This window comes from Collinsella aerofaciens ATCC 25986 (genome assembly GCF_010509075.1).
Lineage (GTDB): Bacteria > Actinomycetota > Coriobacteriia > Coriobacteriales > Coriobacteriaceae > Collinsella > Collinsella aerofaciens.
Genome location: NZ_CP048433.1, coordinates 2,358,255 through 2,415,617, shown reverse-complemented (window position 1 = coordinate 2,415,617; position 57,363 = coordinate 2,358,255). Strand labels below are relative to the sequence as shown.

Annotated in this window: 52 protein-coding genes and 1 riboswitch (2 of these 53 running past the window's edge); of the genes, 24 read left to right on the top strand and 28 right to left on the bottom strand. The window is 59.5% G+C overall.

The features are described from left to right. Positions 1-380, bottom strand: partial view of a helix-turn-helix domain-containing protein gene (locus tag GXM19_RS10765; RefSeq protein WP_006234476.1) — the 5' portion only. 337 nt of this gene lie to the left of the window's left edge; only the first 380 of its 717 coding nucleotides appear in the window; the start codon lies at positions 378-380; the stop codon falls past the left edge of the window. 267 nt (positions 381-647) lie between these two features. Between GXM19_RS10765 and GXM19_RS10760 the strand changes: the two genes are divergently transcribed. From GXM19_RS10760 to GXM19_RS10750, 3 genes are all read left to right on the top strand, one after another. Then, positions 648-1,520: a class I SAM-dependent methyltransferase gene (locus GXM19_RS10760; protein ID WP_040358654.1), complete on the top strand. Its 873-nt coding sequence runs from the start codon at positions 648-650 to the stop codon at positions 1,518-1,520. 117 nt (positions 1,521-1,637) lie between these two features. Next, a complete protein-coding gene (trmB, locus tag GXM19_RS10755) occupies positions 1,638-2,477 on the top strand; it encodes a tRNA (guanine(46)-N(7))-methyltransferase TrmB (protein ID WP_006234478.1) in 840 nt (279 codons plus the stop codon). Positions 2,478-2,786: 309 nt separating this feature from the next. After that, complete coding sequence (locus GXM19_RS10750; protein ID WP_006234479.1) at positions 2,787-5,468, top strand: DEAD/DEAH box helicase; 2,682 nt, start codon at positions 2,787-2,789, stop codon at positions 5,466-5,468. Between the two features lie 79 nt (positions 5,469-5,547). Here the strand turns inward: GXM19_RS10750 and GXM19_RS10745 are convergent, their stop codons facing one another. Then, a complete protein-coding gene (locus tag GXM19_RS10745) occupies positions 5,548-7,305 on the bottom strand; it encodes a DUF2130 domain-containing protein (protein ID WP_006234480.1) in 1,758 nt (585 codons plus the stop codon). Between the two features lie 168 nt (positions 7,306-7,473). Here GXM19_RS10745 and GXM19_RS11190 point away from each other — a divergent pair, with 168 nt between their 5' ends. Further along, on the top strand, positions 7,474-7,983 hold the full coding sequence (locus GXM19_RS11190) for a helix-turn-helix domain-containing protein (protein WP_006234481.1): 510 nt from the start codon (positions 7,474-7,476) through the stop codon (positions 7,981-7,983). Next, the gene (locus GXM19_RS10735; RefSeq protein WP_082222915.1) at positions 7,926-8,831 is read left to right on the top strand and encodes an IS3 family transposase; all 906 of its coding nucleotides are present in this window, start codon (positions 7,926-7,928) and stop codon (positions 8,829-8,831) included. Before GXM19_RS11190 ends, GXM19_RS10735 begins: the two co-directional genes overlap by 58 nt. A gap of 79 nt (positions 8,832-8,910) precedes the next feature. Here GXM19_RS10735 and GXM19_RS10730 read toward each other — a convergent pair whose 3' ends face one another. The 5 genes from GXM19_RS10730 to GXM19_RS10710 all read right to left on the bottom strand — a co-directional run bounded on the left by GXM19_RS10730 (position 8,911) and on the right by GXM19_RS10710 (position 13,081). After that, positions 8,911-9,456, bottom strand: a complete 546-nt coding sequence (locus GXM19_RS10730) for a metallophosphoesterase (protein WP_040358658.1) — start codon at positions 9,454-9,456, stop codon at positions 8,911-8,913. A gap of 66 nt (positions 9,457-9,522) precedes the next feature. Then, entirely contained in the window at positions 9,523-9,702 is a 180-nt protein-coding gene (locus tag GXM19_RS10725; protein WP_006234485.1) for a hypothetical protein, read from the bottom strand. A gap of 18 nt (positions 9,703-9,720) precedes the next feature. Beyond that, complete coding sequence (locus GXM19_RS10720; protein ID WP_006234486.1) at positions 9,721-10,047, bottom strand: HIRAN domain-containing protein; 327 nt, start codon at positions 10,045-10,047, stop codon at positions 9,721-9,723. Between the two features lie 425 nt (positions 10,048-10,472). Continuing rightward, positions 10,473-11,852: an aldehyde dehydrogenase gene (locus GXM19_RS10715; protein ID WP_006234487.1), complete on the bottom strand. Its 1,380-nt coding sequence runs from the start codon at positions 11,850-11,852 to the stop codon at positions 10,473-10,475. 8 nt (positions 11,853-11,860) lie between these two features. After that, complete coding sequence (locus GXM19_RS10710) at positions 11,861-13,081, bottom strand: iron-containing alcohol dehydrogenase (protein ID WP_006234488.1); 1,221 nt, start codon at positions 13,079-13,081, stop codon at positions 11,861-11,863. Positions 13,082-13,337: 256 nt separating this feature from the next. On the opposite strand from GXM19_RS10710, the gene GXM19_RS10705 reads away from it, so the two are divergent. Further along, positions 13,338-13,898: a ferritin family protein gene (locus GXM19_RS10705; RefSeq protein ID WP_022094328.1), complete on the top strand. Its 561-nt coding sequence runs from the start codon at positions 13,338-13,340 to the stop codon at positions 13,896-13,898. A gap of 242 nt (positions 13,899-14,140) precedes the next feature. Here the strand turns inward: GXM19_RS10705 and GXM19_RS10700 are convergent, their stop codons facing one another. Next, positions 14,141-15,022: a hypothetical protein gene (locus GXM19_RS10700; protein WP_040358660.1), complete on the bottom strand. Its 882-nt coding sequence runs from the start codon at positions 15,020-15,022 to the stop codon at positions 14,141-14,143. A gap of 537 nt (positions 15,023-15,559) precedes the next feature. After that, a complete protein-coding gene (gene pdxR, locus GXM19_RS10695; RefSeq protein WP_006234492.1) occupies positions 15,560-16,999 on the bottom strand; it encodes a MocR-like pyridoxine biosynthesis transcription factor PdxR in 1,440 nt (479 codons plus the stop codon). Positions 17,000-17,144: 145 nt separating this feature from the next. On the opposite strand from pdxR, the gene pdxS reads away from it, so the two are divergent. Together pdxS and pdxT are read left to right on the top strand one after the other, a co-directional pair. Continuing rightward, on the top strand, positions 17,145-18,035 hold the full coding sequence (pdxS, locus tag GXM19_RS10690) for a pyridoxal 5'-phosphate synthase lyase subunit PdxS (RefSeq protein ID WP_022094325.1): 891 nt from the start codon (positions 17,145-17,147) through the stop codon (positions 18,033-18,035). A gap of 20 nt (positions 18,036-18,055) precedes the next feature. Further along, the gene (pdxT, locus tag GXM19_RS10685) at positions 18,056-18,643 is read left to right on the top strand and encodes a pyridoxal 5'-phosphate synthase glutaminase subunit PdxT (RefSeq protein ID WP_006234494.1); all 588 of its coding nucleotides are present in this window, start codon (positions 18,056-18,058) and stop codon (positions 18,641-18,643) included. 668 nt (positions 18,644-19,311) lie between these two features. On the opposite strand, the gene istB is transcribed toward pdxT, so the two are convergent. Together istB and istA are read right to left on the bottom strand one after the other, a co-directional pair. After that, entirely contained in the window at positions 19,312-20,085 is a 774-nt protein-coding gene (gene istB / locus GXM19_RS10680; protein ID WP_006234495.1) for an IS21-like element helper ATPase IstB, read from the bottom strand. Then, complete coding sequence (istA, locus tag GXM19_RS10675) at positions 20,085-21,317, bottom strand: IS21 family transposase (protein WP_006234496.1); 1,233 nt, start codon at positions 21,315-21,317, stop codon at positions 20,085-20,087. The genes istB and istA overlap by 1 nt, the downstream gene beginning before the upstream one ends. A 162-nt stretch (positions 21,318-21,479) precedes the next feature. Between istA and GXM19_RS10670 the strand changes: the two genes are divergently transcribed. Further along, positions 21,480-22,292, top strand: a complete 813-nt coding sequence (locus GXM19_RS10670) for an IS110 family transposase (RefSeq protein ID WP_006234497.1) — start codon at positions 21,480-21,482, stop codon at positions 22,290-22,292. Positions 22,293-22,718: 426 nt separating this feature from the next. Here GXM19_RS10670 and GXM19_RS10665 read toward each other — a convergent pair whose 3' ends face one another. Both GXM19_RS10665 and GXM19_RS10660 read right to left on the bottom strand, forming a co-directional pair. Beyond that, positions 22,719-23,630, bottom strand: a complete 912-nt coding sequence (locus GXM19_RS10665) for a hypothetical protein (RefSeq protein ID WP_006234499.1) — start codon at positions 23,628-23,630, stop codon at positions 22,719-22,721. 152 nt (positions 23,631-23,782) lie between these two features. Further along, positions 23,783-25,198, bottom strand: coding sequence for an MFS transporter (locus GXM19_RS10660; protein ID WP_006234500.1), 1,416 nt, complete (start codon positions 25,196-25,198; stop codon positions 23,783-23,785). A 205-nt stretch (positions 25,199-25,403) separates the two neighbouring features. Here GXM19_RS10660 and GXM19_RS10655 point away from each other — a divergent pair, with 205 nt between their 5' ends. Next, on the top strand, positions 25,404-25,814 hold the full coding sequence (locus tag GXM19_RS10655) for a peptide deformylase (protein ID WP_006234502.1): 411 nt from the start codon (positions 25,404-25,406) through the stop codon (positions 25,812-25,814). A 74-nt stretch (positions 25,815-25,888) separates the two neighbouring features. Here the strand turns inward: GXM19_RS10655 and GXM19_RS10650 are convergent, their stop codons facing one another. Together GXM19_RS10650 and GXM19_RS10645 are read right to left on the bottom strand one after the other, a co-directional pair. Next, the gene (locus GXM19_RS10650) at positions 25,889-27,370 is read right to left on the bottom strand and encodes an aminotransferase class I/II-fold pyridoxal phosphate-dependent enzyme (RefSeq protein WP_006234503.1); all 1,482 of its coding nucleotides are present in this window, start codon (positions 27,368-27,370) and stop codon (positions 25,889-25,891) included. Between the two features lie 201 nt (positions 27,371-27,571). Continuing rightward, on the bottom strand, positions 27,572-28,429 hold the full coding sequence (locus GXM19_RS10645; RefSeq protein ID WP_040358667.1) for a LysR family transcriptional regulator: 858 nt from the start codon (positions 28,427-28,429) through the stop codon (positions 27,572-27,574). Positions 28,430-28,547: 118 nt separating this feature from the next. Between GXM19_RS10645 and GXM19_RS10640 the strand changes: the two genes are divergently transcribed. Together GXM19_RS10640 and GXM19_RS10635 are read left to right on the top strand one after the other, a co-directional pair. Then, positions 28,548-29,459, top strand: a complete 912-nt coding sequence (locus tag GXM19_RS10640; protein ID WP_006234505.1) for a DMT family transporter — start codon at positions 28,548-28,550, stop codon at positions 29,457-29,459. A gap of 138 nt (positions 29,460-29,597) precedes the next feature. Then, complete coding sequence (locus GXM19_RS10635; RefSeq protein ID WP_006234506.1) at positions 29,598-31,844, top strand: KUP/HAK/KT family potassium transporter; 2,247 nt, start codon at positions 29,598-29,600, stop codon at positions 31,842-31,844. A gap of 81 nt (positions 31,845-31,925) precedes the next feature. Here the strand turns inward: GXM19_RS10635 and bsh are convergent, their stop codons facing one another. Both bsh and GXM19_RS10625 read right to left on the bottom strand, forming a co-directional pair. Further along, positions 31,926-32,891, bottom strand: coding sequence for a choloylglycine hydrolase (gene bsh, locus GXM19_RS10630; protein WP_040358669.1), 966 nt, complete (start codon positions 32,889-32,891; stop codon positions 31,926-31,928). A 131-nt stretch (positions 32,892-33,022) separates the two neighbouring features. Next, entirely contained in the window at positions 33,023-33,442 is a 420-nt protein-coding gene (locus tag GXM19_RS10625) for a peptide deformylase (RefSeq protein WP_035137017.1), read from the bottom strand. A gap of 193 nt (positions 33,443-33,635) precedes the next feature. On the opposite strand from GXM19_RS10625, the gene GXM19_RS10620 reads away from it, so the two are divergent. Together GXM19_RS10620 and GXM19_RS10615 are read left to right on the top strand one after the other, a co-directional pair. Next, positions 33,636-34,946, top strand: a complete 1,311-nt coding sequence (locus tag GXM19_RS10620; protein WP_006234510.1) for an NCS2 family permease — start codon at positions 33,636-33,638, stop codon at positions 34,944-34,946. A gap of 137 nt (positions 34,947-35,083) precedes the next feature. Beyond that, positions 35,084-35,749 (top strand): alpha/beta hydrolase, encoded by a 666-nt coding sequence (locus GXM19_RS10615; RefSeq protein WP_147293031.1) that lies wholly within the window; start codon positions 35,084-35,086, stop codon positions 35,747-35,749. Between the two features lie 234 nt (positions 35,750-35,983). Here GXM19_RS10615 and GXM19_RS10610 read toward each other — a convergent pair whose 3' ends face one another. The 3 genes from GXM19_RS10610 to GXM19_RS10600 all read right to left on the bottom strand — a co-directional run bounded on the left by GXM19_RS10610 (position 35,984) and on the right by GXM19_RS10600 (position 39,085). Further along, positions 35,984-37,117, bottom strand: coding sequence for a 5-methyltetrahydropteroyltriglutamate--homocysteine S-methyltransferase (locus GXM19_RS10610; RefSeq protein WP_040358672.1), 1,134 nt, complete (start codon positions 37,115-37,117; stop codon positions 35,984-35,986). A 152-nt stretch (positions 37,118-37,269) separates the two neighbouring features. Continuing rightward, the gene (locus GXM19_RS10605; RefSeq protein ID WP_006234513.1) at positions 37,270-38,166 is read right to left on the bottom strand and encodes a LysR family transcriptional regulator; all 897 of its coding nucleotides are present in this window, start codon (positions 38,164-38,166) and stop codon (positions 37,270-37,272) included. 10 nt (positions 38,167-38,176) lie between these two features. Beyond that, positions 38,177-39,085: an HAD-IIB family hydrolase gene (locus tag GXM19_RS10600; RefSeq protein ID WP_040358674.1), complete on the bottom strand. Its 909-nt coding sequence runs from the start codon at positions 39,083-39,085 to the stop codon at positions 38,177-38,179. Positions 39,086-39,245: 160 nt separating this feature from the next. Continuing rightward, positions 39,246-39,356: riboswitch (TPP riboswitch) on the top strand. 51 nt (positions 39,357-39,407) lie between these two features. On the opposite strand from GXM19_RS10600, the gene thiM reads away from it, so the two are divergent. Genes thiM through GXM19_RS10585 form a run of 3 tightly spaced genes read left to right on the top strand, consistent with a single transcriptional unit; the run spans position 39,408 to position 41,284 of the window. After that, the gene (thiM, locus tag GXM19_RS10595; protein ID WP_040358676.1) at positions 39,408-40,247 is read left to right on the top strand and encodes a hydroxyethylthiazole kinase; all 840 of its coding nucleotides are present in this window, start codon (positions 39,408-39,410) and stop codon (positions 40,245-40,247) included. A 3-nt stretch (positions 40,248-40,250) separates the two neighbouring features. Beyond that, positions 40,251-40,592 carry a thiamine-binding protein gene (locus tag GXM19_RS10590; protein ID WP_006234516.1) on the top strand — a complete coding sequence of 114 codons (342 nt, stop codon included), beginning with the start codon at positions 40,251-40,253 and terminating at the stop codon, positions 40,590-40,592. Next, the gene (locus tag GXM19_RS10585) at positions 40,589-41,284 is read left to right on the top strand and encodes a thiamine phosphate synthase (protein WP_006234517.1); all 696 of its coding nucleotides are present in this window, start codon (positions 40,589-40,591) and stop codon (positions 41,282-41,284) included. The genes GXM19_RS10590 and GXM19_RS10585 overlap by 4 nt, the downstream gene beginning before the upstream one ends. A gap of 297 nt (positions 41,285-41,581) precedes the next feature. Here the strand turns inward: GXM19_RS10585 and GXM19_RS10580 are convergent, their stop codons facing one another. Further along, the gene (locus GXM19_RS10580) at positions 41,582-42,451 is read right to left on the bottom strand and encodes a patatin-like phospholipase family protein (protein ID WP_006234518.1); all 870 of its coding nucleotides are present in this window, start codon (positions 42,449-42,451) and stop codon (positions 41,582-41,584) included. Between the two features lie 128 nt (positions 42,452-42,579). Here GXM19_RS10580 and GXM19_RS10575 point away from each other — a divergent pair, with 128 nt between their 5' ends. The 6 genes from GXM19_RS10575 to GXM19_RS10550 all read left to right on the top strand — a co-directional run bounded on the left by GXM19_RS10575 (position 42,580) and on the right by GXM19_RS10550 (position 47,502). Then, positions 42,580-42,876, top strand: a complete 297-nt coding sequence (locus tag GXM19_RS10575; protein ID WP_006234519.1) for an EAL domain-containing protein — start codon at positions 42,580-42,582, stop codon at positions 42,874-42,876. Between the two features lie 127 nt (positions 42,877-43,003). Further along, entirely contained in the window at positions 43,004-44,533 is a 1,530-nt protein-coding gene (locus GXM19_RS10570; protein WP_006234520.1) for a diguanylate cyclase domain-containing protein, read from the top strand. A gap of 74 nt (positions 44,534-44,607) precedes the next feature. Beyond that, positions 44,608-45,231, top strand: coding sequence for a flavodoxin family protein (locus GXM19_RS10565; RefSeq protein WP_006234521.1), 624 nt, complete (start codon positions 44,608-44,610; stop codon positions 45,229-45,231). A 17-nt stretch (positions 45,232-45,248) separates the two neighbouring features. Then, positions 45,249-45,590 (top strand): arsenate reductase family protein, encoded by a 342-nt coding sequence (locus GXM19_RS10560; RefSeq protein ID WP_006234522.1) that lies wholly within the window; start codon positions 45,249-45,251, stop codon positions 45,588-45,590. A gap of 86 nt (positions 45,591-45,676) precedes the next feature. Then, complete coding sequence (locus GXM19_RS10555; protein WP_006234524.1) at positions 45,677-46,807, top strand: GTP-binding protein; 1,131 nt, start codon at positions 45,677-45,679, stop codon at positions 46,805-46,807. 95 nt (positions 46,808-46,902) lie between these two features. Then, the gene (locus GXM19_RS10550) at positions 46,903-47,502 is read left to right on the top strand and encodes a tRNA (cytidine(34)-2'-O)-methyltransferase (protein ID WP_006234525.1); all 600 of its coding nucleotides are present in this window, start codon (positions 46,903-46,905) and stop codon (positions 47,500-47,502) included. Between the two features lie 130 nt (positions 47,503-47,632). Here the strand turns inward: GXM19_RS10550 and GXM19_RS10545 are convergent, their stop codons facing one another. The 4 genes from GXM19_RS10545 to GXM19_RS10530 form a co-directional block, all read right to left on the bottom strand. Further along, positions 47,633-48,694, bottom strand: a complete 1,062-nt coding sequence (locus tag GXM19_RS10545) for a hypothetical protein (RefSeq protein WP_006234526.1) — start codon at positions 48,692-48,694, stop codon at positions 47,633-47,635. A gap of 9 nt (positions 48,695-48,703) precedes the next feature. Further along, the gene (locus GXM19_RS10540; protein ID WP_006234527.1) at positions 48,704-49,375 is read right to left on the bottom strand and encodes a DUF4230 domain-containing protein; all 672 of its coding nucleotides are present in this window, start codon (positions 49,373-49,375) and stop codon (positions 48,704-48,706) included. Between the two features lie 214 nt (positions 49,376-49,589). Beyond that, a complete protein-coding gene (locus tag GXM19_RS10535; protein ID WP_006234529.1) occupies positions 49,590-50,405 on the bottom strand; it encodes an FxLYD domain-containing protein in 816 nt (271 codons plus the stop codon). A gap of 161 nt (positions 50,406-50,566) precedes the next feature. Beyond that, positions 50,567-51,202 (bottom strand): recombinase family protein, encoded by a 636-nt coding sequence (locus GXM19_RS10530; RefSeq protein ID WP_082222901.1) that lies wholly within the window; start codon positions 51,200-51,202, stop codon positions 50,567-50,569. Between the two features lie 408 nt (positions 51,203-51,610). On the opposite strand from GXM19_RS10530, the gene GXM19_RS10525 reads away from it, so the two are divergent. Beyond that, positions 51,611-52,540 (top strand): ATP-binding protein, encoded by a 930-nt coding sequence (locus GXM19_RS10525; protein WP_006234531.1) that lies wholly within the window; start codon positions 51,611-51,613, stop codon positions 52,538-52,540. A gap of 41 nt (positions 52,541-52,581) precedes the next feature. Here the strand turns inward: GXM19_RS10525 and GXM19_RS10520 are convergent, their stop codons facing one another. The 3 genes from GXM19_RS10520 to GXM19_RS10510 form a co-directional block, all read right to left on the bottom strand. Continuing rightward, positions 52,582-55,095 (bottom strand): excinuclease ABC subunit UvrA, encoded by a 2,514-nt coding sequence (locus tag GXM19_RS10520; RefSeq protein WP_006234533.1) that lies wholly within the window; start codon positions 55,093-55,095, stop codon positions 52,582-52,584. Then, positions 55,088-56,206, bottom strand: coding sequence for an AAA family ATPase (locus GXM19_RS10515; RefSeq protein WP_040358685.1), 1,119 nt, complete (start codon positions 56,204-56,206; stop codon positions 55,088-55,090). The genes GXM19_RS10520 and GXM19_RS10515 overlap by 8 nt, the downstream gene beginning before the upstream one ends. A 93-nt stretch (positions 56,207-56,299) precedes the next feature. Then, positions 56,300-57,363 carry the 3' portion of an elongation factor G gene (locus GXM19_RS10510; RefSeq protein ID WP_006234536.1) on the bottom strand. The gene runs 940 nt beyond the window's last position, so only the last 1,064 of its 2,004 coding nucleotides appear in the window; its start codon lies beyond the right edge, outside the window — the gene reads right to left on this strand; it ends in the stop codon at positions 56,300-56,302.

The following is a 57,363-nucleotide window of genomic DNA, read 5'->3' as shown; positions in this document are numbered from 1 at the left end:
GCGGCCTGTGCACTCCAGCTTGCCGCTTGCGCCGCCTTGGCGGCGGCGTCACTCGCCTGTGTTGCCGCCTCGGTAGCTCGTGCCGCCGCCTCATGGGTGCGTGCGCGCTCTGCCGCCTCGGCCTCGCGCTGACGAGCGCGGTCCTCGTTCTCAAACTCGATATCGTCCTCAATCTCATCGCTCGGATTGAGCAGCTCGTCCAGACTCACACCATAGAGCTTGGCGAGCGAGATCAGGTTCTCGGTATCGGGCGAGCTCTCCGCGCGCTCCCATTTACTGACCGCCTGGCGCGACAGTCCCAGCTTTCGCGCCAGCCCTTCTTGGCTAAAACCCTTGCTGCGACGAAGGTCGGCGAGCCGCTGCGCAGTTTCTACATTCATGGTTCCTCCTATGTGATGCCAGCCGTGCCGCCGGACCGTTTTTGTTCTTAAGGCGCCTTGCACAGTTAAAAATCTATCCGCCACCGCCAAAAGCATGCCACCTATTCTAGTGAGATTTTTGACAACCGGCGGTTGCGGGCACATATGAGCTGCGGAAATGTGTCCAAACAAAGCAATGACCCACGGCTCGGTTGTCCCCGTTGCGGCGTTAACGGTAGTATGGTCGTACTGTTTATTCCGCACCGCCAACGGAGGGAGTTCCGCGCCGTGAACCGCGATTTCGCCTCATCGCTCATCCAGCTCAACAACACGTTCTATCGCGAGCACTCCGCCTCCTTCTCCGATACGCGCCAGGCCCCGTGGCCCGGCTGGGTGCGCACCATGGACATTGCGCTCGAACAGCTCGACGTCGCCACGATCGAGCATCCCGTCCGCGTCTTCGATCTTGCCTGCGGCAATATGCGATTCGAGAATTTTGCCGCCGGCGGCGCACTTGCCGCCAAGGGCGTCGACGGCGCAAACCCCTCGGCAGATGCCAGCTGCCCGTTTGAGTTCTATGGTGTTGACTCGTGTCAGGATTTGGCTATCGATGCGCACGGTCACGCCCTGCGCATTCCCAACCTGCACTTCCAGGAACTCGACGTGCTCGACGCCCTCATGAAGCTCAACCCCGCCGAGACGCCCGACGTGCTTTTCGACGCCCCGCTCGCCGATATCTCGGTCTGCTTTGGCTTTATGCACCACGTGCCGTCGTGCGAGTACCGCGTACGCGTGCTCGACGCCCTGGTGCGGCAAACGAGCCCGGGCGGCATCATCGCCATCAGCTTTTGGGAGTTCATGAACGATGAGCGCATGGCGCGCAAGGCCGTTCGAGCCGAAGCCCGCGCCGAGCTCACCCCGCCGTTTGAGGGTTACGATTCCGCGCAGTTTGAAGCCGGCGACCACCTCATTGGCTGGCAAAACGACCGCCACGCCTACCGCTATTGCCATCACTTTGACGATCAGCAGATCACCGACCTGGTGCGCGGCGTCCGTACGTTCTACAAGAGCGGCGAGGTCCCCGTGCGCGAGCTTGAGCGCTTCCATGCCGACGGTCGTAGCGGCGAGCTCAACCGCTATGTGATTCTCAAGCGCCTGTAGGCACCGACGACTCGCCGCCGAGCCGCACCACATCTTTCGGGCAATCTATGCCCGCCCTTTTCAACCCATTGACGGAACGCGCGGCCATGCGTTTCGCATTTATGACCAAGGAGCCTCATGGGAGCCGTCCACGTTCGCACGCCTAAGAACTTTGTGCTCGAGGAGCGCCTGGAGCGCTACGCCGATGCGATCGAGACGAACCCCGAGGCTTATGCCGGAGATTGGCGCGAGGCTTGCGCGCCAGCTGGCAGCAAGCCCTTCGAACACCTTCACCTGGATCTTGGCTGTGGCAAGGGAACCTATCTGGTCGAGCGCGCCCACCGCGAGCCCGACACCCTCTTTATCGGCATGGACCAGGAGCCCATCTGCATCGCCTATGCCGCGCAGAAAATCTGCGAACAGGGGCTATCCAACGCACTCGTCCTGCCCCGAGGCGCCGCATCGCTGCCACAGCTGTTTGCCGCAGGCGAGCTCGATGCCATCACCATTAACTTTCCCACGCCGCAGCCCAAGGCCAAGTACGCTAAAAAACGACTCGTCCATGTCGACCATCTGATGCTCTACCGCCCGCTCTTTTCAGCCGGCGCTACCGTCACGCTGCGCACCGATAGCAAGCCGTTGCGCGATTACGCCCTGGGACAGTTTGCCGCGGCCGGCTACGATACGCTTTGGGTAAGCGACGACGTCCGCCGCGACCATCCCGAGCATCCCGAGACCGAGTACGAGCGCCGCACGCGCGAGATGGGTGCCGCCGTCTATGGCATTTGCGCCACACCTGGAGCGCAGCCCAGCGATGAACAGCTCGCGGCGGGCCGCGCGCAGGAGCAAAGCCTAGCCTGCTACCTGCCCGATAACCTCGATGAGCTCGCCTATGTGCCTCTGGGCATGGAAGAGGCCGTCGAGAACTTTAGAAACCGTGCCCGCAAGGGCAAGAAGCGTCTACCGCAAGAGTCCTAGGGGCTTCTGATGGTCGCGGCGTTGGCAAACAAGCGCAAATAGGCGCCAGCGAACGGCCCTCAAACCTAAGTGAGTAGACTATTTTGCAATAGCCAAGCACAGCCCGCATAGCGAAACATAAAACCGCAGGTAGAACCCTTGCGCAAAAGCGATGTGCTCGCAATATCGCAAAAAGTCTACTCACTTAGCTAGCGACTACACTAAACGGCTGGGCAGAACGCCCATTTCCTGCATTTTCTCGCGCGCTGGCACCCCACGCCGCCGCTACGCCATAATAGTTGGCGGACAATCGCGAGAGAAAGCAAACACATGGCACAGACCACGACAGATACCGCCGCCAGCACCGTCTCCGGCGCCGGCGCTGCCAGCTCATTTTCGGGCGGCACGGGAACCGAGGCAGAGTTCGGTTCGCTCGGTGCGCTCTCCCCCACCTGGTGGGAGCCCGAGGACGGCAGTGAGCCCGAACCGTGGCTCACGCCCGACCAGGCCTTCGAACGCTTCTTTGAATGGACGAGCGACCGCGGCATTGAGCTATGGGATCACCAAGAAGAGGCCCTCATGGACCTGGCAGCCGGCAATCACGTCATTTTGGGCACACCGACCGGATCGGGTAAATCGCTCGTCGCGCTGGGCATGCTCTTTATGGGCATGGCGCAGGGCAAGCGCTGCTATTACACGGCCCCCATCAAGGCCCTGGTCAGCGAAAAGTTCTTCGACCTGGTGCAGGTCCTCGGCCGCGATAACGTCGGTATGATCACCGGCGATACGCATATCAACACCAAGGCGCCCGTCATCTGCTGCACGGCCGAAATCCTTGCCAACGATGCGCTGCGCGAGGGCGAGGACGCCGATGTGGGCTGCGTGGCCATGGACGAGTTCCATTACTTTGCCGACCCCGACCGCGGCTGGGCCTGGCAGGTGCCGCTGCTCACCCTGCCCCACACGCAGTTTATGCTCATGAGCGCCACGCTCGGCGATGTCACCGCGATCGCCGCCTCGCTCGAGGAACACACCGGCGCTACCTGCGACTTGGTCGTCGATGCCCCGCGCCCCGTGCCGCTGAGCTACGACTATGTGACGACCTCGCTCGAAGGCACAGTCGAGCTCGCCATGCGCCGCGGCGAGGCCCCGCTCTATATCGTGCACTTTAGCCAGGATGCCGCCCTTGCGACGGCACAGTCGCTCGCCAATTTTGGCATCGCCAGCAAAGAGCAGCGCGAGGCCATCAAAGAAGCGGCAAAGGGAACGAGCTTCTCGACGGCCTTTGGCAAGATCCTCAAGCGCTTGCTTGGCTGCGGCGTCGGCGTGCACCATGCTGGCATGCTGCCGCGCTATCGTCTGCTGGTCGAGCGCCTGGCGCAGCAGGGCCTACTGCCCGTCATCTGCGGCACCGATACGCTCGGCGTCGGCATCAACGTACCCATCCATACCGTGGTCCTCACCGCGCTCACCAAGTTCGATGGCTACAAGATGCGTCGTCTGCGCGCCCGCGAGTTCCATCAGATTGCCGGTCGCGCCGGTCGCTCGGGCTTCGATACCGAGGGCATGGTGATTGCCGAGGCACCCGAGCACGAGATTGAGAATGCCAAGCTTATGGCCAAGGCGGGCGACGACCCCAAAAAACTCCGTAAGATTAAAAAGAAAAAGGCCCCCGAGGGCTTTGTCACCTGGAACAAGCAGACCTTTGAGCGCCTGATCGAGACTCAACCCGAGACGCTCAAGCCGCGCCTGCGCATCACGCACTCCATGGTGATTAGCGTGGTCGAGCAGGGCGGCGACGCCCGTGCCCGCGTACACGACCTCATCGAGACGAGCCTGCAGACCCCCGAGGAAAAGGCCAAGCTCGAGGTTCGCGCCGATGAAATCTTCGCCACACTCATCGATTCCGGCGTCGTCGTTCGCACCGAGGTGCCGCCCGCACCCGACGCCCCGACTGACGCCGCACCAGACATCGACTATGCACTGACGGTCGATCTGCCCGAGGACTTCGCGCTCGATCAGCCGCTCTCGCCGTTCTTGCTTGCCGCGTTGGAGCTGCTCGACCCCGAGAGCGAGACCTATACCATGGATCTGATCTCGATGGTCGAGGCAACGCTCGAGGATCCCAAGCAGGTATTGCGCGCACAGGAGCGCGCCGCGCGCGACCGCGCGATGGCCGAAATGAAGGCTGACGGCGTCGATTATGAGGAACGCCTGGAGCGCATCCAGGATGTCACCTACGAAAAGCCGCTCGAGGACTTGCTCGATGCCGCCTTCGACAAGTACTGCCAGGAAGTACCCTGGGCCAACGACTACCAGCTCTCTCCCAAGAGCGTCCTGCGCGATATGCTGGAAAGCGCGAGCGATTTTAAGGGCTATATCCAAAAGCTCGGCATCGCCCGCTCCGAGGGCATTTTGCTGCGTTACCTGGCAGAGGCCTACCGTTCACTCGACCGCACCGTGCCCATCGAGAAGCGCGACGAGCGCCTGCGCGACATTATCTCGTGGCTGGGCTTTGTGGTGCGCTCGGTGGACTCGAGCCTGGTGGATGAGTGGGAGAACGCCGGCAACCCGACAGCCCTCGATGCTGCGCCGCCGCAGGGCATCGACGAGGTCGTGGCGGACCGTCGCGGCTGCACGCTATTGGTGCGCAACGCGCTCTTCCGCCGCGTGACCCTTGCCGCCCGCGAGCACGTTCGCGACCTGGGCGAGCTCGACGACGACTGGGGCATGAGCGAGATCCGCTGGCAAAAAGCACTCGACGCTTACCACGAGCAGCACGAGGAAATCCTCACCGACGGAGATGCCCGCAGCGCCGCGATGTTTTCCATTGACGAGTCCGACGAGAAGACCGCGCACGTATGGCACGTGCACCAGATCTTTGCCGACGAGGATGGCGACCACGATTTTGGCATCATGGGCGATGTCGATCTGGACGCCACGCAAGACGGCGGCGAGGTCATCTTCAAAAACTACCGCGTCGGCTTTATCGAGGACCTGCTCGAGGACTAGCCGAACATACTGGAACGAAACGAAGCGGGGCCGCTGGCAATATAGCCAGCGGCCCCGCTTTTGCGCTATACGCTATGCCTTACTCGGCACCCTCGACCTCATACGAATCCGCCTCGGCTGGCTCATCGTTTGTCTCTGTCGCAGCCCCGCGCGCCTCGTCAAACGCGGCCTTCATGGTCTTGTTGCCCCACGTGAGCTTGCGAATGGTAAGATCGTCCGCCTTCTTGTTGGCTAGGCGCAGATTGTTCTCGGAGGACAGCAACGCCTCCTTGGTTTTCTGCAGGTGGCTAATCGTCTTGTCGATCTCATCGATCGCCGTTTGGAACTTGCGGCTCGCGATCTCGTAGTTGCGGCCGAAATCATTCTTGAACTTCTCCATCTTGGCTTCGAAGTTCGTAACGTCGATATTCTGCTGTTTGTACTCCGCCAGCTCCTGCTTATAGCGAAGCGAACCCATGGCGGCGTTGCGAAGAAGCGTGATCATGGGAATAAAGAACTGTGGGCGAATCACGTACATCTTCTCGTAGCGATAGCTCACGTCCACGATGCCGGCGTTGTAAAGCTCGCTCTCGGGTTCGAGCAACGTGCAGAGCACCGCGTACTCGCAGCCCTTTTGGCGGCGATCGTGGTCGAGTTTCTTAAAGAAGTCCTCGTTCTTGTGCTTGGTCGCGGTCTCATCGTTCTCGTTTTTCATCTCGAACATAATCGAAATGACCTCGTTACCGCTTGCGTCGCACTCGCGGAAGATAAAGTCGCCCTTGGTGCCCTCGGACGCATCGTTATCCTTCTCGAAGTACGCGTTAGGAAACGCCGTCATGCGCAGACGGTTAAACTCGGTCTCGCAGTGCTGCTCGAGCGACTCGCCCACCATCTTGGTGGACAGGCGGACCTTCATGTCCTTAAGGCGCTCGATCTCTTCATCCTTATAGCGAATCAGGTCATCGCTCGCACGCTTGGCCTGCGCAAGCTCGAGCTCGTGTGCCGCTTTGACCTGTTCCTCGCGAAAATCGCGCACCGCCAGCTCGCTCGTCAGTTTGGCACGCGCCTCATCGCGCTCTCGCTCCGCCGCGGCGACCGCCTTCGACAGCTCCATTTTTGCAGAAAGTTCTTGCTCACGAAGCTGTGCACGAAGGCCCTCGGCCTCGCGCTCGGACTGAGTCTTAGCATTCGAGAACTTCTCACGCACTTCTGTCTGGTAATCGGAAAGCTTACGATTCGCTTCGTTTTGCGCAGCCTCGAGCTTACGCTGCGCCTCGGCCGCAGCAGTTGCGAGTGCCATTTCTTGAGCCTTATCTGCGGCGGCAAGCTTTGCCTGCAACTCCGCAATCTGAGCATCGCGCGCGGCGAGGTCATTTTGAGTCGCATTGCGTACCGCGGCTTCGGCAAGCTTTGCTTCGTCATCTTTGCGTCCCAGCTGTGCACGCAAATTGTCGATCTCGCGCTGGAGCTCCACATTCTCCTTTTGGACATCGGCACGAGCCTCAACCGCCGCACGCCGGCTTGCACTCTCGCGCTCTGCGGCAGCGCCCTCGAGCTTAGCGCGCAGCTCGGCAAGCTCAGCATCGCGCTTGGCAACCTCTTGCGCCAGTTTCTGATCCGCAGTGTTCTTCTGCTCGACAAGCTGGGCATTGCGCTGAGACTTTGCCTGTTGCAAGGCAGCCGTCGAACGCGAGCGCTCAAGCTCCAGCGCCTGCTCACCCTCACGCTGGACTGCCTTCACACGCTCATCCAGGTCGCGCGAGAACTCGGCATCGCGCACCTGCTTGACGATATCCGCATAGCCGGATGCATCGACCTTAAAAACTTCGCCGCAATGCGGGCACTTGATCTCGTTCATAGCAGCTCCTCGATGGACGCAAATATCAACCGGCTACACTCTACCGCGCCGCGCGGACAAAATAGGCGCCGCTGCCAGAATGGCAACGGCGCCAGAACCGCCACAAATGAACTGCATCCCATTTCTTGGACTTTGAAATTAAGGTTCGAGAAAAGGGAGGCATCGGAAATGCCCCGCAGGAAGAAGGCAAGATACGGTCGCGAGATGAGGGCACGCGCCGCCGACCTGTTCGAGGCCGGCCTCGGCTTCGAACTCGCGGCCAAGAAGCTCGACGTTCCCGCCCCGGCGGTGAGAAAATGGCTCTACGCGTACCGGGCAACCGGGAGGAAGGGGCTGATCGGGATGGGCGAGAGCCGCAGGACCTACGACATGGAGACCAAGCTCGCCGTCGCGAGGGCCGTCGTGGACGAGGGGATGCCGCGGTCGGAGGCGATGGCCCGCTTCGGCATCGCCGCCGCCACATCGCTCGACCGCTGGTGCAGGCTGTACCGCGAGGGCGGGCCGGAGGCGCTCGAGCCGGGACGCCGCGGCAGGCCGGAGGGCCCCGGGGGGCGGACGCGCGAGCGGGAGCTCGAGGAGCGCGTGCGCAAACTCGAGGCCCAGGTGGCGTATCTAAAAAAATCGATAGCCCTGAAAGCGGAGAAGAGCTCTCAAACTGGGAGAAAGCCCAGGTCGTAGCCTCCCTTTCAGGGCACCACCGCCTATGCGACCTGCTCGCGGCCGCGCGGCTCGCGCCGTCGAGCTACCACTATGCCGTAGCGCACCCGCCGAGAGCGACCCGGCCAGAGCTCCGGGAGGCCGTGCGCGAGATCTTCTCGAGGACGGCGAACGGGTGCGGCCACCGCCAGATAGCGATGTGCCTGAGGGCCGAGCTGGGCGCGAGGATAGCGGACAAGACGGTCCTCAAGATGATGCGGGAGCTCGGCATCCGCTGCGGCATCCGCCGGGAGACCGACTACCATCGCTACAACTCCTACCGCGGCCCGGTCGGCGAGAGATTCGACAACCTGATAGCGCGTGACTTTCGCGCGGGCGCCCCGTGGGAGAAGCTCGGGACCGACGTCACGGAATTCAGGCAGCCCTGGGGCAAGGCGTACTTCGCCCCGGTCTACGACTTCTGCACGAAGGAGATCGTCTCCTGGTCGGTGTCGACGAGCCCGGACATGGCCCAGCAGGAGGAGGTGCTCAGGCGCCTGTTCGCGAGAATGCCGGCCGGGGCCTCGCCGATCGTCCACAGCGACATGGGCTGGCAGTACCAGCACCCTAGGTGGACCGGCGAGCTCAGGAGGCACGGCGCCAGGCAGAGCATGTCGAGAAAGGGCAACTGCCTAGACAACGGGGCGACGGAGCAGGTGTTCGGGCATCTCAAGGACGAGTTCTTCAGGGGCGTCGAGTGGGCCGACTTCGAGTCCTTCAAGAGGGACCTCGACGCCTACGTCGTGCATTGGAACACGAGGCGTCGCCAGGTGGCGCTCGGCGGCCTCACCCCGGTGGAGTTTCGGAAACGGCTATTGAAAGCGTCCTAGTGTTCGCTTCTAATAAAAGAAGGCCAAGATTCGGGACGCAGTTCAAAAGGTGCCTGTCCCCTTCGTGGCGGTTTGCGAGCTACAGTCCAAAGAAATTCAGGATCTGGTCTCGGCTTACGGGCTTGTAGTCGTTGGCGTCGAGGCCCACATCGTAGCGATAAATGGGACGCTCGCGATCGCGGTTGCGTGCGTTGGTGCGGTCACCCCTGCTGTGGATATGCCCATGCAGCATAATGGCGCCACGTGCCTTGCCGTTCCAGCTGAGCATGGGGTAGTGGCTCATTACCAGGCGATGGCCTTTGGCGTAACCGGGAGCAATCTCCAGGTAATCGCGCACGTCTTCCCAAATCTGCGGTACGTCGGGATCTTCCCAGTCGCCGTCATGGTTACCACGAATGAGCGTCACGTTCTGGCATTCGATACGCTCGCGCAGGCGCACCGCCTCCGCCAGGGGCAAACGATAGGTAAAGTCTCCCAAGATATAGAGACGGTCGTCCGCCGCTACGCACTCATTGACGGCATCGATGACCTTGCGGTTCATCTCCTCGACCGAATCAAACGGCCGATCCATATCGTGCAAGATATTCGTATCGCCCAGGTGCAGGTCGGCGGTAAACCACATCATCGTCTGTGTCCTCATTTCGCAACGCGTCTAACACGTGCCTAGTATACAGACGCTCTGGCGCGTCGGTTAGCCAAAGAGCCCGCCGAACAGACCTCGACGGCGTTTGTCTTGCTTTTTCGAAGCGTCACCCTGAGCTTTCTTGCCCTGCCGTTTCCTACGATCCTGCTCCAACTCATCGTCATCGAGTAGCAGATCCCACTCAAACGAATCGTCTGTCAGATTGAATAGGTCGTCGTCATCAAACATGGCCGCCTCCCTTGCCGACTAGCGAGCATCCACCACATAGAGCCCAACGCGCACCTGATGCCACGGGCTGCGCTCGGGGGCAACCTGTTGCACGCGGGCCTCAAATACGTCCTCGTGGCCGTAATACATCATCAAGGACAGCGGGCCGACCTCGTTTCCCGGAACATAGCCAAGCTTGGTGTTGCCGTAATAAATCGCAACCACCTCAGGGTCATGGGGATTATCGCGCTCGGCACACAGCGTCAGCTTATCGCCCGCTTTAAGATCGCCCAGGACCAAGGCGCCATCGGCATACTGAAATCCTGCAATGTGAAATGACAGAAGAACACGTGAAGGCTCGTACATAGCAGCTCCTCTAACGGCCGGATAAACCGGTGTGTAACCTTATTGAGAAGTCTACGGTCCCATGCGGACACAAATACATCCTGTCTGCGTCCTTCAATCGTTTGCCTCAACGCTTGCGCGACAGAACGCTTGCAGATAAGATAGGAACACGGATGGCACCCGTTGCCGCGGGTCTTGCCAACTCCGATACACGTTTTCATCGTGAGAAGTGGCCGTCTTCGCTTACGCGGGGGCGGCTATTTCATTCGGCCGATAAACAGACCGAGTTCGATAGCCGCAATCAACAACGCCAATAACGAAATAACATCGCTTACGTTCATACCAAATCCCTTCTAAAGGGAGTTGGCCCATCCGTGCTCCATAACAGTAGTCTAACGCAAAATGCAGGTAATAGGAACACTTGTTCGTATTACCTGCGCCCTTTTCTAATGCACAAACATGCGCACGAACTTGTGCTTCCAGCTTGCGTAAGGAGCATAGCGGAATGGCACGTCCAGCCACGTTGCCTTGTTCACGATGCTCTTCTTGTGGCTAAACGTATCGAAGCTCTCGCGTCCATGGTACTGCCCCATACCGCTCGCACCCATGCCACCAAAGCCCATATGGCTCGTAGCCAAGTGCATAATCGTGTCGTTGACGCAGCCGCCGCCAAAGGGCACGTAACGCACGAAGCGCTGCTGAACTGCGCGATCCTGGCTAAAGATATACAGAGCCAGCGGCGTCGGACGATCCGTAATAAACGCTTCGGCCTCGTCTAGGCTCTCAAACGTCAGCACCGGCAAGATGGGACCGAAGATCTCCTCCTGCATCACGGCGTCATCGGGGGTCACGCCGTCCAAAATCGTCGGCTCGATCTTCAGCGAAGTCTCCCGCGCGGTGCCTCCAAGCACGACCTTATCGGGATCGATCAGCCCGCGCACGCGCGCAAAATGCTTGGCGTTGACGATATGCCCGTAATCCTCGTTATCGAGCGGATGCTCGCCAAACATACGGCGGGCCTCCTCCTTGATAAGGTCCAGCAGCTCATCGTGCACGCGCGCATCGACCAGTAGGTAGTCGGGCGCCACGCAGGTCTGCCCCACGTTGAGCCACTTACCAAAGGCGATACGCCGTGCCGCAACCTTCAAGTTTGCCGTCGCATCCACGATACAGGGACTCTTTCCGCCCAGCTCAAGCGTCACGGGCGTAAGGTTTTTACTTGCGCGCTCCATGACGAGCTTGCCGACCGGAACGCTACCGGTAAAGAAGATCTTGTCCCAGCACTCATCGAGCAACGCTTCGTTCTCGGCGCGCCCGCCCTCGACAACCGTCACCAGGCGCGGATCAAATGCCTCTTCACAGATTTGCTTGAGCACCGCGCTCGATGCCGGAGCATAGGCACTCGGCTTGATGACCACGGTATTGCCCGCGGCAAGGGCGCCGGCGAGCGGCTCGAGTGTTAGCAAAAACGGGTAGTTCCACGGAGCCATGATGAGCGTGACGCCATAGGGCACGGCTTGCGTTTTGCACGCGCTCACGGCGTTAGCGAGATCGCACGGACGCAGGCGCGGACGACTCCACCGAGCCACGTGAGCGATCTGATGTCGAATCTCGGAAAGCGACGTGCCGATCTCGCACATATAGGCCTCGTCATGCGACTTTCCCAAATCGGTCTTGAGCGCATGGGCAATATCGGCCTCATGGGCACGCACCGCATCGCGTAAACCCACGAGCGCACGACGTCGAGCATCGACATCAAACGTGGCGTGCGTCTTAAAGTAGGCGCGCTGATCGCCGACAATGCGCGCAATTTCCTCGGTGTTCATAGACCCTCCTAGTTCTCGCCCTCAAACATACCACCCGCAACGACTTCGTACATATGCTCGAGCTCCAAGCGATCCATTAGAAGCGGAACGGGATACAGGGGATTGGCCTCGGCATCGGCATGGGCCGCCATTTGCGGAATATCGGAGCGGCGAATACCCGAGACATATTTGGGGATTCCCAGGGCCTCGTTCATGCGGTCGACCCAATCGATAAAGGCCTCGGCCGCAAGACTGTCCTGCGCGGTAGCCGGCGCAATGCCCGCCATGCGAGCAAGATCGGCAAGCTTGGGGGCGGCGGCGTCACCATAAGCGCGAAGCATGTGCGGCAGGATGATCGCGTTGGCCAAACCGTGCGGAATTCCGTATCGGCCGCCCAGACTGTGCGCGATGGCATGCACATATCCGACATAGGAGCGGGTAAACGCAACGCCCGCCTTATACGCAGCCGAAAGCATATTGCGACGTGCACGCATGTTGTCGCCATGTTCATAGGCCTCGAGCAAATTGTCGTGGATGAGCTGCACCGCCTGTCGCGCCATCTTGCGCGTATAGGGCGTAGTACTTCGCCCGATAAACGCCTCGACGGCATGCGTCAGGGCATCCATGCCCGTCCGCCCCGTAATGGAGGCGGGCAGACCGCGCGTAAACTCAGGGTCGTGCACCGCAAAGCGCGGGATAAGCACAAAGTCGTTAATGGGGTACTTGTAGTGCGTCTCGTCATCGGTAATTACCGCCGCAAGCGTGACCTCGCTTCCCGTGCCTGCCGTGGTGGGAACGGCAATGAGCAGCGGCAGACGACGATGAATCCGCAGCAGCCCGCGCATCTTATTGATGGGCTTGTTTGGCTGCGCAATGCGCGCCCCCACACCCTTGGCGCAGTCCATGGCCGAGCCACCGCCAAAGCCGATAATGGCCTGGCAGGCGCGCTCTCGATACAGGGACGCCGCTTCTTCCACGTTTGAGACCGTGGGGTTCGCACGCGTTTCGGCATAGACCGTAACGCCAATCCCCCTGCATGCGAGCGCCGTCTCGAGCGGTGCCGTGAGCCCCAGACGGGCAATGCCGGGATCCGTCACGATAAGGACCTTCTGGATCGAGCGCTTTTGAAGCACCGCGGGCACATCCTCGGCATGCTCTAAAATGCGCGGCTCGGTATAGGGCAGGATCGGCAATGCAATGCGAAAAACCGTCTGATATGTTCGGCACCAGGCACGACGGGCTAGATGCATAAAGGAAACTCCTTCATTTGTTGATAGGTCAACATTTGCTCGCCCGATTGTACTCAGCGGCGGTCAAAGACGGCCTGCCAATCGTTAATCAATCAACATCTTCATATCTCAAAATTGTTTTATTAAAAATCATTCCTAATAGGCTTCACATTTGGTTGCATTTATGGATAATAGAACTCGTCAAGACGCACGTCCGGAGAGGGCCCTTACGGGACCGGACGAGCGCGCAATCGCCATCGATCGAAAGGATCGAATCATGAAGTTTGTTTGCCCCGTTTGCGGTTATGTGGAAGAGTTCGACGGCGACCAGCTGCCCGAGGATTTTAAGTGCCCCCAGTGCGGCGTTCCCGGTTCTCGTTTCCTGAAGCAGGAGGAGGGCCAGCTCGAGTGGGCCGCTGAGCACGTCGTGGGCGTCGCCAAGATGGAGGGTGTCTCTGAGGACATCGTTGCCGACCTGCGCGCCAACTTTGAGGGCGAGTGCTCCGAGGTCGGTATGTACCTGGCCATGGCTCGCGTCGCTCATCGCGAGGGCTATCCCGAGATCGGCCTGTACTGGGAAAAGGCTGCCCACGAGGAGGCCGAGCATGCCGCCAAGTTCGCCGAGCTCCTGGGCGAGGTCGTGACCGACTCCACCAAGAAGAACCTCGAGATGCGCGTTGAGGCCGAGAACGGCGCCACCGCCGGCAAGACCGATCTTGCCAAGCGTGCCAAGGCCGCCGGCCTCGATGCCATCCACGACACCGTGCACGAGATGGCTCGCGACGAGGCCCGCCACGGCAAGGCTTTCGCCGGCCTGCTCAAGCGCTACTTTGGCTAAGCCAACCGCCTGAGACATAACCTCAAGCTCGATGAGGCCCGGACCGTATTGGTTCGGGCCTTTTTCGTGCCTCACGAACTTGTTAACGCCCTGAAATAGGACCGCCTTCGGCATCGGCTTCTCGTCAAAAACTAAGTGAGTAGACTTTTTGGAACTTGCCGAGCACACCACCCATATTGCTTTATAAAGCCGCAGGTAAATGACTTGTTGCAAAACGGCTTGGTCGCCAAAGTGCCAAAAGTCTACTCACTTAGAACCGCAGCCGTCCACGATCGAGCCATTTTGTGTCTAGCGGGCATCTTTCCGTCGATTACTCCCAATTTTGTCCAGTCAACAAATAGTTCAGACCGGAGCAATGCCTCGGCCCTTTGCTCATCTGAGCTTTTATCACGATATTCAGCATCGAGCATCCTGTATACGGCCTTAACGATCGCGCGGAATCTATCCTCATCGGATATCTGTCTGTGTGTCAGGAGAAGCACATCGTAGCCCATGGCCTGAAGGGCCGTCATGCGGTCAGCGTCACGCAAGCCATCCCCTGCGCGTCCGTGCGAGGCCTTTCCCTGACATTCAATGGCCACCTGTCGTCTGCCGTCCGGCGAAGACAAAAGTAGATCGATATACACACGGGACTTTCCAACAATCGCTCGAGCACTTGTGCTTAACGTCACTTCGACATTGAGTTCTATGCCGCAAAACCCTTCGCCTCCCAAGGATCGCGGCAGTCCAAGCAACAAATACGCCTCAACCTCAAAAGGCGACGCGGCACCCAATGGAACGAGTTGCGATACCGCCATAAATCTATTGCCGTAACGCATCCCGCAAACATCTGAACAAAAACGGTCAAGGTCTCCGCCCAAAACCAAAGCGTCTCGACGCCATAAATTTGAGGCGGTGCCGCCCTCGGACGGGCAGCGCTCCCAACCGAACGTTGTCGAAATCGCGCCCGAATCAATTGCACGCGTAAGCTCCGCCTCAAGTGCCGCCGGCAGAGCGCACACCGCAAACAAGCCGCACATCTCCGCCAATACCAAAAGAAGCTGAAGATCCGTCAGATGCCGCGACATGATGAATGCCGTCAGTAGAGGAGACGTAATCAAAAATCCATGCTCCGTTTCCAGCACGGATTCCCTGGGGGGCTCACCAAGGAACAGCCGCTGCCTAATGCTGGTAGGACAAGTCCGTTTGTTTCTCGTCTGAACCAATGTATACAACGGAAAACCGAGCGCGACCGCAGCCGTCGGGTTGCGGGCGAGATCATATCGCTGCCGGTCTTCTTCCGGTCGTGGAAGCGGCGGACACAGAGCGCGGACCTGAGGGGGCAAACGCCAGTACCTAAAAGCCGATATGTCACAAAGTAGATCTTTCATAGGCACAGGAAAACACGAATTTCAACCCAGTCAGTCACGCATTGGCGCGAACGCGCCAAAAATGGTGCCGAACGGACTGCCAAGTTTTCAACAGCCCTCCCCAACTGGCCAAAAGCTTGCCGAGAGCTGGACGAAGTTCTGTTGAAAACCCCATTTTTTCTCATGCAGAAGCTTTGCGCGACAAGTGAGTAGACTTTTTTGAACATCCCGAGCAGCCCGGTCATCCTGCTTTTCAAAACCGCAGGTAGATAGCTTGTTACAAAACTGCCTGGTCGCCAAAGTTCCAAAAGCCTACTCACTTAGGTTGCAGAGTGCTCCCATTAGCTGCGATTCCAAGGTATTTAGCGCTTTTGGACTCAAATCGTCATACTGAACAAGAATTTGACTTGAGTTTTCAGGGACAGATGCGCCATCGGCACACCAATAACAGTCACTGATATCGACAAAAGGGATACTCGAGCGCGTGAGGGCCCGCACAAAAGAGCTTCCGCCCGCTCCACGCTCCGCAACCACGATACAGTAAAGGCCCGCGTCTGCATGCTCGATCGAGACCTCTCCTGCCGGAAATACCTTCCGCACAAGCGCCATCAGGCCATCACGCGCCTCGCGAGCACGAACGCGCACGCGGTTCACATGTCGCTCGTAATCACCCGATTCCAGCAAACGCGCCAAAGCGACCTGATCAACAGAGCTCACCGACGAGGCGTAGAAACCAAGGTTGCGCCTAAACCGCTCCATTAACTCATCGGGCAACACCATGTACGCCAAACGCAACGCCGATGAAAGGCTCTTCGAAAACGTGTTGGTGTAGATAACCGACTGGGCGGCATCGATCGACGCGAGCGCGGGAATCGGCTTCCCGGCAAGGCGAAACTCACAATCAAAGTCATCTTCGATGAGATACCGACCTGGTCGCTCGGCGGCCCAGCTCAGAAGCGCATAGCGCCGCGCAATGCTCGTCACAAGGCCGGTCGGATACTGATGGGACGGCATCAGATGAAGTACATCGGTCCCGGTTTTCTGCAGAGCGCTCAAGTCCACGCCCTCATCATCCAACGGGATATGTCGAACTTTGCAGCCCATAGCCTGATAGATGCGCGTCAGACGTAAATAGCCCGGGTCCTCAACGGCATACACCTTGTCAGCGCCAAGCAACTGAACCAACATGGTATCGAGCAGCTGGGCGCCCGCGCCGATAACAATGTTATTGGGATCGACATTCATGCCCCTTGTCCCACGCAGGTGGTGAGCAATTGCGCGTCGCAGCCGAGCGGTGCCCTGCGCCGGTGCGGGCGAAAAGATTTCGCGCTCATCTTCGGATGCCAGCGTCGCCCGTAGTGCGCTTTGCCAAAGCCGCGCCGCCTCCAAAGCGGAAGGAGAAAGTGCATCGAATCGCTCGACCTGTCCGTTGACATCATGCGCGCTGGGACCCGCAGAGGCGGCATCTCGGTCGATGCCCTCCGCAGCCGAAGCCAAAACCGGTGCATCCGGAAGCTCGCAAGCGTAGTAGCCACGACGCGGCATTGAGCAAATATAGCCCTCGGCAAGTAACTGGCTATATGCATTCTCGATGGTAATGACACTGATTCCCAGATGACTGGCAAAGGCGCGCTTAGACGGAAGATGCTCCCCCGCCGCAATACGTCCAGCAACAATATCATCTCGAATTTTCTGGTAAACATACTCATAAAGCGATGCTTCGCCGCGTTTTTCCAAATTGTAGTCAAGCATGAGCCTATCACCTGACCTTATTAAGCCATTCAATCTGGTATTAGTCTGACCTTGTTATTATCTTGAAAACTGAGTATTTCGCCATACCCAGCTCCCCGATAGGATGTTCCGTCAAGCAATGCACATGCCAACCAAGGGAGCAACCATGGCAGAACAGACCAGCAAGGCCGATCGCGTCAAACTCAATCGCGAGCTCGCGCAGATGCTCAAGGGCGGCGTCATCATGGACGTCACCACACCCGAGCAGGCGCGCATCGCCGAGGAGGCAGGCGCCTGCGCCGTCATGGCACTCGAGCGCATTCCGGCCGATATCCGTGCCGCGGGCGGCGTCTCGCGCATGAGCGACCCCAAGATGATCAAGGGCATCCAGGAGGCCGTCTCCATCCCTGTTATGGCCAAGTGCCGCATCGGCCACATTGTCGAGGCGCAGGTCCTGCAGGCCATCGAGATCGACTACATCGATGAGTCCGAGGTTCTCTCCCCTGCCGATGACGTCTATCACATCGACAAGACCCAGTTTGACGTGCCGTTTGTCTGCGGCGCCCGTGATCTGGGCGAGGCGCTGCGCCGTGTTGCCGAAGGCGCCACGATGATCCGCACCAAGGGCGAGCCGGGCACGGGCGACGTGGTCCAGGCCGTGCGCCACATGCGCAAGATCCAAAAGCAGATCCGCGACGTTGTTGCCCTGCGTGACGACGAGCTCTTTGAGGCAGCCAAGCAGCTGCAGGTTCCGGTCGAGCTGGTGCGTGAGGTCCATGCCACGGGTAAGCTTCCCGTCGTGAACTTTGCCGCCGGCGGCGTAGCGACCCCCGCCGACGCCGCGCTGATGATGCAGCTGGGCGCCGAAGGCGTCTTTGTCGGCTCGGGCATCTTTAAGAGCGGCGACCCCGCCAAGCGCGCAGCCGCCATCGTCAAGGCCGTGGCCAACTTCACCGATGCCAAGCTCATTGCCGAGCTTTCGGAGGACCTGGGCGAGGCCATGGTGGGCATCAACGCCGACGAGATCGAGATTATCATGGAGGAGCGCGGACGCTAGTCCAGCAGAAAGGATCGCACATGAGCGATTATGCAGACCAAACGGTCGCCGTGCTGGCGGTCCAAGGTGCTTTTGCCGAGCACGAGGCGAGGCTGTCCGAGCTGGGCGCACGTTGTATTGAGCTGAGGCAGGCGGCTGATTTGAAGCAGGACTTTGACCGTCTGGTACTTCCCGGCGGCGAGTCTACCGTTCAAGGGAAGCTGCTTGATGAGTTGGGCGTGCTCGAGGAGCTTTGTGCCCGTATCGCTGAAGGCATGCCCGTCCTGGGCACCTGCGCCGGCCTGATTCTGCTGGCTCACGACCTTGCCGCCCATGACGATAAGGGCACGCCGCGTTTGGCAACCATGGATGTACTTGTCGAGCGCAATGCCTACGGCAGGCAGCTCGGCAGTTTTCGAACCAAGGGGCAGGTAGCCGGCATCGACGGTGAAGTGCCGCTGACATTTATCCGCGCGCCCCGAATCGTCGAGGTCCACGGCGACGCCAAGGCCTTAGCGAAAGTCGACGGGCGCATCGTCGCCGCCCGCCAGGGCAACCAGCTCGGCGTAACCTTCCACCCCGAACTCGACGAAGACACCCGCCTCCACGAACTGTTCCTACAAATGTAGGCATCGAAATCAACAAGCGAAACGAGAGTGGATAATCTCCCACCTTGAGCATGAATATGGGCTCATACCGGGAGATTATCACTCTCATTTTTTGGTACAAATGATTCCTTGGGGATGCCGATGTTTTGGTACCGACAGACACTATGACCCAATCCGAGGGCACTAAAAAGATAGGAGCCCCCGCTCGTGACCGCGGGTCGGGGCTGCGACAATGATGTTGAAGTGCCATAGGCGCAGCCGCGCCGCAACGAGGTTGGGAGGCTCCCATGCCAAAGTATTCTACCGCGTTCGGGATGGACGTCCACCTGAGGTCGACCACCGTCTGCGCCCTCGACGCGGACACCGGCGAGGCCGTGACGAGGAGGTTCCCCGGCAACCCCTGGGGCGAGATCGCCGGGTGGATGGATGGGTTCCCCGGGCCGTCGCTCGCGGCCTACGAGAGCGGCTATCTCGGCTTCGCCCCGCAGCGGGAGCTCGCCGGGCTCGGCGTCGAGTGCGTCGTCGCCGCGGTCTCGAAGATCCCCAGGTCGGCCGCCGACTCGGCCTCCAAGAACGACAGGAACGACGTGTTAGCGTCAATCTATTTTTCACCAGTTTCGCTAAACAGGCGTGCCGTTCGCGCAAAGGCGGTTTCACCGGTTGCGCTAACGTATTTTCACCGATTCCGGTCACGGCTTGACGGGACCGTCCCTCGGCAGGTCCTTCAGCCTGTAGGACCTGCCCGTTATCTTGACCAGGTGGCAGTGGTGGCACACCCTGTCCGCGATCGCGCTCGCCGCCACGTCGTCCCCGAACACCCTGCCCCAGCCGCTGATCCCCACGTTGGTGGTGATGATCGTCGAGCGCTGCTCGTAGCGCGTCGATATCAGCTGGAACAGCAGGTCCGCGCCCGCGCTACCGACGTCGAGGTAGCCGAGCTCGTCGATGATCAGCAGCCTCGAGTGGGCGTAGTACTTGAGCCTCTTCTTGAGGATGCCGCGCGACGAGGCGTCCTCCAGGTCCTCGACGAGCCGGGCGCAGTCCACGAACCTGACCTCGCGCCCCGCCCTGACCGCCTCGATGCCCAGCGCGACGGCGAGGTGCGTCTTGCCCACGCCGGGGCTCCCCACGAACAGGACGTTCTCGGCCCGCTCGACGAACCTCAGGGTCGCGAGCTCCTCGATCTCGGCGCGCGGGACCGACGGCTGGAAGTCCCAGTCGAAGTCCGCCAGCCCCTTGACGTAGGGGAACCCCGACGACCGTATGCGCTGGCTGGTAATCCTGACCTCCCGGGCGGCGACCTCGACGCGCGTCATCTCCTCGAGGGCGGAGGCGAAGCCCCGCTCGCCCGCGGCGACCATCCTCACGTAGTCGGGCAGGGACGCCGCCATCTCGTGCAGCCCGAGCGCGGAGAGGTTCGCCTGCGCCCTGATCGAGGGGCTACCCTCCGCGACGGCGCCCATCACGCCCCTCCGAGCGAGTCGAGCAGCGCGAGGTTGGCGCGCGCGGCCTCGGCGATGTCCGCGTCGGCCAGGCCGCGCTTCCCCTCGAGGGCCTGCCCATAGTGGTCGGGGTCGTAGTTGATGGGCCTCGACGGCCCGGACGCGGCGTCGTGGACGGCGACCTCCTCGCCGGCCATCCTCACCACGACCTGGCCGCCGGGCATCGCTATGACGCTCACGCGCCGGCCGATGCAGCGCCTGGGCACGGACCACTCCCTGCCGGCGGCCCTGACGAGCATGGTCGGCGGGACGGTCTGGACGCTCACGTCGCCCACCATCGACTCGAGGAGACGGAGGTTCCCGATGGGTCGCAGGCTCTCCTTCTCCCGCATGAACAGCGCGTCAGGCGGCAGGCCGGTGGTGCGGTTCGGCTCCGAGTTTGCCTGGGCCTCGATCCGGGCCACCGCCTCGGCGAGGCCGCTCCACCCGGTGAACTCGCCGCCGTAGGCGAGCAGGCGGTTCAGGAAGCGGTTGGCCGACTCGTCCTTGCCCTTGGTCTGCGGCGAGCGCGGCGCGCAGAGCCTGAGCTCGAAGCCGGCCTCCCGCGCGAACCGCCACGCCCTCTCCTGCCTGGTCCTCCTGCGGCCCGAGACGGTCACCAGGCACGACATGTTGTCCGTGATGCACTCCTCCGGGACGCCGCCGAGGCGGGTGAAGGTGGCGAGCAGGCAGGACAGCAGGTCGTCGAGCGTGCGGCTCCTGACCGGTATGAAGCGGTGCTTCCGGGAATAGCCGAGCGTCGCGGTGAACACGCTGAACTCGAAGACCTCGCCCTCCGAGTCGACGAGCCTCATGCCCTCCTTCCAGTCGAACTGCAGCTGCCTGCCCGGGGGCGTCTCGAACCGCGGGTGCGGCTCGCGGCCGCCCACACCCCCGAAGGGCACGTCGCGGCCCCGGCACCATGCGGTGAAGGCGCCGTACCCGGGCAGCCCCTCCCCGCGGCCCTCGCGCAGGAACGCGTACACGGCCATCTTGGTCATCCCGGGCAGCTGGGCCTTCGCGCGGATCACCTCCTCGAGCGGGTCGAAGGCGCTGCCCCTCGCGGACCTCCCGTCGGCGGCGGCCTCGCCCTCCCGCCAGTACTTGGCGACCGTGTGCCGGTCCATGCCGTGCCTCCTCGCGATCTCGCTGAAGTTCGGCTTCGCGCCGGACCCCCTGTAGACGTTCAGCTCTCCCATTACGTTTCGCTCCATATCCCGCTCCTCCCGGGTCGGATACCCGATCGGAGCATAGTTCCGTTAGCGCAGTTGGTGAAAGTACGTTAGCGGGGTCGGCGAAAGCGCGTTAGCGCATTCGGCGAGATGCGTTTGCGAAAGTGGTTAATTTTAGATTAGCGCTAACACGACGCCGCCAGGATGGCCAAGGCGATACTCGCCCACGACATCTCCCCCGTATGGGTCCCCTCCCCCGAGGTCGAGGGCATCAGGGACCTCGCCGGCGCCTACGACGGGGCGACCGCGCGCCTGGCGACCGCCAAGCAGCGGCTGCTCGCCTTCCTCGCAAGGCGGGGGTTCGTCTACGGCGGCACCACGCCCGCCGGCAACCCGAGGAAGTACTGGACCTACGACTTCCTGAGGTGGCTCGACAAGGCCAGGCCGGAGGACGATGGCGGGGTTCGGACGCTCGCCGCCCTGAGGAACGAGGTCGAGGCCGCGGCGGAGGCCCGGGCGGACCTGCTCTCCGAGTACAGGGCCGCCGTGGATGCCAGCCCGATCGCCGCGGAGGTGGCCGCCCTCCAGTCGATCAAGGGCTGCGCCTTCGCGCTGGCCGCGGCCTTCTCGGCCGAGGTCGGCGACTTCACGAGGTTCCGTTCCGGAAGGCAGGTCACGGCCTATTTCGGCCTCGCGCCGAGTCAGAGGTCGAGCGGCGACTCCGTGCGGCTCGGAGGCATCAGCGGCGCGGGCAACGCGCTCGTGAGGAAGCTGGCCGTTGAGGGCTCATGGTGCTACGCCGCGGCACGGCACCAGCCGAAGCTCATGCCGAGGGACACGGGCGTGCCCCTCGAGATAAGGATGCACGGGAGGAAGGGGTCCGAGCGGCTCCTGCGGCGGCGCGAGGAGATGCTCGCCCGCGGCATGCCCGCGGCGAAGGCCAACGCGGCCACCGCGGCCGAGCTCGTGAGGTGGCTCTGGGCCCTCGGCATGATGTGCCGGGAGGGCGCGGAATAGACATGGCCCCCGTCCCGGCGAGCCGGGCGGCCTTCGGGGACACCCCCTATTTCGCTGTGCGCGCGGAGCCCTCCGCATGCGCCTAGACAGAGTTGGGGAACCCCGCCGAAGGAATGGAGTGCGGGCCGACAGAACGGTATCCGCGGATATGAGACTGAGCCGAAGGCGTCGATGACATGCCGGGGGCGGACCGGGACGGGTTAACGGCAGGCCCCGCCGACCGATTGCAAGCGGTCGGCGGGGCCATTGTGGCTCTTGACAGCGGATTGGGTCATATGAGCGAGCGCCCACCAGAGCGAACAAATTGACATGAAAAGAGGACGGCATAGACCTTCTGGTCATGCCGTCCTCTTTGAATGACAAGTTGTCGCTCTGGTGGGCGCGCAGCGTCAACTAGTTACGCGGTTCGTAGAACCGCGTAACCCCCTAGAAACGGTTGCCGCGGAAGCCGCCGCCGTTGCGGCCGCCACGGTCGCCGCCGCGACCGTGGCGGTCGTTACCACGGTTGCCGCCGAAGCCGCCGCCGTTGCCACCGCGATCGCCATAGCCACCACGGTTGCCGCCAAAGCCGCCGCGACCGCCACGGTCGCCGCCACGGTCACCAAAGCCGCCGCGGCCACCGCGATCGCCACCGCGACCGCCACGGTCGCCGCCACGGCCACCGCGATCACCAAAGCCGCCGCGACCGCCACGGTCGCCGCCACGGCCACCGCGATCGTCACGGCCGCCGCGAGGACCGCGGTCCTCGTCCAGGCCCATGGCGACGAGCGGAGCGATAACCTTATCGAGAGCGGCCATCAGCTCGGTGGCCTCCTCGTAAGAAAGCTCGGGCAGGAGCTTCTCCTTCTTGTTGGCAAGCTCGACCAGGCCCTCAGCGGCATCCTCGGCAGCGAAGACGACGATCTTGCGCATATCGCCCTCGGCGTCGTCGATGCGGCCGACCAGATCGGCAGCCTCGGCCTCGGCCATCAGGCCATCGAGCTCACGGAGGCGCATGCCCAGCAGGTCGGACATTTCCTTCTGCTCCATCTTGGGCTTGAGGTCAAGAAGCTTGATGGCGCGCTCGATGTTCGCCATGCGCTCGGCCTTGGCCTCCTCCTCCTTAGAAATAGCAAAGCGACGGCTACGCAGCAGGCGGGCGGCCTTCTGCATCTTGTCCATCAGCTCTTCGTCATCGTAATCAACGGCGGCCTCGACAACCTCGGCCTCCTCCTCGGCGGAAACCTCGTCAGCAGCCTCAACCTCGGAAGCTTCGGTCTCCACGGTCTCGACTGCCTCAACCTCGGCAGCCATGGTCTCGTTCTCGGTCTCGTTCATGATCTCTTCGTTCTCGGACATGAGACTCCTTCTTGGCCCTCTCGGGCATCATCGCCCCATTCGCGGGGCCCGTCGCGCACTCTTTGCGCTTTAAACATTCATGCCTCTCGGCAAAACGTCCATTAGTTTATGGTGTCGCCATCCAATCTAGCTGCAGAATCTATGTGCACACATTAATGCGACATGTGTGACTCGCGACGAGCGTACACCAGCGATGTCACGAACCCGACCACGGCAATTACAGCCGCCACGCGCACGGCAGCTGCAAATCCAATCGCTTGGGTAACGTCGGTCGCAATGCCAGCGGCGCCGGCAGTCGCCGCAGAACTCGAGAGCAGGCCGATAAACAGCGACGGGCCAAACGATGCGGCAATCATGTTCCACGTGTTGAGCAATGCCGTTCCGCGAGGATGTTCAGCGGCAAGCAGCGTCTCCAAGCCGGCCGTCTGCGAGGGGCTCAGCACCAAACCGACTCCGGCATACACTACAACGGTCAGTGCCACGACAACGCCGATGTTCATGCTTGCCGCCGTCATCGAGATTGCAGTCTGCCCCACGGCAATCAGGGCAAAGCCGACCGGCAGCAGCGGCCATGCGCCACGGGCGTCCATCACGCGTCCGCCCACAATCGAGGTCACGGCGTTGCAGGCAATTGCCGGCAAAATGAGCAGGCCCGCAACAAGTGCGGTCATGCCGTATGTGCCCTCAAAATAGAGCGGCAACAAAACACTCATCGAGAACGTTGTCATCATCGACACCACCACAAGCAGGCACGCAGGCCAAAAACGAACGCTCGCCATGGGACGCACGTTAAGCACCGGATGCTCGAGTTTGAGCTGGCGGGCCGCAAACAGGCCGAGCAGCACAATGGCGGCGATAAGCGTCACGATGCCGGCAATCAGATTGGTCGAGAACTCGCCTACGGAATACACAAATGCCGTAATGCCGGCGGCGAGCAAAACAACCGACAGAATATCAAGCGTGGTGTTCGAGCGCTCTCCGACATTCTGAACAAGCTTTACGCCCGCCGCAGCGACCACAATGCCGGCCACCAGCGGCACTACGAACACCGCCCTCCAGCCAAACAACGTGCACATAAGACCGCTGATCACAGGTCCAAACGCCGGCCCTAGCGTAATGCAGGCACCACCCAGGCTCAGATACAGACCGAGCTTCTCGCGCGGGGCGCAAGACAGCACCACGTTCATCATGAGCGGAAACAAGATGCCCGATCCCGCAGCCTGCAAAATACGACTTGGCAGCAAAACGCTAAACGACGGAGCGATCAGACACAGGACTTCGCCGGCGACCATACATCCGCATGCGAAAAACAACAGCTTGCGCGTCGAGAAACGGCCGGACAGGAAGGCCATGATGGCCGTAAAAATCGACGTCACGATCATGTAGCCCGAGACGAGCCACTGTGCCGTGGTGGCACTCACCGAAAAGGCTGCCATAATGTCGTGCAACGCCACGTTAATGATGTTCTCGTTAAACGCGGCAACAAAGGCTGCAATATACATTACGACGAGAATCGCCGCAGAGGCCGATGGCGTTACTTGAACTTGTTGCTGAGATTTGCTCCCCATGCATTTCCTTCCTCTTGGAACGACAGTCGCATCGCCCCAGAGGAACGGTCCAGGGCGAAAAATGAGCCCTAGACTTACGCCAGACGCCGTACACGACGAATCTGGCAACATGGTCCAACGTTGAAAGATTGTAACGCGGACGCGCAGCTTTCCTTCCGCGCTATTATTAAAAGTCCACGAAAGCATAAGACATGAGGAGCCCGCCATGATTAAGCCCATCATGAAATCCGAGTTCTTTTTGCGTCTACCTTCCGAAGACGCGGGGCCCGACGACGCCGTGACCGGGCAAGACCTCCTGGATACGCTCCACGAACATGAACACGAGTGCGTGGGGCTCGCCGCCAACATGATCGGTGTGCGCAAACGCATCATCTGCGTAAAGGACGGCAACAGGGCGCTCCTGATGTACAACCCTCAAATTCTTGAGCAGGTCAATGCCTATCAGACGAGCGAAGGATGTCTCTCGCTGATCGGCGAGCGTCCCTGTACCCGCTATCGCCGCATTAAGGTGGAGTATTTGGACGAGAACTTCGTCCACCGCATCAAAAACTTCTCGGGCTACACCGCCGAGGTCATCCAGCACGAAATCGACCACTGCAACGGGATTGTTATTTAGTTCCGCCGATTCAAGAAAGCTCCCTGCAGCAAAACAACTGCAGGGAGCTTTTCATAGTGCGGAGTTTCTATCCCCTACGACTGGCGGTAATGGTCAAAGAAGTCGGCGAGGTCTTCGAGGGACTCTTTGAGTACTTCCATGCGCGGCAGGTACACGATGCGGAAGTGGTCGGGCTCAGCCCAGTTGAAGCCGCCGCCGCGCGTGATCAGGATCTTCTTCTCGTGCAGCAGGTCAAGGGCGAACTGCTCGTCATCGGTGATGTTGAACTTCTTCACATCCATCTTGGGGAAGATGTAGAACGCCGCACGCGGCTTAACCACCGAGATGCCGTCAATCTTGTTGAGCGCCTCATACACAAAGTTGCGCTGCTCATAGACACGGCCGCCGGGACGGATGTAGTCGTTAACGGACTGATGACCACCGAGTGCCGTCTGAACGATCGACTGAGCCGGCACGTTGGAGCACAGGCGCATGTTGGAGAGCATGTTAATGCCCATGATGAAGTCGCTCATGCAGCGCTGGTTGCCCGAAAGCACCATCCAGCCAATACGATAGCCCGCAATCATGTGAGACTTGGACAGACCGCTAAAGGTAACGCAGGGCAGGTCGGGGGCGAGCGAGGCAATCGAGACGTGCTCGTAGCCGTCCATGCACAGGCGGTCGTAGATCTCATCGGCAAAGATCATCAGCTGATGCCTGCGCGCAATCTCGACGATGCCCTCGAGCACCTCGCGCGGATAGACGGAACCCGTGGGGTTGTTGGGGTTGATGATGACGAGGGCTTTGGTCGCACTCGTAATCTTGGACTCCATATCCTCCAAGTCGGGATACCAATCCGCCTGCTCATCACACAGATAATGTACGGGATGACCGCCGGCAAGGGTTGCGCACGCCGTCCAGAGCGGATAGTCGGGGCTGGGGATCAGAATCTCGTCGCCGTTGTCGAGCAGCGCGTTCATCGAAAGCTGAATGAGCTCGGACACGCCGTTGCCCGTGTAGATATGCTCCATCTGAACGTTGGGCAGGCCCTTGATCTGCGAATACTGCATGATTGCCTTGCGCGCGGAGAACAGGCCACGCGAGTTGGAATAGCCTTCGCAGTCGGGCAGCTGCTGGCGCATGTCCTTGATGACCTCATCGGGTGTGCGGAAACCGAAGGGCGCCGGGTTGCCGATATTGAGCTTGAGGATGCGCTCGCCCTCGTCCTCCATACGGGCGGCCTCGTCGACGACGGGACCGCGCACGTCATACAGGACGTTGTCGAGTTTGGTGGATTTAGAAAAAGTACGCATGGTGGTGCTCCTTGCAATTTGAGCTGAGGGATGGGGTTCGGGCTTGGAATCGTTGCGGGGTGATGATGCCTCGCCTTGATCGGCGTCGCCGGCGAGCAGCCAGGTAACATCGACCTCCAAAATACGGGCGAGCAGCTCAGCCACATCGCGCCGCGGGATCGTCTTGCCGCTCACATATTGGCTCATCTGACTCTTGCCGAGTTTTTTGCCGAGCATCTCCGATGCGCGGATTACGTCCGACTGGCGAACGTCGCGATTGGACATAGTCTGTCGCAGGCGATCGCTAAACGTCTCTTGGGCCACTAGAACCTCCTTGCTGGCAAAGTTCAATTTATAGAACACGAATTGAACCTGGGTTCAATTTAGCAAGCAGTATAGCGCGGCACCTCATTCGAAAGTTCAATTTCATAAGAAAATGTACCGGACTCCGAGATTTGCCCAAAGCGGACAATGGCGTGTACGCGTTTAGAGGTATTCAAGGAATCGAGCGGCGGCAAGCGAAACGTCAGCCGTGCGATATATCGCATTGATCTGCCGATGGGGATGTCCCTCGAGCGAACGCACGGCAACATCGAACTGACAGCGGCGCAAGATGAGCGCGGGAAGAATGCTCACGCCCAGGCCGTCCTCGACCATGGCCATAATCGCATAGTCATCCCAGGTCGACAGCTTGGAGCACACCGTCAGTCCCGCCCGACGGAACAGCGGCGTAATCTCATCATCGGTGCCGCGTTCTAGCAGAATAAACTGCTCGTTGGCTAAATCGGCAAGAGAGACGACCTCCGCCGTGGCAAGCAAAGAATCTGCCGGCACTACTGCCATCAACTCGTCGCGCACCAAAGACCGCGATGCCATGCCGTTTTCTCGGGGTTCACGCGGGATAAAGCCCAGGTCACAACGACCCTCAGCCACCCATTGTTCAATCTCTGAGTAATCACCCATCAGCAACTCATAATCGACGTCCGGGTGATTGGCGCGAAAGCGCGCAATCACCGGCGGCAGCACGTGGGTCGCCACACTCGAAAACGTACCGATGCAGATTTTGCCACGCATGAGCCCACGCATCTCATCCACGCGTCGCTGCAGGCGGCCAAACTCTTCGCATAACGCCTCGACTGCCGGCATGACCTGCCGCCCGTCGGCAGAAAGCACCACGCCCTCGCGGCTGCGATCAAGCACCTTAAAACCCCAGTCTGCCTCAAGGTCGCCCACCATGCGGCTCACGCCCGACTGCGAATAGCTCAGGCGCTCGGCAGCACGCGTAAAGCTTCCGGCGCGCACGGTCTCGAGCAGCACCTGCATCTTTTGAATATTCGTTTCCACGGCGCCCCTCCACCTTTGCATGAATTTTTGTCATGTTTTCCATGCATTATATTCGCTTTTATTCTAAAGCCAGTTCACCCATAGTGAACATGTTCGGATATAGAGGGGATGTCAGCGCATGAACAACGGACTGTTTACGTACTTAGCAGCATTGCTATTGTTTGGCTCCAACGGCATCATCGCCGCCGCCATCGCACTGCCGAGCTCCGATATCGTGCTACTGCGCACGTTTTTGGGCGCCCTCTCGCTTGTCACTATCCTTGCCATCACCCAACGCCATAAACTGCAGGCGCCATCTCGTCCCCGCGAAGCCGCAGCACTCCTTCTCTCGGGAGCCGCGCTGGGCGCCAGCTGGATTTTTCTGTTCCGCGCCTACCAGACGATCGGCGTCGGCGTATCCTCGCTGCTGTACTACTGCGGCCCCATCATTGTCATGGCGCTCTCCCCGCTCATCTTCGGCGAAAAGCTGACCGGTGGTAAAATCACCGGCTTCATAGCCGTCGCCTGCGGCGCCTTCCTCATCGCGGCCCAAGGCCTCGGCGGCAATATGCCCATCGCAGGTATCGTGTGCGGCATCGCCTCGGCCTTCTGCTACGCGTTGATGGTCATTGCCAGCAAGGGTGCGCCACACATCGAAGGCCTCGAGAACTCCACGCTCCAGGTGAGCGCCGCCTTTGTGACCGCGCTGGTCCTCACGCTCATCACGCAGAGCGCTCCCTCATTCCTGTCCACCGGTGTCGCCGCCAGTATTGATTGGCGCGCCGTTGCCATGCTCGGCATTGTCAACACCGGCATCGGTTGCCTGCTCTACTTTAGCGCCGTCGCCAAACTGCCCGTGCAGACCGTCGCCGTCGTCGGCTACCTCGAGCCGCTTTCGGCGGTCGTGTTCTCGGCCGTCCTTTTGGGCGAAGCCATAACACCGGTCCGCCTGATGGGTGCCGCGCTTATCATCGGCGGCGCGATTTTTTGCGAACTCGCCGGCAAACGTGCAAGCGCCAAGGCTGGCATCGCCCAGACAGCGCGTGCTTAATAGCCCTGCTCTGAAATGCTACCTGCGTATATGAATAATCCCCAGATGGGGATTATTGTCTAAAACACCCCGATGTGCCAAACTGCTCTTATATGTATAAAGATGGCATAAAGGTCTACTGCTCTTGGCAGAGACCGGATGTCTAAGGGAGTCCACGTGGCACACAACAAGCTGGAGGCAAGCCTCCAAGACCAGCATAGTCAGGGCGGGCATGGCGCCATCCCCCTCTCCGCTGGCATGTTGCTCGTAACGCTCGGCGTCGTCTATGGTGACATCGGCACGAGCCCCATGTACACCATGAAATCAATCGTCGCCAACAACGGCGGCATCGGTACCGTCAGCGAGGACATGATCCTGGGCGCGCTTTCGCTCGTCATCTGGACCATGACGCTCGTGACCACGGTCAAGTACGTGGTAATCGCCATGAAGGCCGACAACCACAACGAAGGCGGCATCTTCGCCCTGTTCAGCCTCGTACGCAAGGTGGCACCATGGCTGATTCTGCCCGCCATGATCGGCGGTGCGGCACTGCTTGCCGACGGCATCCTCACCCCCGCCGTCACGGTCACCACAGCCATCGAGGGTCTGCGCACCATCGAATGGGGCCATGCGCTTTTGGGTGACGGCCAGACCAACGTCATCATTATTACCATCATCATTATCTGCGGCCTATTTGCCATGCAGCGCGCCGGTACCTCGTCGATCGGTAAGCTCTTCGGCCCGCTCATGACGCTGTGGTTCCTGTTCCTGGCGGGCGCCGGCCTGTTCAACATGCTCGGCAACCTGTCCATCTTGCGCGCGCTCAACCCCATCCGCGGCATTATGTTCCTGTTCTCGCCCATCAACCATTCGGGCATTATGGTGCTCGGCTTTGTCTTCCTGTCGACAACCGGTGCCGAGGCACTCTACTCGGACATGGGCCACGTGGGCAAGGCAAACATCTATGCATCCTGGCCATTTGTTAAGGCGGCCCTTATCCTCAACTATCTGGGTCAGGGAGCTTGGCTACTCGCCAATAACTCCAACCCCCAGATGCTCGCGATGGATATCGTTAACCCGTTCTATATGATGCTTCCCGAGCCCCTGCGCCCCTTTGCCATTGTGCTTTCGGCCGTGGCGGCCATCATCGCCTCGCAGGCGCTCATCACCGGCTCGTTCTCGCTGGTATCCGAGGCAACGCGCCTCAACCTTATGCCGCACCTGCGCATCCACTACCCCAGCGACACCAAGGGTCAACTCTATATTCCGCTCGTCAACAACATCATGTGGGTCGGCTGCATCTTCATCGTGCTGCTGTTCCAGAACTCCGAGCGCATGGAAAGCGCCTACGGCCTCGCCATTACCGTGACCATGCTCATGACCACCACGCTTTTGACGAGCTATATCGCTGGCATTCTCAAGCACAAGCTGGGCGCCTGCGTCTTCGCCCTGCTCTTCGGTGCCATTGAGCTGTGCTTCTTCGCCTCGTGCCTCACCATGTTCTTTGACGGCGGCTACGTCATGATCTTCCTGGCCGCACTGCTGTTCGGCCTTATGTATGTGTGGCGCCGTGGCACCGCCATCGAGCGCACGCAGACGATCCTGCTGCCCGTCTCCAAGTACATCGACCAGCTCAATCGCCTGCGCAATGACGAGACCTATCCCGTGCTCGCTGACAATCTGGTATTTCTCACCAACAGCCCCGACCCGCTCACGCTCGACCGCGACGTGCTCTATTCCATCCTGGATAAGCATCCCAAGCGCGCCAAGGCATATTGGTTCATTAACGTACACGTTACCGATGAGCCCTATACGCACGAGTATTCCGTCGAGACCTTTGGCACAGACTTCCTCTTCCGCGTTCGCCTGGACCTGGGCTTTAAGGTCAACCAGCGCGTCAACGCCTATCTGCGTCAGATCGTCGGCGACTTGATGGCATCGGGCGAGCTGCCGCCGCAACATCACACCTACTCCATCTACGAGACACGCGGCAACGTGGGTGACTTCCGCTTTTGCATGCTGCGCAAGATGCTTGCCCCCGAAACGGACATCAACCGCAATGACCACCGCGTGATGGCCATCAAGTACGCCGTCCGCCGCGCCTGCGGAAGCCCGGCACGCTGGTATGGTCTTGAGAACTCGGCCATCATCATCGAGTACGTGCCGCTGTTTGCCCGCATGCGCCCGGCCGTTAAGCTCGTGCGCACCCAGGTGCCGCTCGAGGTTCAGATCGAAGAGGCCGAGGAAATGGAAGTCGACATCTTCTCGGACGACTTGGTCAACGGCAACGAGGCCGGTAGGGACATGAACGTCGATCCCACCGAGCTGCTCGAGAGCGTCGCCGATACGCCCGAACAGCAACTCGACGGACTCGAGAGCACCCAGTTCAACGACGCCAACTTCTAACACGCCACCAGCCATTGACGACAACGGCCTCGCATCTCATAAGAGGTGCGAGGCCGTTTTATGTCGCAACGGACCAGTGAGCTACGAACGACGCGGCTCGGGAACCACGAGCCTATCGGGGCTCGCGCCCTCGGCATCCATCAGGCTCACGTAGCGAATCGACGGATCCCCATACATCGCGTAGTAATAATTGCCCGTGCGCGCGCTAAAGCATCCGGTGTAGATAGTCTTCTCGAACTTGCCATCGCCCATCCTGGACGCTCCCTCGATCATCACCACTCCCTCGAGCGAGCGGAACATGCGAACGACGTTTTCGGTCTCGCTCTCCTTTTGCGGGTAATTGGCATTGAGGTACGCCGCCTTTACAAAGCGGCTCGGCGAATAGCAGTCACCCGGAATACCGCGCATGCCGGCGCCCGCGCCATAGGGCTTGAGCTCGGCGCCACGCCATGTCGCCGTCTGCGGAAAATCGCTTGTGGCGGTGATATAGGTGCGCAGGTTTTCCATGTGCCACGGGAAGGTCGGCTGGTTGGCAAGGGTGTCAACCGGATCGTCGTATACATGCAGGCCGTCAGCCATCACCTCGACCACGATGCTGCGCTGGCTGTCGCCGATAATCCAATGGAGCAGTGACACGCCCAGCCCCTCTCCGGCAGATTTGGCGACAATCACCGTGTCGCGCAGCGCGGCCTCGACCTCATCGACCGTCGAGAACGTCGCTGCCACCCACAGGGGAAACTCATAGGCCGCGATATTGGTCTTGCCGTCGACAGGGCCCTCGGCATACTCGGCATAACCCGGGAAATTGAGACCCGCCACGGCGAGGCCCGCATCGTTGCCGCAATCGAAGAACATAGGGTAGTTCCTGTAATCGATGCACATACCGATCACCGCGTGCGCCGCTGTCGCGTCGTCGATAAACGAATACGGAATGTGAAACCCGCGCGGCATCACGCGAACCTGTTGGCCGTAGTCAAAGCTCCAGTCGAGATTGCGGCCCAGATACATGTGGCCAGAATTATCGGTAAATCGAATACTCGTACACATAGCGCCTCCTAGCTTTACGTTCTTGCTAATTTCATTGTCTCCAAACAAAAAGGCGCTAAACACAAAAGCCCGGACATGACAACAATGTCATGCCCGGGCCAAAAGAGACGAAGTGCGGTGCTTTGGTCCCCTTAGACCAACTTTCCAAGACAGTGATCGATCATATGCTGGATCATCTGTGCCTCAAAGCCCGCGTAGTCGCGGCGGCACTCCTTCATCTTGCCGTCGACAATCTGGTCAAAGGCAACCTTGCACTTGATATAGCGCGTGGACTTGGTGACCTCCTCGTGCGTCAGGCAGCTCTCCTCCATCTTGCTGGCGCCCAGGCCAAACACCAGACGGGGGTTGTACAGCACATGGGGCTCGCCGGCGTCGTCCAGATAGACGCAGACCTTCTTGGTGACGCCGATCTGGTTGGCGGCAAGGCAGCCGGCATCGTCGAGCGACTTGATGGTATCGATCAGGTCCTGAGCAACCGACTCGTCCTCGACGGTCGCAACCTCGCAACGCTGGGACAAGATAGCCTCGTCGTGGCAAAGCTCTTTAATCATACGTTCCTCCATAGGGGTCGTTGTAACCGCTTAAGTATACGGTACCCACACGTTTTCATGCGAAAAATACCGTCCGTCTGCCACAAAGCGCCGAACATCAACATGCGAGGAACAACAGCGTCGTAAAGGGGCTATAGTGGGAGCGTTCGTGTCAATCGGCCTAAACTCGGGGCCGAACAAGGAAAGGGTATGCATGGACGAACTTTTTCACGTCAGTGAGCGCAAGTCCACAATCGGGACCGAACTCCGCGCTGGACTGACAACATTCCTGGCGATGGCCTACATCATCGCCGTCAACCCCGCGGTGCTCTCGGGCGCTGGCATCGATGCGGGAGCGCTCGCCTGCGCCACCTGCCTGGGCGCCGGCATCATGACCATCTGCATGGGCATCTTCGCCAACCGCCCGCTCGCCTGCGCGTCGGGCTTAGGCGTCAACGCGATGATCGCTGGAATCGCCACCACCGTCTGCGGCGGTGACTGGCACGTGGCCATGAGCGTTATCTTCCTTGAGGGCGTCGTCATCTTGCTGCTCGTGCTTTGTGGCCTGCGCGAGGCCATCATGGACGCCATCCCGGTTGTCCTGCGTCACGCCATCTCGGTGGGTCTGGGCCTGTTCATCGCCATGATTGGCCTGTGCGATGCCGGCATTATCACCGCTGGCGCCGGTACACTCGTCGGTCTGGGCGACATCACCTCCCCCACCTTCATCGTCGGCATCATCTCCATCCTGGTGACGGTCGCCCTCGCCTGCCGCAACGTCCCCGGCTCGCTGCTCATCGGCATCGTCGTCGCCGTCATCGCCGGTATCCCCCTAGGTGTGACCCAGGCCCCGACCGGTATCATCGCCCCGCTCGACTTCTCGAGCATCGGTGGCCCCATCGCCGACGCCGGCGGCGTGCCCGCCATCGTCAAGGTTCTTACCGACCCCACGCTCCTCGTCATCTCGTTCTCGCTGCTCATGAGTGACTTCTTCGACACCATGGGCACCGCGATGGCCGTGGCCAAGCAGGGCGAGTTCCTCACCGACGACGGCAACGTCGAGAATATCAAGGAGATCCTGATCGTCGACTCCGCCGCCGCTGCTGTGGGCGGTTTCATGGGCGTCTCCTCCATCACCACCTTCGTCGAGTCCACCTCTGGCGCTGCCGACGGTGGCCGCACGGGCCTCACCTCCGTCACCACCGGCGTGCTGTTCATTCTCGCCGCGTTCTTCTCCCCCATCGTCACCATCGTTTCCAGCGCCGCCACTTGTGGTGCTCTGGTCTACGTCGGCTACCTCATGATGAGCGAGGCCTCCGAGATCGACTGGTCCGACGTGTCGCAGGGTTTCCCGGCGTTCATGATTGTCGCCGGCGTGCCCTTCACCTACTCCATCTCTGCCGGCATTGGCTTGGGCTTTATCGCCTACGTGATCGTCGCGCTCTTTAAGGGCGAGGCCTCCAAGATCAAGCCGCTCATGTGGATCGCAGTCCTTGCCTTCCTCGTCTACTTCTTCGTAGCGTAACGGCATAGTCTGCTAAAACAAAACAACAAGGCGCGGAATCGCATCGAGCGGCTCCGCGCCTTTCTTTTAGCGTCTGCCCCCGTGCCAGCGTGCGACAATTGAGGCTGTCAATATCACAACACCGAGAGAAGCCTGCCTTGGAAGCGCATCATAAGCAGATAACCGTTTATTCAGAGTGTGCGGAAGGCGCGCCCGTCATCTACCTCCCCGTTGTCATGGGCGACGGTAGCGAAGTCTACGAGCGCTGCCGAGAGCTCGACTGCCCACCCTTCACCCTTGTCGCCATTGGAGGGCTCGATTGGAATCGCGAGCTGAGCCCCTGGGAATGTGACGGAACTATACGAGATGCTGAGCCCTTTGGCGGACAGGCGTCTGAGTTTCTCGATGAACTGCTGAATCAGATAATCCCAGAGGCCGAATCATCACTTCCCTGCCCGCCCACCTGGCGCGGCATTGCCGGCTACTCGTTGGCGGGTCTTTTTGCACTGTGGGCACTTTGGCAAACAGATGTCTTTGAGCGCGTGGCGAGTGCATCGGGGTCGCTGTGGTTCCCCGGCTTTATCGACTACGCGCGCGAGCGCACGATGACAGCTACGCCCGACGCTGCCTATCTGTCGCTCGGTAAAAAGGAAACCAAGACGCCCAACCGCATGATGCGGCACGTACTCGACGATACGCACGCGATGGAAGAGCTGCTTATCGAGCGTGACATTCCAACAACGCTGGAGCTCAACCCCGGCAATCATTTTGCCCAAACTGACCTGCGCATGGCGCGCGGCATCCACTGGATACTGACGCATTAAAAATGGCGTCCACGCGTACGCACGGGCGCCATTTTTTGATTTAGCTGAACGCAACTACTATTCGACAGTCTCCTCGAGTTCAGATACGGCGGGCGTCGAGGATTGGGACATGGAGGTCCTTTCATGATGGAAGGGCGATCAGGCATATCGGATAACCTGCCCGAACGATACGATCCGAACCATTGTACGTGATACGCCATGTCTCGCACGCGCCGTCACCTGCGAACGGTAACGTTACTTCCAAACGCGCTCGGCAATGCGCTTGACCAGCGCGATCTTTGCCCACTGCTCGTCCTCGGTCAGCTTGTTGCCAATCTCGCAGCTGGCAAAGCCGCACTGGGGCGACAGGTACAGGTTCTCGAGCGGCACGTACTTTGCGGCTTCGCGGATGCGCTCGACGATAACATCCTCGTTCTCGAGCTCTGCCGCCTTGGTGGTTACCAAGCCCAGCACGACCTTCTTGCCGGGGGCAACATACTTCAGCGGCTCAAAACCGCCGGCGCGCGGCGTATCGAACTCCAGGTAAAATGCGTCGACATCCTCGTTTGCGAACAGGTACGGCGCGATGGGGTCATAGCCGCCCTCGAAGGCATAGGTAGAGTGGTAGTTACCACGACACACGTGCGTGTTAATGACCAGGTCATCGGGCTTGCCATCGATGGCGGCGTTGTTGAGCGCCACACCCAGCTCGGACACCTTTTGCAGGTCAACCGGGCTCATGCCGGTCTTGGACACAAAGTCGGTATCGCAATAGATGCCCCAGGTGCAGTCATCAAACTGGATGTTGCGGCAGCCTGCTGCGTACAAGTCGGCGATCACCGTGCGATAAGCGGCTGCAATGGCGTCGGCAAGTTCCTCATCGGTCTTATAGACGGCACGCAGGCTCTCCTGCTGGCCGTCGCAGCGATCGAGCGTGACCTCAGAGAACGCCTGGATCGGCGCCGGGATGGTCTGGCGTGCAACGTGGCCCTCGCCCTCAAGTGCCTTGACAAACTTAAAGTGCTCGACGAAGGGGTGGTTCACGCCGCTGATGGGGCCGGTCACCACGGCGGTATCGGCCGTGGTCTCCTCGTCGTGGAACATATAGCCCGTACGTGAGGCACGGCGTTCAATGCCGTTGAGTCCCCACATAAAGTCGAGGTGCCAGTAGCTGCGGCGAAACTCGCCATCGGTAATCACCTGCAGGCCGGCGGCCTTTTGCTTGTCCACCAGGTCGCGAATGGCCTCATCCTCGACGGCCTTAAGACCGGCGGCGTCGAGTTTGCCCGCGGCGTAGGCGGCACGGGCGTCCTTCACGGCCTGCGGACGAAGAAAACTGCCGACGATATCGGCGCGAAACGGCGCGTTCGGTTGAATCGAAGTGCTCATAGATATCTCCCTTTGCATTGGTTGCTTTATCGAGACAGAGTATGGGCGCTCATGTGGTCATCGTAAAATATATGTTTATATAGGTTTGTTATTAGTTTTTTCTATACCGAGCAACAGCGGGACTCAGCCTCACATGGATATCTCGAAGTGAGCTAAATATGCTGACGAATCGCGTCGATATAGGCCTGCCCATAGCGCGTGAGCGTCGTATTTTTGCGCGTGATAATGCCAATCTCCATATACTCGTCCACATCGAGCGGAATCGAGATAATACCGGGGCCGTTAAGTTCATGGCTGATCACGCCCGAACACACCGTGTAACCGTTAAGGCCCATAGCTAGGTTGAACAGCGTCGCACGGTCACGCACGCGGATATTCTTGCGACGCTCAAAGGTCGAGGTCAGCTCCTCGGAATAATAAAACGAGTTATAGCTGCCCTGCTCATAGGACAGGAACGGGTAGTCTTCCAAGTCCTCGAGCGTCACGCTGGAGCGGCCCGCCAGCGGATGGTCGGCGCACACGAAGACATGCGGCGCGGCGCAGAAGAGTCCTTCGAACACGAGCTCGTTGGCCGCCAGCATGCGCTCGATGACCTCGCGGTTATGCTCGGATAAGTACAGGATGCCCAGTTCGCTTTTCATATGCGCGACATCCTCGATAATCTCGTGGGTCTGCTCCTCGCGCAGGGTAAAGTCGTAACGCGCGGCATCGAACTCGCGGATTACATCGACAAACGCGTTAACGGCAAAGGAATAATGCTGGCAGCTCACACTAAAGTGCGGCACCTGCTCGGATGCGCCCTTGTACTTGCCCTCGAGTAGGTCGGCCTGGTCGAGTACCTGACGCGCGTAGCCCAAGAAGGTCTCGCCTTCCTCGGACACAATGACGCCCTTGTTGGTGCGCTCAAAGATGTGCACACCCATCTCGTTTTCGAGATCGCGGATCGACGCGGTAATCGAAGGCTGCGACACAAAGAGCCGGCGCGAGGCCTCGGTGATGCTGCCGCATTCGGCAACCTTAACAACATACCTGAGCTGCTGAAGCTTCATGACGTTCTCCCTAGACGTTCGTGGCGCCAAGACCCGCCGCGTCCACCTGGCGCATAAACGACGGCATCTCCCCCGTCGCGGCGCAGGCGGCAATCTGATGCAGAGCCCCGGCGACCGCATCATCTGCCGCAGCGCCGATATGCCAGCGCGCCGCCGCCGTGACGACCTCGTTGGCATTAGCGACTGCAACGGAGTTGGGAACGGCATCGATCATGGGCAAATCGTTATCGGAATCGCCAAATACGGCCACCTCGTCGGGCGTCATGCCCATAGCGCGCGCCAGCTCCAGCGCAGCGCAGCCCTTGTCCCAACCAGCCGGAAGGATGTCAAACAGGCGCACGCGGTTGTTGGGAAACACAAGCGAGATTTCCGGCACCTCAGCGGCAACGCGCTCGCGTAACTCCGCGAGCTCCTCACGCGAACGGGCACTCCAGATATTCGCCTTAAACACCGTCGCATCATCGACGACGGGACGGCACGGAGCCTCTTCGCCTTTGAGCCACGCATTGCCGCCCGACTCCATAGCGCGACACACACGCTCGGGATCGCTCGTCACGCAGTAGGCATCGTTGCCCCAAAAGTCATCGCCCAGGCTATAGACTTTTAGAAATGTATCGTCGGTCTCTTGCTCCAGATAGTCAGCCAAACGCATCAGGGCATCGTTGTCGATTGCGCGCGAGGCGACTACTTCGCCGTCGACAAACATCACCTGGCCGTTACAGAACGCGCCAGTCGAAAAGCACTCGGAACGATTTTTGAACATCCAGCCCATCGCGGACGGCTGACGACCCGAAACCGGACCAAAGTGCAGACCCGCCGCCTGCATGGCATGAATACCCTCAATGGCGTAGTCGCTGACACCGTCATGTCCAGCCGGAATCAGCGTATCGTCCATATCGGTCAGCACAAGTTTGATCATAGAGCCCCCCGTCATTTTCACCGTAACCATTGTAACGACCTACCAATAAGGGACAGGTTTATTTTGGCAGGTTTTATCTGGGAAAATACAGCACCCCTGTTGCCACCTGCCAAAATAAACCTGTCCCTTTTTGGCAGGTGCGCTAGTATAGGGAACAACAGATTCGATGCGGGAGTGCCGGCGGTGCAAACCACAAGGCTGAGAGGGCATGGGGCCCAATCCTTTGAACCTGTCAGTTAATGCTGGCGTAGGGAGCATGCCGCCTTTACAGGGGCGCTGTCTATGCACAGCGCCCCTTTTCTATGCCAAGGAGGCATGTGCAGTGATTGATTCGGAACAGCTTAAACAACATATGGTCAAGGCCGTGGAGGAGATTCACGCCACCAATCCGATGGCCGGCTCCATCACCAACACGGTGACGATCGACTTTGTCGCCAACGCACAGCTCGCCGTGGGCGGATCGGCCGCCATGGTCTATCTGCCCGACGAGGGCGAGGCGCTCGTTGCCGGCGGCGGCGCCATCTATCTCAATATGGGCACGCTCTTCCCCATCTACGAGCAGACGATTCCCCGCGCGGCCAAGGCGGCACATGACGCCGGCAAGCCCTGGGTGCTCGATCCGGTGGGCCTGGGCATCGGTAGCCTGCGCACCCAGTTGGTAAACGAGCTCAAGCAGTACAAGCCCGCCATCGTGCGCGGCAACGCCTCCGAGATCATCGCGCTCGCCGGCCTGTGGGGTCTTGAGGGCGAGGCGGCCGATTTGAGCCGCGTACGCGGTGTCGATACCACCGACACGGTCGACGCCGCCCGCGATGCCGCCGTGGCGCTCGCCCGCTACACCGGCGGCGCCGTTGTGGTCTCGGGCGAAGTCGACCTGATCACCGACGGCATGACCGTGGCCAAGTCCCACGGCGGCAGCCCGCTCATGTCCAAGATCACCGGCTGCGGCTGCTCGCAGGGCGGCGTGCTCGCCGTGTACGCCTGCGCCGCCGACCCGTTTACGGCCGCCGTCTGCGGTACCGCCGTCTACAACGTTGCCGGCACGCGTGCCGCCGCCGTCGCCGATGCCCCGGCAAGCTTTAAGGTCGCCTTTATCGACGAGCTCTACCGCGCAACCGCCCAGGACATCGCCAGCAACCAGCTCGACCTCGAGGAGGCATAGGCCATGTCCGAGCCCGCAACCAATGCCGGCATGAACACGCTCATCGCTGTGGCCATCGCCCCGTGCGGCACCGGCGATGAGCTGTCCGCCGAGGTCGCCGAGGTCGTGCGCGTCATTCGCGAGAGCGGCCTCCCCAACCGCACCACCTCGATGTTCACCGAGATCGAGGGCGACTGGGACGAGGTCATGCAGGTCGTGCGCGACGCAACCTTTGTGTTGGCGAGCAAGGGCATCCGCACCGAAGTCGTGCTCAAAGCCGATATTCGGCCCGGATTTACCGACACCATGACCGGCAAGCTCGAGCGCATGGAAGCGCAGATCAAAAAGCAGGAGGAAGCACGATGAGCATCCGCGACAACCTTGATATCTCGGCCTATCTGGTGCTCGGCCCCGAAAATACGCTCGGACGCCCCGTGGGCGATGTGGTGGCCCAGGCACTCGACGCCGGCTTTACTTGCATTCAAGTGCGCTCCAAGGTGGCAAGCGCCCGCGAGATCATTGCGCTGACCGGCGACGCCGCACAGGCAATCGCACAGGCCGGCAAGACCGGTCAGGTCGCCCTGCTGATCGACGACCGTCTGGACTGTGTGCTTGCCGCGCGCGAGCAGGGTATTGCTGTCGACGGCGTGCACGTGGGTCAGAGCGACATCCCCGTCGAGGTCTGTCGCAAGCTGCTGGGCCCCGACGCCATCGTGGGCCTTTCGGCCCGTTGCGAGGAGATGCTCGAGTACGTCAAGACCGCCGACATGAGCCTAGTCGACTACCTGGGCATCGGCCCACTCCACGAGACCGAGACCAAGCGCGACTGCGGACGCGCGGCCGACGGCTCTATCATCACCAAGAGCTTTGAGGACCTGGCCGCACTCCACGCGGCAAGCCCCGTGCCCATCGTGGTGGGCGGCGGCGTCAAGACGGCCGACTTGCCGCAGCTTAAGGCAACCGGTGTCGATGGCTTCTTTGTGGTGAGCGCCGTCTGCAGTGCCGACGATCCCTACGCCGCCGCCAAGGAGCTCGTCGACACCTGGCAGCAGGCATAGGCATAGGCCGAGCAGTCGATTCGCAGCCTCGTATCTTCAGCAATGGAAAACGCATCCCAGCTTGGATCTCCATTCCGGGATGCGATTTCCGCATGCGGCTCCGTTGGGAAACCCCATCCCATTCCAGGCGCAAATTCTGGGACGCCGTTTCCAAAATCCGCCGTCGGGGAAACTGCATCCCGTTTTGGATGCCGATTCCGGGGCGCGCTTTCCGCTACGGGCCTCTCGCGGAAACCTCATCCCATTTTTAGCGCCGATTCCGGGATGCGCTTTCCGCCGAGTCCACGGCAGTTTGCTCTACTCTGCCAGATACGCTTCCAGCGCCGGCAAGGTCGCCTCCGCATCGTGGCGGCCGACCTGGTAGATACGCTCGAGCTCATCCGGCTCGCGGCACAGCGACGGCACCTTCACCGATTCGCTCGGCCGCACCACAAAGACCTCGCCGGCAGCCTCACGACGCGCCAAGTCATCGAGCGTGGCATTGTAGACCTCATGCCGATGATCGAGCGCTGCAACAAACTCCGGGTAGTGACGAAACACGCGCCGCAGCATGGGCATCACGCTGTTGGGTTGCTTCACAAAGCCCGCCGGCTGCGTGAGTACCACGATATTGCGGTCATACCCCTGCGCAAACAACCAAGCGCTGGGAATGGAATCAGCCACGCCACCATCCAGATACTTATGCCCGCCAATAGCAACGGGACGCGTCGCCACGGGAATCGCCGACGACGCCCGGATCCACTCGATATCGCGCTCGTCGCCATAGGGCAGGTCGTGGTAGACGGCCTTGCCCGTCTCGATATCGGTACACACGCACGTAAACCGCATAGGGCAGGCGCGATATGTCTCCAGGTCGATGGGATCGCGCTCGATGGGCACCTCGTGATAGGCAAAATCGGCATTGAACATGTCACCGGTTCGCAACCAGCTGGTCACACCCGCATAGCGCTTATCGGCACAATAGGCCTTGTTGTAGCGAATGGCGCGGCCGATCTGGCGCGATTTAAAGTTGTAGCCAAACGCCGCGCCCGCCGAGACACCCACCATATGGTCGCAGGTCAAACCGTGCTCCATCCAAACGTCGAGCACGCCCGCCGTATACATACCGCGGTAGCCGCCTCCCTCGAGCGCAAGCCCCACCGTGTGCGTCGTATCCGGCTGTGCCATGCGACCATCTCCGTTCCTGCGTTTTAAACCGGGACAAGTATACCCGTCAACATATATCGTCTCAGTCGCATTTTCATCGAACATCGCATCGTCGCGCTACCGCCTGTCGAATAATAGCCGTCCACAGCATGTGCACCCATATCCCCGCACTCGAGGAAAGCGGCTTTATGGTGACGCTCGACAAGCACATTTGGCAGATTGCGCCCGTCGACGGCGATCAAGGCCGCAGCACGCAGATCATTTCATCGATGCTCGAAATGGCGCAGTCGCTCCATCTGCCGGTCGTGGTCGAAGGCGTCGAGACAAATGAGCAGGCGAACATGCTACGACAAATGGGAGCCTGCCACGCTCAGGGCTTCCTCTACTACCGCCCCATGCCGGCAAAGGATTTTGAGGCATTGCTCGATGGTGGCAATAACAACTGATACGCTCGTGCGCAAAACGCCACCGCCGAAGGGGGCATTTGTCCCCATTGGCTAACTCATATCCCCAATTCAAGCCGAATTGGGGATATGATACAAACCGTTGTTCCGCCCAAGGAGGTTATCCATCATGAACGAGTCGTATCGCATGGGCGAGCAATCGATTATTGCCTATCTTCAGCGACTTGCGAATGGCATCTCGACCGCCGAACTCGATGTTGCCGCGCTGCCTGCTGAACTACGCGCCGTTGGCGAGCAACTGCAAAAGACGCATGCCATCCTGCAACAAGAGCGCCAGCTGCTTGAGCGCAACGCCTATATCGATCCGCTCACCAACTTGGGCAACCGCAACGGATTCGACCGTCACGTCGAGCAACTCTGGCGCAAAGGCGACCCCTTCACCTGCGCCTATATTGACATCGACCATCTCAAGCATTGCAATGATAGGTTTGGCCACGCCGAAGGCAATCGCTATATTCTGAGCATCTGCCGCACGCTCTCCGAAACCATGGAGCACGATGAGATGCTGTTCCGTATCGGTGGAGACGAGTTTGTGCTCATCTCGCTCTCCGCAAACGAGATTGAACTCGAGCAGCGCTTGGAGCAGGTACGTACCAGGCTGATCGAGGCGAGCTCAGGTGGCAAGGCGCCCATGATCGGCAGCTTTAGCTTTGGCTGCTCGCGCGTCGATCCACTTGCTGGCGACACGCGTCGCCAGATGACAATGGATGCCGATCGCAAGATGTATCGCTATAAGCTTATGCATCGTGTGCAGCAACCGAAAGACGATGACGCGCCGCAACGCCCAATCGTCGATCAGCTTCCCTGCAACGACCGGGTGTTCCAAGCGATCTCCATGAGCTCCGAGACGCGCTATCCGTTTATCCTCAATCTCGATACGGGAGAATCGCAATGGTCGGTTAACGCCGTGCGCGATTTTGACCTGCCCTCCCAGCACCCTTTTAACTCACTCGACATGTGGCTCGCCCGCGTTCATCCCGAGGACCGCGACAACGTACGTGTCGAGCTCGACATGGTGATAAACGGCACGTGGCACTTCCACTACATGCAGTATCGCGTAATGGATGCCACCGGAAAATACGTGCTTTGCGACTGCACGGGCTACCGCTTGGACGGCACCGATACCGAGCCCGGCATGTATGTGGGCATTATCATCAACCGAAGCTTGGCAGATACGACCGATTCCGTGACCGGCTTGGGCGATATTCACGCCCTGGTCAACGCCATTGGCGAAATGCGTCGCGTGGCGCGCAAGGCTGGTTTGATCGCCATCAAAATCGACGATATCGCTCAGGTCAATGCCCGCTTTGGCTTTGATGCGGGCGACCGCGTTTTGGCAGAATGTGCCGCCTGTCTGGTGGAATGCTCGCGCGGTAAGGGTCGTATGTTCCGCTCGACGGGGCCGATGTTCGTGGCTCTTTTCGACGACTTTGATCCCGAAGAAACCGATGCGATTGCAGAGGAAATCGAGCGGTTCCTGGGTTCGCCCGTGCTCTTTGGCCCATTTGAATATCAGCCGCTCATTCGCGTGGCCACGCTCCATCTGGACGGCGTCGACCGTCAGCCCGTTTCGATTTTGAACGAGCTCAAAGCGTTGCTCGGGAAAGCCGTGCAGGTGCCAGGTACCAAACTGGATTAGCACCGCGCCCACACCGCCTCCCCCATCGTGCGATAATCCTCTGCAGAAGTCACCGACAGCAGAGGGAGTTTGTGATGAAGGTTCTTTTGGTCAATGGCAGCCCCAAGGCAAACGGCAACACCGCCCGCGCACTCGCCGAAGTCGCCGAGCAGCTCATTGCCGAAGGCATTGATACCGAGGCGTTTCAGCTGGGCGCCAAGCCCATTCGCGATTGCATCGGTTGCGGCCAGTGTGGCAAACTTGGCGGTCGCTGCACCTTTGACGACGACGTGGTGAACGAGCTCATCGCTGCCGCCGAGCAGGCAGATGGCTTTATCTTTGGCTCACCCGTCTACTATGCGCACCCCAGCGGGCGCATCCTTTCGGCCCTCGATCGCGTATTCTATGCCGGAGGCAAAGCCTTTGCACACAAGCCGGGCGCTGCCGTCGCCGTCGCCCGTCGCGGCGGTACGTCGACGACCTTCGACGTGCTCAACAAGTACTTCACCATCAACCAAATGCCCGTGGTTGCTTCCACCTACTGGAACAACGTGTTTGGCCGCGTGCCCGGCGACGCCGATGGGGATGCCGAGGGCCTTGCCACCATGCGCAACATCGGCAAGAACATGGCCTGGCTCCTGCATTGTATCGAGGCAGGACAGGCCGCCGGTATCGAAGCCCCCGAAGCCGATCGCGAGCGCACCAACTTCATCAGGTAGAACGGCGGAACAAATACATGAACGTGCAAATTTTTGGCACCAAAAAGTCTTTCGATACCAAGAAAGCACAGCGCTTCTTCAAAGAGCGCCGCATTAAGGTGCAGTTTATTGACCTTAAGGAAAAGGAGATGAGCAAGGGCGAGCTCACGAGCGTGATGCAGGCGGTCGGCGGTATCGACAAGCTGCTCAACCCCAAGGCCAAGGACGAGGAGACGCTCGCGCTCATCCAGCACCTCACCCCCAGCCAGCGCTTCGACAAGTTGCTCGAGAACCAGCAGGTTCTAGCCGAGCCCATCGTGCGTAACGGCAAAAAGGCCACCGTCGGCTATTGCCCCGATGTATGGGGAGCCTGGGAGTAGCCTGTGTTATTTGCCAGCGCGTGGGTATAAGAGCAGGCGTTTGGCATATGATTCAACTGTAAGCCATGTCTAACAAAGGAGGGCACATGCCCAACAAACCCGTGAAAATCATCATGCTTACCGGATACCTCGGTGCCGGCAAGACCACGCTGCTCAACCACATCCTCGCTAACGATGGCGGTATCCGCGCCGCCGTAATCGTCAACGATATCGGCGAGATCAATGTGGACGCCAGCCTCATCGCCGACGGCGGCCTTTCCGAGACCGACGACCTCATCCCGCTCACCAACGGCTGCATCTGCTGCACGCTTTCGGATGACCTGGCCAACCAGCTGCAGGGCATCGCCGATTCGGGCAACTTCGATTACATCATCATCGAGGCCTCGGGCATTTGCGAGCCCATCCCCATCGCCTACACCATCTCGAGCTTCTGCGACGAGGCCAAGGTGGGCGGCGAGCCCAAGCTCGCGCTCGACAACATCGTGGCCGTGGTCGACTGCGCCCGCATGTACGACGAGTTCAACGGCGGTCGCGACCTGCTGGCCGAGGATATCGACGAGGACGACATCGAGAGCCTGCTCATCCAGCAGATCGAGTTCTGCTCCACGCTGATCCTCAACAAAACCGATACCGTGAGCTCTGAGCAGATCGCCGAGCTCAAGGCTATCGTGCGCAGTCTGCAGAAGGACGCCGTGATCGTCGAGGCTCAAAACGGCGAGGTTCCCATGGAGGAGCTGCTCGATACCGACCGCTTCGACTTTATGCGCGCCTACAACTCCGCCGCCTGGATCGATGCCATGGAGCATCCCGAGGAGCACGACGACCCCGAGGTGCTCGAGTACGACATCGAGACCTTTGTTTACTCGCGCCGTAAGCCGTTTGACCTGAAGAAGTTCACCGATTTTGTTGAGCAGGAGTGGCCCGACGAGGTCATCCGCGTCAAGGGTCCGCTGTGGCAGACCGGCGACCCGGACATGTGCTACATGTTTGAGCAGGCCGGCCACCAGATGCGCCTGATGGAGAACGGCCTGTTTGTCGACTCAGCGCCCGAGGGCGAGAAGCAGAAGATCATCGACGAGAACCCCGAGATCATGCAGATTTGGGACGACGAGACGGGCGACCGCATGACGAGCCTGTGCATCATCGGCCGTCACATGGACAAGGATGCGCTCATCGCCTCCCTCGATGCCTGCCTGACCGACTGGCACCGCGCCTAGGTTTATCCAAGCGGGCATTTTTCCGCCCACGTAACTGCCTAACCACCACGAAGGTACCCTTCGTGGTGGTTTTTCGTTCTGAGCCAAGGAGATTCATGTTCAATATCGTGCTGTATGCACCCGAGATTCCGGCCAATACGGGCAATATCGGCCGTACCTGCGTGGTCACCGGCGCCCATCTGCATCTGGTGGAGCCATTGGGCTTTTCGCTCGATGACAAGACGGTACGTCGCGCCGGTCTGGGCTACTGGCAAAACTTGGACGTGACGACCTATGCCGGCTGGGAGGATTTCCTTGCGCGTAACGGTCTCTCCCCCGCCGACGAGCGCCTGCATCTGCTGACCAAAAAGGCGCGCCGAACCTATGCGCAGAGTACCTACCGCGATGGCGACTACCTGGTCTTTGGCAGCGAGAGCTCGGGTATTCCCGAGGAGCTGCTCGCCGCGGCGCCCGAGCGCTGCGAGCGCATCCCCATGCTGCGCGATTGCGACTCACTCGACAACGCCGAGGCCTGGGAAGCCCACGAGGAATCGCTCGGGCATACCGAGGACGACCACGAGGCCATCCTTCGGCAGGATATCTGCGGCAACTTCGTCAATCCCGACGACTACCGCATCAGCGCACTCAACCTCTCCAACAGCGCCGCCATCGTCCTCTACGAGGCCCTGCGCCAGACGAACTTTGCCGGCATGTAAAAACCTGCCATTAGGGGACGAGGTAGAAATGGTAGACTTTCAAACTCTCTAGTCCTTGACAAAATGGTTTTGACATCAAATGCGGCAAAGGAACAGTCCCTTTGCCGCATTTGGCTGCTGGCAATTCACGTCAGAATTCAACTTCAAATACAAACGACTGCCGGAGTTCTCGCTTGGCTTGGCTTGTCAGGCTCGAATTCGCCCTTATGTTCAGTTTGCTGCATGCCTCGTCGATAGCCATAGCAAGTGATACAGACATGGTCATGGTCGTTTCACTTTTCAATTCGACCCGATAACTCTTCGCCTTGTTTTTATCCTCTCCACCACATCTCGTCTCAATTAGCAAGAGAATATCTGAGTCATGGGCATACCAATGGAGCTCAGGGCGCTGTGGAACCATGTCACCCTCGAATTCCTGTGTAAACAGAATTTTCTTCTCATTTCTCGTTGAATCGCTCAAGGAACCGTCGATTCGAACCGAGCCCTTCTTTCCCGCCTTGGCATTTCCCTTAACCTGGTGGCCTCGCCGAGTTTCCTCGTACTCCGTCACCTCCAGTTTGCAGCGCTTCGCGCCAAGCATGAACGCAATCCGCCTCAACTCGGCCATCTTGTCTTGTTGCATGGTTGCGAAATAAGAGTCAAGGTCAACAAAGCGAGACCGATCAAAAGCATCTATGTAATATGTGGAATAAAGAGATGGTTTAGGATAGAAAGACAATTCGCTATCCCCGATTGCCTCGCGGTAAAGATTGAAAATCTGCGTACCCTTAACGGTATCCAGCCAACCAATAGCATCCCTACAGGCATCGATACCCCGACGCTCATTTCCGTCAACAATTCGAATCATATTCGGCAAATAAAATGAAGGACTCTGATAGGTCTCCTTGGTTACCGGCCTGTATCTATTAAGCTGCTGCTGGTATGCCCAATCGTTGACGGCGTCACCGATATCCGCAGCAGCACCTGCCGCACCATCGGCCGCATCAGCAATAGCTGCCAAGGCGTCATCGACCATCGGAGTTGCAGCACGCATTGCACCATCGGCAACTTTCTGTACGGTTGCAACCGCGCCCGCCATCGCGCTTCCGGCGCCATCAACCAACCCGGCAGCGGCCTTACGGATATCAAAACTCTGCTTATGTCGCGGCAGCTCCTCCCTTTCGACAACAGCTAGATCGTCTTTATCCTCCATAGTGACCTCCTATTTCCGATAGTCGAAATCAACCGTATATTCATCGCCAAATGCCGAGTTGAACATCGCGCGGATATTTGCTTCGGCGTTCACCCGAGCCTCTTCGAGCAGGTCGCCATCCTTGATGGCCTCGCTTTCACTCCGCTCCTTGCACTGCGCTTCAAACGCCGTGACGTCTTTGACCTCAATGGGATTGAGGATGTTGTTGCGCTCCTCGAGAGCGCCCGATTTCTTCATATCCGGCGTGTTTGAGATTACATAAGGCTCATCCATCGTAATGGTCAGCTTCTTCTTGCTTGTATGTATCTCTGCCGTCTCGAGATTCACGCCCGCCTTAATGGTTCCAACATAGCGATACCAAAAACTGTTTTCTGTAAACGGGATATCAAACCAATCGAAAAACCTCTTGGTATCTGTCACCTTATCGACAATCGTATAGTTCTGCGATGCAGAAACCATCTCATTCTGGGAAGCGATACGTTCAAACACGACCGACGGGGAGAGCGTATTGGGGGTCGCTTCTTTTGCACCCGCAGCTTTGCCGTTATTAAAGATGCTAATAAAAAGTACAGCTACAATCAGCCCGCCAAGCGCCAAGCCCGCGATGAATACCTTGGGTTTCGTCAGAATTCTCCCGAGTTTCGCTTTCAGCGCCCCCATGCCTTCCTCCATCTCATCCATCCCCTATTCCTTTCAAAATCCCTGTTATTTAAGAAACTGCCGTGGGTTATACCTCATGCCTTAATTGTCGTTTTCAGCATGTCTTTAGACGAGGGCAGTTGTTTGCAATCCGAAATAATACACATTCGTTCGCAGCACTTGTTGTTCAATAATTGGCATAAAACGGGCAGGTCAACCATTCATTGCCGATTAACCCGCCCCTTCCGTGCAGAACTTATTTATTTACATCGTAGCTGGAAACAGATGCGACAACGCGCGCAGCGTCAACATCGGACATTGCCTCGAACTTGACTTTCTCACCCGGCGCCCACGAAGAAGTGTCCGCATAGGTCTCCTCTGCTTTGATGTCATCTGCATCATAGAGAGCAAGTGTCAGGCTGACGTTAGAGAACGATATACCAGAAGTGTTCTCAACTACCGCCGTATACGTATACAGACCGTAACCGTCATCCGATTTTTCGAAATTTGCTCCCTGAATCAAACTGTTGATGGCATCCTCATAGCGGGTCTTCTCTGCTACGGACTTTCCATTCTTAATTAAGTCGTTGAAATCATCCTTATATTTTTCCCCTACTTCCAGCCCGTAATTATCAACAAGCTTCTTGAGCTGCGCAGATCGCTTATCGTAGACTTTATTCCACTCTTCGTAATAATCCGCAGACGATTGCGAGTAGTCCTCGGTCACCTTAAGCTGGTCATCAAGCAAATTCAGATACGTGATTACGTCCTGTTGCATCTTAGAATCCTTAAACCTAGCGTTCTTGAGTTCCTTGTCGTTCTTGATTTCGGCCTCAATAGCTTCCTGGATATTCTCGGTTGAATGAGGATCATCATCGTTTGCATTAGATTCAATGACATCGGACCTTCTCTCAAACCCGGCAGCAATAATATTCATCGCCTTGTCGTCGACATATTTAGACTTTGCAGTGTTTGCAGCATTCTGTGAACAGGCCGAAATGAACCCCAGAGAACAGATGAGTAGAACAAGCAAACCCATCATGGGCATCTTTTTAGTAATATTTCGTTTCATGACTATTTCCCTTCGATTGACGTTGCAACTCATAGCCCCTCGTCAAAAAGCAGACGAATTGACAACGCGGTGGCACTATTTGGTTTAAGGGCGTGAACTGGATAAATGCTGAGGGAAGGAGCGGGCCCGCGTAAGAATACTACCCTCATCAAATTGTCTAGTTAAAGCGAACGATTAAACGGCGGGCGGTCAACAATAGTTGAATCCGCCCGTCTCCAACGATCAAACGTCGACGGACTAACGCCCAATAGTGCGGCAGCATCCCGCCTTGTCACCCCACCTCCTTTAAATGATTGGACAACTGAGCGATAGTTTTCTGGACGCTCGATCATTGGGCGTCCAAATCGAATGCCGCGTGATCGCGCCGAAGCAATACCTTCAGCTTGTCTTTGCTTTATGTTTTCGCGCTCCACCTGAGCCACGTAGCTCAAAACTTGAAGCACTAGGTCGGCAATAAAAGTCCCCGTAATCCCATTGGGCTGTTCGCGTGTATCAAGCAATGGCATATCGAGTACCACGATGGCAACGCGTTTGTCCGTCGTTAGGCGACGCCATTCATCGATAACTTCACGGTAGTCGCGACCCAATCGATCGATACTCTTAATCACCAGAACGTCCCCTTCGCGCAGACGACGAAGAAGACGCCGGTACTGAGGACGCCTGAAGTCCTTTCCGCTCGCTTTGTCAGCATAGATCAAATTCGTTTGGACCGGAAACCGCTCCAGCGCATCCAGTTGGCGATCCAGGTTCTGATCTGCTGACGAAACTCGAGCATACCCATAGATTCTGTTTTTCATGATTGCCCCTATCAGCCGCACGATGGCAGCTTCAGCTCATCTGAGAGCCCACTCACAATAGGGCGTGCAAATTTCGCGAATGGGTTGAACCCATTTTCGAGCTCCAACGTAAGCTATTCAAGCACCGCTTCGATAACGCACGACGCCAACCTTATGCTTTGAAATGAAATTAATCGTTTTTAATTGAGATTAACTAGAATAAAATGAAATTAACCCGAGACGCTAAAGGAGGGCATTGTGGAATACCTCGAAAACCCGTTTACCCCTAGCTTTGGCGAAGTTCCTGCCCATCTCGCTGGCAGACAACAGATTATTCGGGATTTGGACCGTGCCTTCTTGAGCCAGCGCAGGCGCCCAGAATTAACCTCGATCTTCTCAGGCGCGCGTGGAACCGGTAAAACCGCTCTCATGTCGTCGCTCGCGACAAGGGCGGAATCCCACGGCTGGATTGCCGTAAAGACGACCGCGCTCCCGGGAATGCTTGAGGAAATCGAGCTCGGGGCGAAACGTGCTGCCGGCCATCTTATCGACCCGTCCAACCACTTCGAAGTCACCGGTCTCGGAATTGCACCGCTCGGCAGCATCGAGGTCAGTCGCGTTCACGATGCCTCAACCTGGCGTTATCGCATGAGCGACATCATCGACCAGCTCAACGAGGCGGGCACCGGTCTGCTCGTCACGGTTGACGAGGTGGACCCGACACTCAACGAGATGATTCAGCTCGCAGCGACGTATCAGCACTTTGTGACCGATGGGAAACGCGTCGCTCTGCTCATGGCGGGACTTCCCAACAACGTATCGACGCTACTGAACCACAAGACGGTCTCGTTCCTTCGCCGCGCCCAACAATATCATCTGGGCCGCATTGCCGACTATGACGTGCGCGAGGCCTTGATTCGCACAATCCAGGAAAACGATCGCCTGGCAGATGCTGAGGGAATCGATCGAGCCGTTCGCTCGATCTCTGGTTTTCCCTTCCTATTGCAACTCGTAGGCTACCGTGCCTGGGACCTCACAAGCGATTCGAAGGAAATCTCGTCACGCGACTTTGACCTGGGAATCAAAATCGCGCGCGACGAGATGGACGACCGAATCCTCGCGGCAACCTATCGGGAACTCACGGCAGAGGACAAGCGATTCCTCATCGCCATGCTCGATGACGAGGAAGAGTCCACCACCGCTGACCTTGTCGAGCGCCTTAAGCGTTCGCCGCAGCAGGTCTCCCGCTACCGACGCCGCATGATAGACGCCGGCATCATCGGGGAGCGAGGACGAGGGCTCGTCGCATTTGAATTGCCATTCTTCCGCGACTATCTCGCAGCTCAATGCGTGAAATAGGTATCAATGCGACAAAGGGACTGTCCCTTTGTCGCATTCGGTTATAGATAACGTCCGGTAATGCTCTTGGAGCAGGCCGCGATGTCCCCCGGCGTGCCGGCGCAGACGATTTGCCCGCCGGCGTCGCCACCGCCTGGGCCCATGTCAATCACGTAATCGGCGTTACGGATAAGGTCGAGGTCATGCTCGATCACGATAACTGTGGCGCCCTTGGCAACGAGGCCGTCAAACACGTTCAACAGCACCTGGACATCGAGCGGATGTAGTCCGATCGTGGGCTCGTCGAATACGAATACGGCGTCGTCCTGCACGCGGCCCATCTCGCTCGCGAGCTTAAGGCGCTGTGCCTCACCGCCCGAAAGCGCCGGTGTGGGCTCACCCAAGGTGAGATAGCCCAAGCCCAGGTCGTGTAAGGTCTGCAAGCGCGCCTGAACCTTCTTGAGTCCCACCGTGGCGTCGAGCGCCTCATCCACACTCATGTCCATGAGCTGCGGCAACGTAAGCAGGCTCCCGTCCTTGCCCTCGCGATGGATATGCGAAGCCGTGTCTGCATAACGCGAACCGCGACACGCCGGGCAGACGATCTCGACGTCGGGCAGAAACTGCACGTCGAGCGATATCGAGCCCGTGCCATCGCACGTAGGGCAGCGCAGAGTGCCAGTGTTGTAGCTAAAGGCACCTGCCTTGTAGCCGGCTGCCTTGGCTTCGGGCGTACGGGCGAAGGCGCGGCGCAGCTCATCATGGATGTCGGCATAGGTTGCGACCGTCGAGCGCACGTTGGCGCCGATGGGCGTGGCGTCGATCAGGTTTGCGCGAGCAATGCCTTCGGCATCGACCCAACGCACATGTCTTGGCAGGCGCTCGCTAGCTGCCCGGGCCTTAAGCGCCGGAATGAGCGTCTCGAGCACCAACGTCGTCTTGCCCGAGCCCGAAACGCCCGTCACCGCGACAAGACGGCCGCGCGGGATATCGACTTCGAGCGGCTTGACGGTATGGATGGCATCGGTTGCCATGCGGATGTGGCCCTGGTCGAACATTTCCTCGTCAGTCACCTGCGGACGCAAGCGCTTAGGCTCGGCGCGCAAAAACGGCGCGATGCGACTGCCCTGCGATTGCTCGACCTCGTCCACCGTACCAGCGGCGATCACATTGCCGCCGCCTGCTCCGGCAACGGGGCCCATCTCGACCAGATAGTCGGCTTCCGCCAGCACGCGCGTGTCGTGGTCGACAACAACCACGGTGTTGCCGTCATCCACCAGATCACGCATCACGCCCACCAAGCCGTCGACATTGGCAGGATGCAAGCCGATCGAAGGCTCGTCCAGCACATAGAGCACGCCCGTCGATCGGTTGCGCACCACGCGAGCGAGCTGCACGCGCTGACGCTCGCCCGTGGAGAGCGTGGCACCGGCGCGATCGAGTGAAAGGTAATCGAGACCCAGGTCGACCAGACGACGGGCCGTGCTCAAAAATGAATCGCAGATATCCGCTGCCATGGGCTGCATCTCGGGCGGCAAGGATGCGGGCACCCCACGCACCCACTCAATCGCCTCGCCCAAAGTCATGGCCGCCGCCTGTGCCAGATTGATACCGCGCACCTGGGGCTGCCGCGCAGCCTCGGAGAGACGCGTGCCGCCGCAATCGCGGCATGGGCCCTCGCGCAAAAAGCGCGCAACGCGTTTTAAGCCCTTATCGTCCTTGACCTTGGCGAGCGCATTCTCGACGGTATAGACGGCGTTGTAATAGGTAAAGTCGAGTGGCGTAGCGCCCTCGCCGTTTTTGGGCACGTAGAGGATGTGCTTCTTAACCGCCGGACCATGAAACACGATGTCGCGCTCTTGAGGCGTGAGCTGGTTAAACGGCACGTCGGTGCGCACGCCCATCTCGCCGGCCACCTGCTTCATCAGATCCCACATGAGCGTGCCCCAAGGAAGCACCGCGCCCTCGTTGATAGTCTTTGACTCGTCGGGCACCAAGCTCGCCTCGTCCACCTCATGCATAACGCCGGTGCCGCCGCAGGTGGGACATGCACCACCGCTATTGAAAGCCAAATCCTCGGCACCCGGCGCGTAGAACTCGCGGCCGCATGCGGGGCACGTGAGCGACAGGCCCGCAGCCACGTTAAGGCTCGGCTCCACACGCGCCCCGCAATGCGGGCACACGTGATGGGCGCAGCGGCTAAAGAGTAGACGCAGGCTATTGTTGAGCTCGGTCATGGTGCCAAAGGTGGAACGCACGCCCGGCACGCTGGGGCGCTGATGCAATGCGAGAGCCGCCGGCACGTGCAATACCTCATCCACCTGAGCGTGCTCGGCCTGCGTCAGGCGACGGCGGGTATAGGTGCTGAGCGCCTCCAGGTAACGGCGCGAGCCCTCGGCATAAAGAACCCCCAGCGCCAGCGAACTCTTGCCCGAACCCGACACGCCGGCAATGCCCACAAGCTTTCCCAGCGGAATATCGATATCGATGTCTTTAAGGTTATGAACGCGCGCGCCACGCACCTCGATAGCCTGCGGGCTCATCTTCTGTTCCGTCACCTTTATCACCCTACTCATGCCATAAAACTCGATCGCGAACGTACGCGCCCAGCATGGGCACGGTAAACCGGACGAGGCCGTATCCGGCAGCCTCGATGACGCGCTCGCGAATCAGGCTTGCGCGATATTTACTCGCCCAGCTCTGGGTACGATCACAGCGCTCAATGATATCCGCCATGCGCGTCGGTTTGCCCTCGTCAACCGCCATGGCCTCGATATAAAGGCGCTGTGGACTGCGCAGCCCGTAATACAGGGGCGCGTCAACCGCTTCGTAGAACTCGGAGACGGCATCCGCATGGCCATCCTCGACATCGCGCCTTTCGATGACCTGCGAGCCACGCCGGACAGCAGACCGCCACATGTAATATCCCACCAGCTGAACCATATAGGGATGCCCCATGCTCTTGCGTGCCGCAAGGTCCGCCGTCTCCGCGTCAACGTAAAGACCAGCGTCTTTGACCGTCTGGATATATGAATCGCGCACCTTGGGCAAAGATATCGCCCCCAGCGTACGCTGCTGGGCGCGGCGCAAAAACGTCACGCTCGGCTCTTCGAGCAAGTCATCAACCATACTGGGTAAGCCGGCGAACACCAGCGCAAGACCGCGCTGGTCGCTATCTGACAAGCCCGTGGCATCCTGATCTCCAAGCACCTGCTGATAGAGAACGGCAAGAGCCGCCAGTTCCTCGATAGACGCCGATTGCGCCTCGTCAATCGCAAACAGTATGCCCTTGCCTGGACCGAGCCTCTTGAGGCGCTCGTTGACCAGCCCTCGCAACGTCTCGCCCTTTGCTCGCGCCGCCTCGACCGACATCCGGCCAAACGACGGACCGAGCTCCATTGACGTCACAACGGGTTTATTCGAGCGAAGCGCGTCGGCTAAGCGATCGCATAAGCCAAGCGAAGCGGAATCGGAGACAACCGCCCATCCGCGCTCATTGGCTAGACGTTGCAGCTCCCGTAGGAGAACCGTCTTGCCACAGCCGCGGTTTCCCGTAATGAGCATGAGCCTACCCGGCGCTCCGGCGCCGTTATCGAGCCCTTCCTCGAAATCTTCGATGACCGACTCGCGACCAATGAGCATCGGAGGCCGCTTGCCTGCCGTTGGCTTAAAGGGATTTGGATTCATGTCGGCCTCCTCGGATTGGCAAACCCTGGCAATAGTTATACCAACTTATACCAAGTTATACCAATAGCATGTGACAAAGGAACTGTCACTTTGTCACATGTGGCCGAAAAACTCGGCGTCTGCTGCTCGCCAGGGGCGGAAGGTAGAGGAATCGACCTTTACGTGCGCCGCGGCGGGTACGTCGTACCATTTGACCGTGTAACCGGCACCGTGAGAGCAAAAGACCGAATCGGGCGCGTTGGGCAGATCGGCCTCGGGCTCATAGGCGGCCGCCTCGATGACGCGCTCAGCATCATGGCAAGCCGCATAGCCGGCGAACTCCAGGTACAGATGCCCGCGACCGCTCGTGTAGGCAGCTACCTCCAGGGCATAGTCCTGCACCTCGGATGCCGGCACGCGACCCACAAGCTTCGCCCGGTCTCCCGCCATCGTCGGCGGCTCGTACTCGGCACCCATGCGCGTAGCATCCGAGAGCGCCCGACCCACGCACTCCCCCGGCACCTCGAGCTCAAAGCGGTACCACGGCTCCAACAGCACCGCCGCGCCGACCTCACGCGCCTGCATCAAACCCTGGCGAATCGCGCGGTACGTGGCCTGGCGAAAGTCGCCGCCCTCGGTGTGTTTGGCATGCGCACGGCCGCCCGTGAGCGTAATACGCACATCGGTGATGGGCGAGCCGGTCAGCACGCCCAGGTGATCGCGCTCCATGGCGTTGGTGAGTGCCAAACGCTGCCAGTTAAGATCGAGCTCGTCGGTCGAGGCCACGGTGCCAAACTGCACGCCCGAACCCGCTGGCAACGGCTCCAGGCGCAGATGCACCTCGGCATAGTGGCGCAGCGGCTCAAAGTGGCCCACGCCCTCGACCGGCTGCGAAATAGTCTCCTTATAGAGAATACCGCCGGGCTCAAACGCAATCGAAAGGCCAAAGCGATCGGCCAACACCTGCTGCACGACCTCAAGTTGCACGGCGCCCATCAACTGCAAATGAATCTGCTCAAGATGAGTGTTCCAGCTTACGCCGAGCATGGGATCTTCGTCCGCCAACTCAGTCAGCGCTTTGAACACCGCGTGGACATCGTGTTCGCCCGGAAGCACCGTATAGGTAAGGACCGGCGCAATGACAGGCGCATCGCCCGCAGGCTCCGCGCCCAGGGCAT

What these genes read in the sequence shown, in the direction of transcription:
- trmB (WP_006234478.1), top strand. Translation starts at nt 1,638, where the DNA reads ATGGGAGCCGTCCACGTTCGCACGCCTAAGAACTTTGTGCTCGAGGAG.
- GXM19_RS10750 (WP_006234479.1), top strand. Translation starts at nt 2,787, where the DNA reads ATGGCACAGACCACGACAGATACCGCCGCCAGCACCGTCTCCGGCGCC.
- GXM19_RS10745 (WP_006234480.1), bottom strand. Translation starts at nt 7,305, where the DNA reads ATGAACGAGATCAAGTGCCCGCATTGCGGCGAAGTTTTTAAGGTCGAT.
- GXM19_RS11190 (WP_006234481.1), top strand. Translation starts at nt 7,474, where the DNA reads ATGCCCCGCAGGAAGAAGGCAAGATACGGTCGCGAGATGAGGGCACGC.
- GXM19_RS10730 (WP_040358658.1), bottom strand. Translation starts at nt 9,456, where the DNA reads ATGATGTGGTTTACCGCCGACCTGCACCTGGGCGATACGAATATCTTG.
- GXM19_RS10725 (WP_006234485.1), bottom strand. Translation starts at nt 9,702, where the DNA reads ATGTTTGATGACGACGACCTATTCAATCTGACAGACGATTCGTTTGAG.
- GXM19_RS10720 (WP_006234486.1), bottom strand. Translation starts at nt 10,047, where the DNA reads ATGTACGAGCCTTCACGTGTTCTTCTGTCATTTCACATTGCAGGATTT.
- GXM19_RS10715 (WP_006234487.1), bottom strand. Translation starts at nt 11,852, where the DNA reads ATGAACACCGAGGAAATTGCGCGCATTGTCGGCGATCAGCGCGCCTAC.
- GXM19_RS10710 (WP_006234488.1), bottom strand. Translation starts at nt 13,081, where the DNA reads ATGCATCTAGCCCGTCGTGCCTGGTGCCGAACATATCAGACGGTTTTT.
- GXM19_RS10705 (WP_022094328.1), top strand. Translation starts at nt 13,338, where the DNA reads ATGAAGTTTGTTTGCCCCGTTTGCGGTTATGTGGAAGAGTTCGACGGC.
- pdxR (WP_006234492.1), bottom strand. Translation starts at nt 16,999, where the DNA reads ATGCTTGACTACAATTTGGAAAAACGCGGCGAAGCATCGCTTTATGAG.
- pdxS (WP_022094325.1), top strand. Translation starts at nt 17,145, where the DNA reads ATGGCAGAACAGACCAGCAAGGCCGATCGCGTCAAACTCAATCGCGAG.
- pdxT (WP_006234494.1), top strand. Translation starts at nt 18,056, where the DNA reads ATGAGCGATTATGCAGACCAAACGGTCGCCGTGCTGGCGGTCCAAGGT.
- istB (WP_006234495.1), bottom strand. Translation starts at nt 20,085, where the DNA reads ATGGGCGCCGTCGCGGAGGGTAGCCCCTCGATCAGGGCGCAGGCGAAC.
- istA (WP_006234496.1), bottom strand. Translation starts at nt 21,317, where the DNA reads ATGGAGCGAAACGTAATGGGAGAGCTGAACGTCTACAGGGGGTCCGGC.
- GXM19_RS10670 (WP_006234497.1), top strand. Translation starts at nt 21,480, where the DNA reads ATGGCCAAGGCGATACTCGCCCACGACATCTCCCCCGTATGGGTCCCC.
- GXM19_RS10665 (WP_006234499.1), bottom strand. Translation starts at nt 23,630, where the DNA reads ATGTCCGAGAACGAAGAGATCATGAACGAGACCGAGAACGAGACCATG.
- GXM19_RS10660 (WP_006234500.1), bottom strand. Translation starts at nt 25,198, where the DNA reads ATGGGGAGCAAATCTCAGCAACAAGTTCAAGTAACGCCATCGGCCTCT.
- GXM19_RS10655 (WP_006234502.1), top strand. Translation starts at nt 25,404, where the DNA reads ATGATTAAGCCCATCATGAAATCCGAGTTCTTTTTGCGTCTACCTTCC.
- GXM19_RS10650 (WP_006234503.1), bottom strand. Translation starts at nt 27,370, where the DNA reads ATGTCCAATCGCGACGTTCGCCAGTCGGACGTAATCCGCGCATCGGAG.
- GXM19_RS10640 (WP_006234505.1), top strand. Translation starts at nt 28,548, where the DNA reads ATGAACAACGGACTGTTTACGTACTTAGCAGCATTGCTATTGTTTGGC.
- GXM19_RS10635 (WP_006234506.1), top strand. Translation starts at nt 29,598, where the DNA reads ATGTCTAAGGGAGTCCACGTGGCACACAACAAGCTGGAGGCAAGCCTC.
- bsh (WP_040358669.1), bottom strand. Translation starts at nt 32,891, where the DNA reads ATGTGTACGAGTATTCGATTTACCGATAATTCTGGCCACATGTATCTG.
- GXM19_RS10625 (WP_035137017.1), bottom strand. Translation starts at nt 33,442, where the DNA reads ATGATTAAAGAGCTTTGCCACGACGAGGCTATCTTGTCCCAGCGTTGC.
- GXM19_RS10620 (WP_006234510.1), top strand. Translation starts at nt 33,636, where the DNA reads ATGGACGAACTTTTTCACGTCAGTGAGCGCAAGTCCACAATCGGGACC.
- GXM19_RS10610 (WP_040358672.1), bottom strand. Translation starts at nt 37,117, where the DNA reads ATGAGCACTTCGATTCAACCGAACGCGCCGTTTCGCGCCGATATCGTC.
- GXM19_RS10605 (WP_006234513.1), bottom strand. Translation starts at nt 38,166, where the DNA reads ATGAAGCTTCAGCAGCTCAGGTATGTTGTTAAGGTTGCCGAATGCGGC.
- GXM19_RS10600 (WP_040358674.1), bottom strand. Translation starts at nt 39,085, where the DNA reads ATGATCAAACTTGTGCTGACCGATATGGACGATACGCTGATTCCGGCT.
- GXM19_RS10590 (WP_006234516.1), top strand. Translation starts at nt 40,251, where the DNA reads ATGTCCGAGCCCGCAACCAATGCCGGCATGAACACGCTCATCGCTGTG.
- GXM19_RS10585 (WP_006234517.1), top strand. Translation starts at nt 40,589, where the DNA reads ATGAGCATCCGCGACAACCTTGATATCTCGGCCTATCTGGTGCTCGGC.
- GXM19_RS10580 (WP_006234518.1), bottom strand. Translation starts at nt 42,451, where the DNA reads ATGGCACAGCCGGATACGACGCACACGGTGGGGCTTGCGCTCGAGGGA.
- GXM19_RS10575 (WP_006234519.1), top strand. Translation starts at nt 42,580, where the DNA reads ATGTGCACCCATATCCCCGCACTCGAGGAAAGCGGCTTTATGGTGACG.
- GXM19_RS10570 (WP_006234520.1), top strand. Translation starts at nt 43,004, where the DNA reads ATGAACGAGTCGTATCGCATGGGCGAGCAATCGATTATTGCCTATCTT.
- GXM19_RS10565 (WP_006234521.1), top strand. Translation starts at nt 44,608, where the DNA reads ATGAAGGTTCTTTTGGTCAATGGCAGCCCCAAGGCAAACGGCAACACC.
- GXM19_RS10560 (WP_006234522.1), top strand. Translation starts at nt 45,249, where the DNA reads ATGAACGTGCAAATTTTTGGCACCAAAAAGTCTTTCGATACCAAGAAA.
- GXM19_RS10555 (WP_006234524.1), top strand. Translation starts at nt 45,677, where the DNA reads ATGCCCAACAAACCCGTGAAAATCATCATGCTTACCGGATACCTCGGT.
- GXM19_RS10550 (WP_006234525.1), top strand. Translation starts at nt 46,903, where the DNA reads ATGTTCAATATCGTGCTGTATGCACCCGAGATTCCGGCCAATACGGGC.
- GXM19_RS10545 (WP_006234526.1), bottom strand. Translation starts at nt 48,694, where the DNA reads ATGGAGGATAAAGACGATCTAGCTGTTGTCGAAAGGGAGGAGCTGCCG.
- GXM19_RS10540 (WP_006234527.1), bottom strand. Translation starts at nt 49,375, where the DNA reads ATGGATGAGATGGAGGAAGGCATGGGGGCGCTGAAAGCGAAACTCGGG.
- GXM19_RS10535 (WP_006234529.1), bottom strand. Translation starts at nt 50,405, where the DNA reads ATGAAACGAAATATTACTAAAAAGATGCCCATGATGGGTTTGCTTGTT.
- GXM19_RS10530 (WP_082222901.1), bottom strand. Translation starts at nt 51,202, where the DNA reads ATGAAAAACAGAATCTATGGGTATGCTCGAGTTTCGTCAGCAGATCAG.
- GXM19_RS10525 (WP_006234531.1), top strand. Translation starts at nt 51,611, where the DNA reads ATGTCGTCGCTCGCGACAAGGGCGGAATCCCACGGCTGGATTGCCGTA.
- GXM19_RS10520 (WP_006234533.1), bottom strand. Translation starts at nt 55,095, where the DNA reads ATGAGTAGGGTGATAAAGGTGACGGAACAGAAGATGAGCCCGCAGGCT.
- GXM19_RS10515 (WP_040358685.1), bottom strand. Translation starts at nt 56,206, where the DNA reads ATGAATCCAAATCCCTTTAAGCCAACGGCAGGCAAGCGGCCTCCGATG.